This window comes from Bradyrhizobium sp. 482_C4_N1_8 (assembly GCF_052075965.1).
Classification (GTDB): Bacteria; Pseudomonadota; Alphaproteobacteria; order Rhizobiales; family Xanthobacteraceae; genus Bradyrhizobium; species Bradyrhizobium barranii.
In genome coordinates, this window is the sequence record NZ_CP197231.1 from 3,715,695 (window position 1) to 3,771,870 (window position 56,176).

Consider the following 56,176-nt stretch of genomic DNA (forward strand, 5'->3'; position numbering starts at 1 on the left):
GTACATTTCCTCGATCGCGCGCATCAGCGATCGGCGATCGGTTCGGACTATTATCACGGCGGCATGGTGATCGACGAATATGGCGGTCTGCATCCGGGCAAGTATCACAAGGCGCTGCGCGACCGGGCGCGCGCCGCCGGCGTCATGCTGCGCTCGCATGCGCGCGCGGGTATGGTGCAGGATGGTGCGAAAGGAGAGAAGATCGTGCCGACCGCTCGAGGTGCCATCCGGGCTGCCCACGTGGTCGCAACCACGAACGGTTACACCGCCGCCGATGCGACGCCTGGCCTCGCCAGCCGTATCGTGCCGGTCAAGAGCTATCAGATTGCCACCGCGCCGCTGCCGGCCGATCTCCTGGCCGAGCTCGTTCCGCAGGCCCGCATGGTGTCCGACACACGCCGTGATTTGATCTACGCCAGGCCGTCGCCTGACGGGACACGGCTTCTGTTCGGTTCACGCCCGGGCATCTTCGACATGCCCGACAAGCTGGCCGCGAAGCGGCTTTATGCGCGCATGTTGGCCATCTGGCCGCAGCTTGCGGGCGTGAAGATCACTCATGCCTGGAGCGGGCGCGTGGCCATGACCGTCGACAAGATAGCCCATCTCGGGGCTCGCGACGGCGCGGATTTCGCGGCTGGTTGCAATGGCAACGGCGTCGCGCTGATGACCTTTCTCGGCTACCAGACAGCACGCAAAATTCTCGGCGAGCAGAACATGCCATCGGCCTTCGATCGCGAGACATTCACGGCCGTGCCCTTCTATTCGGGCAAGCCCTGGTTCGTGCCGCTCTTTGCCGGCTGGTATCGCCTGCGCGATTTCCTCGACCGTCCGGGACGCTGAGCCTCGGGCGGCACATCCGGCCCGGCTCGCCTTCCGCGTACCCGTTTCAAGGAGGACCACGTGTCCAGGATTATTCCCGATCTTGTCGTCGCGCCGCAGGAGCTACCTGCGCATGTGGACGTCGTCGTGATCGGCGGCGGCATCATCGGCGTGTCGACCGCGCTTTCGCTGGTTGAGCGTGGCGTCTCCGTTGCCCTGTGCGAAAAGGGATTGATCGGAGCAGAGCAGTCGTCGCGAAACTGGGGCTGGGTACGCCAAATGGGGCGCGATCCGGCCGAGTTGCCGCTCGCGATCGAGAGCCTTCGGCTCTGGCGTGGTATGAACGAGCGTATCGGCGGCGAAACCGGCTTTCGGCAGGCCGGCATCGCCTATCTCTGCGACACGGATGCCGACGTTGCGATGTATGACGAGTGGTTGAAACACGCCACGTCTTTCGATCTCGACTCTCGCTTCGTAAGGGGCGAGGCGCTGAAGACGCTCATGCCGGGTATGGCGAAACCGTTCCGTGCCGCGCTGCATACGCCGAGCGACGGCAAGGCGGAGCCGTTTATCGCCGTCCCTGCAATCGCGCGCGGCGCGGCCGCGAAAGGGGTGCATATCCTCACCAACTGCGCGGTCCGTTCCATCGAGCGATCGGCGGGCAGGGTGAGCGGCTGTGTCACCGAGCGCGGCGAGATCCGCTGTTCGTCCGTCGTGCTGGCGGGAGGGGCTTGGTCGCGCCTCTTCGCCGGCAACATGGGCATCGATCTTCCGGTCCTGAAGATCCTCGGCAGCGTCGCCCGCGTTTCTTCGATCGAGGGCGTTCCGGATTTTGCCGTTGGTGCAGGCAACTTCGCTTTCCGCCGCCGTCTGGATGGAGGGTTCACCGTCGCCCAACGCAACGCGAACGTCGCCCCGATTACGCCGGACAGTTTTCGATTGTTCTGCGACTATGCGCCGACGCTCATCAAGAGCTGGAACGAACTGACGCTTCACATCGGCGGTCAGTTCGTTCGCGAGGTGAAAATGGCCCGCAGCTGGAAGAGTGATGAGGTTAGTCCTTTCGAGCATGTCCGCATTCTTGATCCCGATCCGTCGCTGCGGTTCGTCCATGGCGGCGTCACCCATCTGTGCGAAGCCTTCCCGGCGTTCCGCGACGCCAAGATCATGCAAATGTGGGCTGGCCTGATGGATGTCACGCCGGATGCCGTTCCCGTTATCGCGCCGGTCGGCTCCGTTCCAGGCTTCTATCTCGCGACCGGCTTCTCGGGCCACGGCTTCGGTATCGGTCCTGGCGCCGGCGCCCTGATGGCCGATCTCGTGACCGGTTCGACGCCTTGCGTAGATCCCGCACCCTTCCGGATGGAGCGCTTCAAGCGCCTGAAGAAGGCCGCCTGATTTTTGATGTCCACGTCAAACAAGGCGTAGTCGTCACGGGAGCTCTTCTCGTGGCAGACGGCGGCGGCCGGTCTCCCACACACAGTCGCGCTGTCTGAGGCGGGCAATCTTGCCGGCATGGGAGAAGCGAGCCTAGCGTGCGCTTGTGGCGAAAAGCGTGTTTTGAACTGGCGGTCTGAAAATATCTGGTCGTCTCTGCGTCGGATGTCGACGACGCGTCTCCGCCGGAGCGCTGCTGATCGGCGCACAATCGCCAACTGTGTTCAAGTCCGGCGAAAATAACATCATGTTAGGTTTATCGCATAACTGGGTAATTGTGTTAGCCCGGCGAAAGCCTATTGTCGCGACCAATCGGATACCCATCGGCAGTGACAAGCGCTCGCGGAAGTCGGCAGAGCGCCCGGAGAATGCTGCCCAATTTCTAGCGAAGCCCGACAACGGGACGTCAGCAAACCCAGGAGGAATTTTCTGCGATGACCACGACTCGCACGATCCGTCACATGAGTCAGTCCAGGAAGGCCGCTGCCAGCGGCTGGATCGGTTCGGCTCTCGAATATTATGACTTCTTCATCTACGCGACCGCCGCGTCGCTGATCTTCCCGCAAATCTTCTTCCCGTCGGAAAATCCCACCGTCGCCATCGTCGCATCGTTGGCGACCTATGGTGTGGGATATGTGGCCCGGCCGATCGGGGCTTTCGTTCTCGGACATTGGGGCGACACCCATGGCCGCAAGACCGTTCTCATCGTCTGCATGTTCCTGATGGGCATCTCGACGATGGCGGTGGGTTTTCTGCCGACCTATCAGCAGGTCGGCATCCTGGCGCCGATCCTGCTCGTCATCCTGCGCCTTGTGCAGGGATTTGCGGTGGCCGGTGAAATCTCCGGCGCGAGCTCGATGATCCTGGAGCATGCGCCGTTCGGCCGGCGCGGCTTCTATGCCAGTTTCGCCCTTCAGGGCGTGCAGGCCGGACAAATCCTCGCGGCAGCCGTGTTCCTGCCACTGGCGGCCTATATGCCGACCGACGCATTCAATAGCTGGGGATGGCGGATTCCGTTCCTGCTCAGCTTCTTCGTCATTGTCGCCGGCTACATCATTCGTCGCGAAGTCGACGAAACCCCTGCCTTTGCGCAAGAGGGCGCACGGGGAGAAACGCCGCGGTCGCCCATTGTTCAGGCCATCAAGCTGAGCTGGCGCGACATGCTCAGGGTCATCTGCATGGCTCTGATGAACGTCATCCCGGTCGTTGCGACCATCTTCGGTGCGGCCTACGCGGTGCAGCCGGCCTATGGCATCGGTTTTGCCAAGGACGTCTATCTGTGGATCCCGGTCCTCGGAAATATGCTGGCCATATTCGTCATTCCCTTCGTCGGCAATCTCTCCGACAAGGTCGGTCGCAAGCCTCCGATCATCATGGGCGCGCTGCTCTCAGGCTTGCTTGCCTTCGTCTATCTCTATGCCATCAGCATCAGGAATGTGCCGCTGGCAATCCTGGTGTCGCTGCTGATGTGGGGCGTCGTCTATCAGGGCTACAACGCCATCTTCCCGAGCTTCTACCCGGAGCTGTTTCCGACCCGCACGCGGGTGTCGGCGATGGCGATCTCGCAGAACATCGGAACGACCATCACCGCGTTGCTTCCGGCCCTGTTTGCGACCGTGGCGCCTCCCGGCTCGGACAATATCCCCTTGACGGTGGGAGCGATCGCCTTCGGTATCACTGTCATCGCGGCGCTGGCGGCCGTCACGGCCCGGGAGACCTATCGGGTCAGTATCGACGATCTCGGCAATCCCAAGGCCGTTCCGATGCCGCGGGCCGACTATGAGCGGCAGCGTGCGGAGGCGGCGAGCGGTGCGGCCGCAATTCCGACCTGAAGGGCACGCAAGGGGCCTGCCGCTGCGATCGATGATGTTTGCAGCGGCAGGGCTCCATGCGTTACTTGAGTGCCTATTCGAACTCCGTGCGCGCGAGCGCGATCATCATGAGGTCAAGGGATGAACCCCGTTGTTGTTGCTGTCGCCATCACCGGCTCCGTTCCGCGCAAGAAGGACAATCCCGCGGTGCCGATCTTGCCCTCCGAGCAGATCGAGTCGACGCAGGAGGCCTTCGAGGCCGGCGCCACGCTTGCCCATATCCATGTTCGCAACGATGACGAGACGCCGTCCTCCGACCCCGCGCGCTTCGCGCAGGTGCAAGAGGGGATCAAAAAGCATTGTCCGGGGATGATCGTTCAGTTCTCGACCGGCGGGCGGGCCGCGATCCCTCGGCGCGGGGATCATCGCTTTATCTGAAGCCGGACATGGCCTCGCTGTCGACAGGGTCGGTGAACTTTCCGACGATCGTCTACGAGAACGGCGCCGCCCTGGTCGAGACTCTCGCGACCGGCATGAAGACAAATGGCATCCGGCCTGAAATCGAGATCTTCGATCTGTCGCATCTGCACGGTGCGCGGCGTCTGATCGAGGCGGGGCTGATGGACTCGCGTCCGCACGTGCAATTCGTCATGGGCGTCAAGAATGCGATGCCGGCCGACGAGCATGTCCTCGACATCCTCCTGGGAGAGCTGAAGCGGCTGATCCCGAAAGCGACGTGGACCGCGGCCGGGATCGGACGCCATCAGGCCGAGGTCATGGGCTGGGCGCTTGCGCGGGGCGCCGACGCGGTGCGCACCGGGCTCGAGGACAATATCAGGATCGACAAGATCCGCCTGGCCGCCAGCAATGCTGAGCTCGTGACCATCGCCGGCGAGGCTGTCACACGCCACGGCCGGCGCGTCGCGACCGCGGCCGAGGCGCGATCCTTGCTCGGGCTCGCGGGGTAGGGGCTACTGCCTCCTGCTGACATGCTCCCGGCCGTCTTCTGCCATTCGGCGGCCGGCGTTCCGCTGCGCCAAGACTTCCGTTATCAAGGTTCCCGCTATGACGTGTCTGTGCGCACGCATGCAGCTGGGGCAGGCGACGATCGGAATGCGGTTCTTGAAATCTGACGGCAGGCTCATCGGGGTCCTGCTGGTGCTTGCAATCACCCAGCTCATTGGATGGGGCACGATCGGCCTTCCGCCGATCGTCGGCCGTGACCTCGCGGCCGATCTCGGCATGAGCCTCCCGATGGTGTTTGCGGGCACCTCGACGCTTTATGTCACCATGGGCCTGTGCGCGCCTTGGCTCGCCAGGGCTTTTGCGCGGCACGGCGCACGCAAGGTGATGATGGTGGGCACCGTCGTGGCCGTGCCGGGCTATGTCCTTCTGTATTTTGCGCGCGAGCCGATGCTCTATTTCGTGGCCTGGGTCATCCTCGGCATGGGCGGCAGCGCCACACTGTCGACCGGCGCCTATATCATGCTCAACGAGGTCGCCGGGCGACAGGCCAAGAGCGCGATTGGCGCGCTCATGCTGGTGACGGGACTGTCCGGCAGCATCTTCTGGCCGACCACCTCGTTCCTGAGCGGCCATTTCGGTTGGCGCGGCACCTGCCTCGTCTACGCCGCCATGCTGTTTCTCGTTTCGCTTCCGCTTTATGCTTTCGCAACTCCGCGCCGGGCCATCGCGAAGGAGGGGGGCACCGCTCCCGCAAAACAAGCCAATGCGCTGTCGATTCCGCGGAGCACGTTCGGCCTCGTCGTCGCCGCGATCACCGTCAATGCCTTCGTCACTTTCGGCCTGAGCGCCGTTTTCATCGAATTGCTGCGGGCCGAGGGGCTGGCGCCGGCGCAGGCGATCGCCTTCGGCTCGATGCTCGGCGTGATCCAGGTCAGCGCCCGCGGGCTCGATTTCCTCGGCGGCGGGCGCTGGGACGGCATCACGACGGGGCTTGTCGCCGGCACGGCGCTGCCCGTGGCCATGCTGCTCTTGATGCTGAGCGAGGGGGCGACCTGGGCGGTCGCGGTCTTCATCCTGCTCTACGGCGCCGGCAGCGGCGCCATGGCGGTGGCGCGGGCGACGATCCCGCTGGTGTTCTACGACCAGGCCGAGTTCGCCAAGGCGTCGTCGATGATCGCGCTGCCGCTCAATCTGGCCTCCGCGATCTCGCCGCCCGTTCTTGCCGGCCTGCTCACCCAGTTCGGCAGCCGCGGCGCGCTCGGTCTCACCTTCGTCTGCTCCTGCGCAGCGGTGCTGATCCTGGTTCTGCTCGGCCGCCGCCGACCGCAGGTGGCCGCGGCCGGTGTGGTGTGAGGTCGGCGGCACGTCGGTTGCCGCGAGTTGCCGGTCGCTTCCTATTCGTTTTCACCGAGTGTCGCCCGGCCGCCACAGCAAAAGCGGGGGGAACCCGCTAGAGTTGGAATCGTCAATCCCATGGGCTGGAATTTGCAATGAAACGCACGCTGATCTGCCTCGCCGCGCTGGCCTGCTCCGCCGTCGCTGCGGATGCTGCCGACTTGCCCGTTAAGGCAGTGCGCTCTGTCGCCGTGTCGCCCTTCGCATGGACTGGCTTCTATGCAGGTGTCCAAGGTGGTTACGCGTGGAGCCCGGATCGCACTGTCGAATTCTTCTTGGGCGGGCCTCCGACCGGCTTCACGCATGGGTTCCGCGCGGACGGCGGCTTCGGCGGTGTCCATGTGGGCTACAACCATCAATTGGACAGGCTCGTTGTTGGCCTTGAGGCCGATGTAGACGTGGGCCCGGTGAACGGCGGATTTAACATCCCGTTTTTCCGATACGACGCGCGCAAGGAGTGGGAGGCCTCCGTTCGCGGACGGCTCGGCTTTACACCGACTGAGCGCCTGCTGCTCTATGTGACGGGTGGCTTGGCGTTCACCGAGCTGAAGTACCGGTGGACGTCGACATTGGCAGTTCCCACGGTGGATGCCGACATTTCGAAGACCGGATGGACCGCAGGCGTCGGCGGAGAAGCGGCGCTGACCAATCGGGTTACGGCGCGCCTGGAATATCGCTATAGCGATTTCGGCACGTCCCGCTTCGACTGGCCCGACGTCGGGAGCTACGAGCAGCATCCTCGCTTCCAGTCCGTGCGCGGTGGAATCAGCGTCAGGTTCTAGCCGTCATCAGCGGCGCGGATCGCCGTGGCGGAGCGCCGGCGCAGGCGTGATAGCCGTGACGCGGAAATTCGCCCGCCGCAGGGCCGCTCCTGCTGCCGGGCGATGGATAGCCGTATGCCCCGAACGCAGTGCTCAGAACTCCAAAATGGTGTATCCGCAGGGAGCGCGGCCAGGGCTTAAGGCCGCCGCGCCAATATCAGTTCCCGGAGGAAATCGACATGTCGGCCTTGCCGCTCTCAGGCATCAAGATCCTTGATCTCACCCGCGTGCTTGCCGGGCCCCTGTCGGCCCAGATGCTGGGCGATCTCGGCGCGGAGGTGATCAAGATCGAGCGGCCGGGCACCGGTGACGACGCGCGCGCCTTCGGCCCGCCTTACCTGACCGACCCCGAGGGCAAGGCGAACAACAACAACTCCTTCTATCTCTGCGCTAACCGCAACAAGAAGTCGGTCACCGTCAACATCGCCAAGCCCGAGGGGCAGGCGATCATCCGCGCGCTCGCCAAGGACGTCGACGTCTTCATGGAGAACTACAAGGTCGGCGATCTCAAGCGCTATGGCCTCGACTACGAGACGATCAAGGCGATCAACCCCGGCATCATCTATTGCTCGGTGACCGGCTTCGGCCAGACCGGCCCCTACGCGCCGCGTGCCGGCTATGACGCGATCCTGCAGGCGATGGGCGGCCTGATGAGCGTCACCGGTCATATCGACGGCGAGCCCGGCGAGGGTCCGATGAAGGTCGGCCCGTCGATCGTCGATTACATGACCGGCATGAACACCTCGATCGGAATTCTCTCGGCGCTCTACCATCGCGACGCCAATGACGGGCAGGGGCAGCACATCGACGTCTGCCTGTTCGACACCGTCATCGCATCGCTGTCGCACTGGCTCCAGATCTACCTCGTCAACGGCAAGATGCCGCCGCGCCGCGGCACCTGGGGCAATGGCGGCATGCCGGCTGGCGTGTTCCGCTGCACCGACGGCGAGCTGATGCTCGTGGTCGGCAATGACGGCCAATTCCAGCGCACATGCGCCGTGCTCGGCGAGCCCGAGCTCGCCAACGACAAGCGTTTCGTCAAGAACAACGACCGCGTCGTGCACGGCAAGGAGATCATGGCGATCTTCGCCGGGCTGTTCCTGAAGCAGCCGGTGGCCTATTGGCTGGACAAGCTGGAAGAGGCCGGCGTGCCGTCGGGCCCGATCAACAATTTCGAGCAGGTATTTTCCGATCCGCACGTCCAGTCGCGCGGCATGCGGGTGAAGGTCGACCATCCCTTCGAGCCCGATCTGTCGCTGATCCGCAACGCGCTGACCCTCTCGGAGACCCCGATCGAGACTTATCGTGCTCCGCCGCTGCTGGGCGAGCACACCCAGGAGGTGCTCGGCGGCAAGCTCGGCTATGATGCCGGCAAGATCGAGCAGCTGAAGCAGCAGGGGATTATCTAGCTTCGCTTCCTGATCCTCCCAGGGGCGTGCCGGCGAAGACCAATGCGGTGCTGGCGCGCATGCGACAGCGATCCTGACCAGCCTCGGAGCGACGGTTGCGCGATGCCAGGCCTTGCCCGAGGCTTGCGTGCAATCCCCAGATGAACCCGGTCCGTACTCGCACAGGCTTCCGCTTTGCGCGCGACTCTGATGCGATCATCCCGACGCAAGTCCGGGAGGGAACGCATGTCCTACACGATCGGGTTTCAAGCCAAGGACCAGAAGGCAATTCTGGCGACCGAGGCAGCAACGGCCAATCAGGCCGTCGCCATCATCGCCGCGCTGCGGCAAAGCGCCGACGAAATAAAGTTCATCCGTTCGCCCCAGGAAGGCGAGATGGGTATCGAGATGCTGCTGCTGCTCGCCAAGGAAGAGGCCGAGGAGATGCCGCAGCGGGTGTAAGCCACGATCCGGAAAACTGCGCAGCGGTTTTCCCTCGCGACAAACGCGGAACGCGTTTGCGCGGAGATCATGCTCAAACAAGAACTAGAGCGCGATCTCATCGCGCTTTAGCGCAATCACACTTCGAGCTTTAGCGAAGCATGCCGGCTGCAGAATAATGTAGCAAGGCGCCAGTCTCGCTCGAACCGAAGGTGGCCGCCGATGAAACGCGAAGCGCTCCGCGTCGAACCGATCTCGTCCTTTCTCGACCGCGTCAAGGCGCCGACCTCGCCGGTCACGCGCGCCGGCAACATGATCTTCGTCGCCGGCCTGCCGCCGTTCGACCCCGAGACGGGCGAGATCGGGGAGATGCCAATCGCGCGGCAGAGCGAGATCATCATGGAGCAGATGAAGCTCTGCCTCGAGACGGCAGGCGCCTCGCTCGACAATGTCATGAAGTGCAACGTCTACTGCACCTCGACAAAACACTTCGCCGCGTTCAACGCGGTCTATGCGCGCTATTTCCCGATTGATCCGCCGGCGCGCATCTTCGTCTGCACCCCGGAATGGTTCGGCCCCTTCGACGTCGAGATCGACTGCATCGCGATGATGTGAGCGCTAACGCGCGACAACCCGTGACGGCGCCTTCGTCTCGGTCCGCCCCGCCGTCAGCGCCATCGTCGCGACGCTGACGACGCGCGCGACGACGTCCTCGACGTCGTCGAGATCGCATTTGCCTTCCGATAGCTTCGTCAACCGCTCGCTCTCGCGGATGGTGTGGTGCGCCATGGCGAGCGCGAAGTTCAGGCCCCAATAGATATCGACGTCGCTGCGGTCGGGCAGGGACCGTCGCATGGCGCCGGCGAATTTCCGCAAATGATCGATCTCGCGGTTCTTGATGCGGCGGATCGGCGGCACGGATTCGATCGAGGCGCGGATCATGAAGCGCGCCGCGGTGGAGCGCTGGTTTTCCGGACCCAGGCAGCCGCGCAAGGTCGGGCCGACCAGCGCCCGCAAGATTACCTCGATCGGCGCACGGCCGCCGCCTTGCTCTTCCGCGGCCTTCAATTCGCGCAGGCGTTCGCGGTTGGTGGCGATCGAGCGCGAGACGAACAGCTCCGCGATCAATTCGTCCTTCGAGCCGAAATGATAATTCACCGCCGCGAGGTTGACGTTGGCCTCCGCGACGATGTCGCGCAGCGTCACGTCGCCAAAGCCGCGATCGGCATAAAGCCGTTCGGCGGCGGCGAGAATGGCAGACCTCGTATGATCGCTGGCCATGGATGCCCCTCGGGGAGGGAGTTGCAATTCAAACACTTGTATGAAACTATCGTTTGAAGGCCGGAGAAAGTCAATCCGCAATCGAGACTCGTTCGCAACGCGCGAGCCGGTTCCGAGGCGTCCGCAAGCATTCGCGCTTGCGGGTCGCGTGCGGCGGGAGGACAGTCCGGCGCAAAACAGCTTTGCAAAGAGAGACCGAGGAGCGTCCCATGGATTTCGATCTGTCCCCCAAGCAGAAGGAATGGCTCGACCGCGTGCAGTCGTTCATGACCAAGCACGTGCGTCCGGCGGTGCCGATCTATAACGAGCAGGATCACAGCGGCGAGCGCTGGAAGGTGATCCCGGTTCTGGAGGACCTCAAGAAGAAGGCGAAGGCCGAAGGCCTCTGGAACATGTTCATGCCGCCGAACGAGCATGAGGACGACGAATTCCGCGGCGCGGGATTGACCAATCTCGAATACGCGCTGCTGTCGGAGCAGATGGGCCACATCTCCTGGGCTTCGGAAGTGTTCAACTGTTCGGCGCCCGACACTGGCAACATGGAAGTGTTCATGCGCTACGGCTCCAAGGAGCAGAAGCGCAAATGGCTGCGTCCGCTGATGGACGGCGAGATCCGCTCGGCGTTCCTGATGACGGAACCGGCGGTCGCCTCGTCCGACGCCACCAACATCGAGACCAGCATCGAGAAGGATGGCGATCACTACGTCATCAACGGCCGCAAATGGTGGTCGTCCGGTGTCGGAGATCCGCGCTGCAAGATCGCGATCCTGATGGGCAAGACCGATTTCAAGGCGGCCAAGCACCAGCAGCAGTCGCAGATCCTGGTTCCGCTCGACACTCCCGGCATCAAGGTCGAGAAGATGCTGCCCGTGTTCGGCTTCGACGATGCGCCGCACGGCCACGCCCAGGTGCTGCTCGAGAACGTGCGCGTGCCCAAGGAAAACATCCTGCTCGGTGAAGGCCGCGGCTTCGAGATCGCGCAGGGCCGCCTCGGTCCCGGCCGTATCCACCACTGCATGCGCACCATCGGCAAGGCCGAGGAAGCGCTGGAGAAGATGGTGAAGCGGCTGATGTCGCGCACCGCCTTCGGCAAGAAGATCGTCGAGCATTCGGTGTGGGAGCAGCGCATCGGTGAGGCCCGCACCAACATCGAGATGACGCGTCTTCTGTGCCTCAAGGCCGCGGACATGATGGACAAGGTCGGCAACAAGACCGCGCAGGCCGAAATCGCCATGATCAAGGTCGCAGCGCCCAACATGGCGCTGAAGATCATCGACGAGGCGATCCAGGCCTTCGGCGGCGCCGGCGTCTCCGACGAGGCGGGCCTTGCCAAGGACTACGCCGGCATCCGCACGCTGCGGCTCGCCGACGGTCCGGACGAGGTGCACAATCGCGCCATTGCAAGGCTCGAAGTTCGGAAGTATGCCAATTCTCCCAAGCATTAAGAGGGAGAGCCCTGCGGCGCTCCCGACTTGAAAAAGACGACAGGGCTGATCCGCATTCGGTGACCGCTTGACGCAAGTGCGTCAGCGGTTACCGATTAGGATCATGTTCGGACTGAAGAGGGAGCGTCATCGTGGCTGACGGCGTCAGGAAAGACGAAGAATTCTCGGGCACCAAGCCGGTCGAGGAGCGTCATCGCTTCGACGAGATGCGGCTCGAAGCCTGGATGCGCGACAACGTCGAAGGCTATGAGGGCCCGCTGGTTGTCCTCCAGTTCAAGGGCGGCCAGTCCAATCCGACCTACCGGCTCAACACGCCGAACCGCTCATATGTGATGCGCCGAAAGCCGTTCGGCAAATTGCTGCCGTCGGCGCACGCGGTCGATCGCGAATATCGCGTCATCGCAGCCCTTGGAAAGCAGGGTTTTCCGGTCGCGCGCGCCTACGCGCTGTGCCAGGACGACAGCATCATCGGCGCGGCCTTCTACATCATGTCGATGGAGGACGGTCGGGTGTTCTGGGATCCGACGCTGCCGAGCCAGACGCCGGAGGACCGCCGCAAGATATTCACCAGCAAGATCGAGACGCTGGCAAAACTCCACATGTACGATCCCGTAGCGATCGGCCTCGGCGAGTTCGGCAAGCCCGGCAACTACTTTGCGCGGCAGATCGACCGCTGGACCAAACAGTACCGGGCGTCCGAGACGCAGCACATTCCGGAGTTCGAGAAGGTCGCCGAATGGCTGCCCAAAACCGTGCCGGAGCAGGCGCGCGTCTCGATCGTCCACGGCGACTATCGCCTCGACAACATGATTTTCCACGCGACGGAACCGCGCGTGCAGGCCGTGCTCGACTGGGAGCTGTCGACGCTTGGCGATCCCATGGCCGACTTCACCTATCTGTTGATGCAGTGGATCATGCCGGGCCTGGAGGGCGCCGACCTCAAGGCGCTCAACATCCCAAGCGTGGAAGAGGCCGCGCAGATCTATTGCAACGTCACCAAGATGACGGTGCCTGATCTCAACTGGTATTTTGCCTACAACCTGTTCCGCCTCGCCGGCATCACCCAAGGCATCGCCGGCCGCGTTCGCGACGGCACCGCGGCCAATGCCAAGGCGCTGGAGTCAGCCAAGCGCACCGTGCCGCTGTCGAAGGCGTCGTGGGAGTACGCGCAGAAGGCGGGCGCTGTTTAGACACACAAAGGCGCGGCTGATGGCCGCGCCTTTTCGCTTTGTGGTTCGCCGTCTCCACACTTTCGGTGTCATTGCCCGCGAAAGCGGGCAATCCAGTATCCCAGAGACAGCGCGTGGACGCAGAGGAGCCGCGGCGTACTGGATGCGCCGGTCAAGCCGGGGCATGACACCGCTGTAGCGACATCAGTGAAAGAACGGCCAGCCATATGATCGATCACGCCACCCTCATCAACTACATCCTCATCGTACTCGGTTTTGTCTTCATTCCCGGGCCTGCGACGCTGCTCACCATGGCGCGCGCGGTTAGCTCGGGAACGAAGGTCGGCATCGCGACCGGCGCGGGGATTGCGGCCGGTGACTTGATCCACACTTCGATGGCGATCGTCGGCTTGTCGGCGATCATCGCGACCTCCGCGCTGATGTTCGGCATCGTCAAATATGCCGGCGCAGCGTTCCTGATCTATCTTGGCATTCGCGCGATGCTCGACAAGGCGCCGATCGAGCTGAACGGCGGCGCGCCCGCGATCGGCGCGGGTCGCGCCTTCCGGCAGGCCGTACTGACTGAAGTGCTCAATCCCAAGACCGCGCTGTTCTTCCTTGCGTTCCTGCCGCAATTCGTGAGGCCGGAGCACGGTTCGATCGCACTTCAGCTTGCGATCCTCGGCATCGTCTTCGTGCTGCTGGGTCTCGTCAGCACCGTGGTGTTCGCCGTCGGCGCCGGTCGTCTGGGCAATCTCCTGCGCCGCCATCCGGCCGTGGTGAAATGGCAGGGCAAGGTGGTCGGGACCATCTACTGCGCTGTCGGCGTGCGGCTGGCGTTGCAGGAGCGATGAGGAACGCGTGCTCCCGTAGCCCGGGTGAGCGCAGCGACACCCGGGACGGCGGTCCCGCATGTTGCTAACGCTCATGCGGGCTACGCTCTGAACGGTTGCGGCGATGAACGCCATCAATGTCGACATCCTGCGCTCGCTGTTGATGCCCTTCTTCTTCGACGCGACGGTGTCGAGCGCCGCTCTGATGGTGATTGGCCTGCTACCGGGCGCGAATGGTGAACCTCGGTCCGACGTAGTAGCTGCCGTATCCGCGATCGTAATAGCCGGGACCGGCGTAGTAGTTGTAGCCCCTGCCGGGGAAGTAGCTGGGGTCGTCAAAGTAGCGCAGGACATAGCGTCCCCGGGTCCGCCAGCAGCGTCCATAATACTCGTTGCAGATCAGACCGACTTGGTCGACGTCGGAGATTTCGGCAGAGCCGATCGTCGTTGCGTTGAGCGGCGCGGCGGAAGCGGCGGCCGCAACCAGCGCGGCCCCGAGTGCGCCCAGTGCGATGGCCTTCATGGAGTTCTCCCTTCGGTTAGGCGAGAGTCTGGAGCCTAGCAGAAGGGAGCCTTGCCTGTCGGGCAAATCAGCTCCCGCAGGGTGGGCAAAGGCGCATCATTGTCCGCCATTCGCACGGCGCAACAGAAGTGGCGGGTTACGCTGCGCTAAGCTAACCCACCCTACGGGTCAGCCCTTCACACAATGCGCGATCAGCCTTTCCACGAAGCCTGCGCATTTCTCCAGCTCCGCCATCGCCACGAACTCGTCGGGCGTATGCGCCTGCGCGATCGCGCCGGGGCCGATTACGACTGACGGTACATCGGCCATGCTGGCGAACAAGCTCGCTTCGGTGCCGAACGCCACCTTGGCGTGGTCGTTGCGACCCGCAAGGCCCTTGGCGAGCGTGACGATGGCGGCGTCGGCCGCCGTGTCGAGCGCGGGATAATCAAGGATCTCCTCGAAATCGATGCCGCACTCCGGATGTCTCGCCTTCATCTCCGGCTCGAGCTCGGCCTTGGCCCAGGCGACGATCGCATCCGTCACCTCGCGCGACTCGGTGATGCCGATGCCGCGGCATTCGAAATCCACCGTGCAGGTATCGGGCACGATGTTCAGCGCGGCGCCGCCATGCACGATGCTGGTGAGCAGCGTCGAATGCGGAACGTCGTAGAGGCTGTCATTCGATCGCGCGGCCGCAAGCTTCACGGCACGGCGACGGATTTCGGTGATCAGCTCGGCCGCGTATTCGATCGCGTTGACGCCGTCGGGCGCGATCGAGGAGTGGCGGGCGAGACCACGGAATGTCGCGCGCACGCCGTGCTTGCCCTTGTGGCCGATGATGACCTTCATCTCGGTCGGCTCGCCGATGAAGGCGCCGAGCGGCTTGATCTTCTTCTTCGCGACCTCGCGCAGCATCGGCCGCACGCCGACGCAGCCGATCTCCTCGTCATAGGAGATGGCGAGATGGATCGGCGTCGTCAGCTTCGCTTCCAGCATCTCCGGCACCATGGCGAGGCACACCGCGACAAAACCCTTCATGTCGGTGGTGCCGCGGCCGTAGAGCTTGCCGTCGCGCTCGACCAGCTTGAACGGATCGTGGCTCCAGTCCTGGCCCACGACCGGCACGACGTCTGTGTGTCCCGACAGCACGAGGCCTGGACGGTCCTCCGGTCCGATGGTGACCCAGAGCGAGGCCTTCTGGCCGGTGTCGTCGACGATGCGCTCGCCCTTGACACCGAGGAAAGCAAGATAGCTCTCGATATGGGCAATCAAGGGCAGATTGGTGCGGTCGCTGACGGTGTCGAAGCCGACGAGGTCGGCGAGGAGGTTGCGAATGCGATCGGGTCGTGAACTCGGGAAAATCGGGTTGGGCATTGTCTCGTTCATGAGATGGAGGATGGCTTCGCCGCCTGCACGAAACATACCAACGGAGTGGCGGTTCGGGCAAATCGGATCGCGAAGGGTGCTTTCGCTGAACCTCAGCCGAGCGCGGAGAGATCTTTCGGCAGCATTCGCTTGAACAACTCGAGCGTACGCCGCGCCTCCGCCGGCGGCAAGGCGATGGCGTGACGAACCGCGGCGGCGATCTGGATCATCGCCAGTTGCGAGAAGGAGGTGAGGGCGGCGGCGGGCTGTTTCGGCGCGACGCGCTTGAGCGCCTCGCGCAAGAGGCCGGCGAGAAAGGCCACATCCTCCTCGTCGATCTTCTGCAAGCTTCGGTCGGCCTGCGTCGCCTGCCAGATGTGATGCATCACAGGATGCTCGCGGAACATCTGGTCATAGCCGTCGGTGATGCGGCACAGCGCCGCGTGCAGGTCGGACAGCTTCTTCATCTCGGCGAGGTCGCGCTGGACGCATTCGCGGCCGATGACATTGCATCGCTCGGCAAGCGTCCCGATCACCGTGCTCTTGTCCGGAAAATATTGATAGAGCGAGCCGAACGCGATGCCGGTGCGCTCGACGATGTCGCTCATCCGGAAGGCATCGCTGCCTTTCTCGGTGAGGATCTCGGCCGCAGCCGTCAGGATGCGATCGAAACGCTCCCGGCTTCGTTCCTGCGTCGGCACCAGCGGCGTGCGTCGCGCGGCCGCGTGCGTCGTCTTGTCCGTCCTGCTTTTCCGTTCCGGCATCCCGATTCCCGCCATCCGCGCTTGACGTCACAAATAAGAGAGTTTATCGCATTTATCAAATGCGAGAGTTTATCGTATTATAGGGAGCTGCGGCATGTGGCAGGGTTACACGACCGGATTGCTCTGGTTTTCGGCGATCGGCTGCGGCCTCATGGCCGGAATCTATTTCGCCTTCTCGACCTTCATCATGACCGCGCTCGGCCGGCTCGACCAGGCCGCCGGCATCGCGGCGATGAACGCGATCAATGTCGACATCGTGCGCTCGTTGTTCATGCCGCTGTTTCTCGGCACGACGGTGGCAGGCGCGGCGCTGGTGGTGATGGGTACGTTGCGCGCCAGCGAGCCGGGGGCAGTGGGCATGATCGCCGGCGGCGGCCTCTATGTCATCGGCATGTTCGTGGTGACGATGGTGTTCAACGTCCCGCTCAACAACGCGCTCGCCGCGTTGCAGCCGTCCGCGCCGGAGGCTGGCGCGGTGTGGGCGGCGTATCTGAAGGACTGGACGTTCTGGAACCACGTGCGGACGGTTGCGTCGGTGGTCGCGAGCGGGTTGTTTGTCGCAGCGCTGGCTTCGTAGGCCAAATCGGCATCGTAGCCCGGATGGAGCGAAGCGAAATCCGGGGCCACAATGTCCGGGGGGCGCAAACCCCGGATTACGCTTCGCTCCATCCGGGCTACAAGATCTCCAGTCTACAAGACCTTGCGTTGCCCGTCGGGCAAAACACTCAAACTCTCGGTCAATGTGTACTCGCGAAAATATGCCGCTTTACCGAAATTCGGAAACGGCGTATCTGTCGCCGCAACCCGGCCCAAGGAAGAGGGGCGTATCGCGATCGTCACGAACGCGGGCCGGGCGGCGGTGGACGCAGGTCACATCGGCACGAAAAGCTTCGCAGGGCGGGCGACCGTGAGCGAAGACCTCGCGCCAACGACAGATGTGATCGGCGTACGGCCAAATCGTGTCGTCCTGGCGCCCGGGGTCTGTGCGCCAAGTCTTGCGGTGATGTGGCAGCCCGACCGGGCATGCGCATCAGTCATCCGCAACGGCGACGGGGGCAATAGTGCATCGCTCCCCGGGGAGAGCACGACATAAGCCGTTCCAACCACTGCGCAGGGAAGGCCGGGATGCTCCGGTTGCCCTGTTACCCGCTGTGCATTGTAGCGCAAACTACTCATGGCATAGCGGACAATGGGAGCCAGCCGGCTCCCGGCCTTCCCTGCGCCCTCTTTCAATTGGGGGTGAGGCGACCAAGCAAAGCTCGGGCGAAACGCGCCGCGAGGATGCGAAGGTGTGTCTGCAATGAAGATGCGAATGATGAAGCGGCCGTGTCACCCCACACTCCGTCATTGCGAGGAGCTCTTGCGACTAAGCAATCCAGACTGCCTCCGCGGAGGGATTCTGGATTGCTTCGCTGCGCTCGCAATGACGATGTTGAGGCAGTTGCGCGCCAAAACTCCGGTCTCGTATCCCGGACGCAGGGAGTCCGGGACACGAGAAAGCGCGTGCTAAACCGGCTTGCCCGTATACGGCATCGACGCCGTCAAACCACCGTCAACCGGGAACGCTTGGCCGTTGACATACGACGCCTCGTCGCTGGCCAGGAACAGCCCCATCGCCGCGAGCTCGTGCGGCTGGCCGGGGCGCTTCAACGGATTGAGCTGGCCGATCTTGTCTTGGGTGCCGCGCTCCTTGGCGCGGTCGAAGATCGGTTTGGTCATGCCGGTCTCGATCAGGCCCGGGCAGACCGCGTTGATGCGCACGCCGGTGCCGGTGAGCGAATACGCCGTGGTCTGCACCAGGCTGATCACGCCGGCCTTGCTCGCCGCATAGGGATGTCCGCTGGCGCCGGCCTTGAGGCCCGCGACGGACGCCGTGAGCACGATCGCGCCGGACTGCTGCTTCACCATGTGCGGCATCGCATGCTTCACCGCGAGGAACGGGCCGATCAGGTTGACGCGCAGCACCTCCTGCCACTGTTCCACGGTCTGCTCGCCGAGCGGGACGAGCCCGCCGGAAACGCCGGCATTGGCCCAGATCACGTCGAGCCGGCCATGCGTCTTCACCGCCTTGTCGATGACGGCGATCACGTCCTTTTCGGAGCCCGCGTCCGCCACCATGGCTTCCGCGACACCGCCGGCCTTCTTCACCTCGTCGACGGTCTCCATCACCGCCTCGGTGCGGTCGACCGCGATCAGTCTTGCGCCTTCCCTGGTAAAGAGGAGTGCGGCGGCGCGGCCGATGCCGCTGCCGGCGCCGGTGATGATGACGGATTTGCCTTGCAGACGGCCCATGCGTTTCTCCCTTTGGTATGCCGCGCGACGCTTGCCGCGCGACGGAATTTCAAACAAGATTTCAAACGGTAAAGTGTCTTGAGACACGTTCACACCTGACGTACAGCGACATCAAACGGGATGGAAGGGTTTCGATGACAGGCGCAGACAAGCCCAATGTGGTTACGACGCGGTGGTGGTGGGTCCGTCATGCGCCGGTGCGCAATGACGGCGGCAACATCTACGGGCAGAGCGATCTCGCTTGCGACACCAGCGACACCTACGTCTTCAATGCTGTTGCCAAGGTGCTGCCACGCAAGGCGGTCTGGTATTCGAGCAATCTGATGCGCACCCACCAGACCGCGGAAGCGATCTGGGCGGCCGGCTTCCCAAGGCCTGTATCGATGAAATGGGAAGCAGAGCTGGCCGAACAGAATCTCGGACGCTGGCAGGGCATGAACCGCGCCCAGTTCATCGCCAGCCGCCCCGTCGGCGCGAGCTGGTTCGCCGACATCAACGAGCCCGCGCCCGGCGGCGAAAGCTTCATGGATCTCTACAACCGCACGCGCCGTACCGTCGAGCGGATCAACAACCAGGCGGCCGGGCAGGATGTGATCGCGGTCGCGCATGGCGGCACCATCAAGGCGGCGATCGGCCTCGCACTCGACGGCCAGGTAGAGCGGGCACTGTCGTTCGACATCGACAACTGCTCGATCACGCGGCTCGATTATTTCTCAAGCCCCGAACGCTCGGTCTGGCGACTGCCGATGGTCAACCAGCAGCCGTGGATCGCTGATGACGCGCACGCCGAGATGCATCAGCTGGCGGGGCCGGAAGTCAAGAAGCTCGCCTGACGCCATTGTCCGCTCGTGCGGACGCGGCGTAAGCTTCAAGTCAATCAAACCATAATCTGGGAGGAAACCATGACCTTGTTCGACATGAAGGGGAAAGTCGCCGTCATCACCGGCTCGACGCGCGGCATCGGGCTGGCGATCGCCGAGCGCATGGCCGAGCACGGCGCCAAGGTCGTGATCTCCTCGCGCAAGGCCGATGTCTGCGACCAGGTTGCGAAGGGCATCAACGACAAGTTCGGCAACGGCACGGCGGTCGCGATCGCCGCCAACATCTCGTCGAAGGAAAATCTGCAAAACCTCATCGATGAGAGCAACCGCGCCTTCGGCAAGATCGACGTGCTGGTCTGCAACGCCGCGTCGAACCCGTATTACGGCCCGCTCGCCGGCATCTCCGACGATCAGTTCAGGAAGATTCTCGACAACAACATCGTCGCCAACAACTGGCTGATCTCGATGGTGGTGCCGCAGATGATCGAGCGCAAGGACGGCTCGGTCATCATCGTGTCCTCGATTGGCGGCCTGAAGGGCTCGACCATCCTCGGCGCCTACGCGATCTCCAAGGCCGCCGACATGCAGCTCGCGCGCAACCTCGCCTGCGAATACGGCAAGCACAACATCCGCGTGAACTGCATCGCGCCCGGCCTGATCAAGACCGATTTTGCCAAGGCACTGTGGGACAATCCGGAGAATTTGAAGGCCTCGACCTCGCGCTCGCCGCTGCTGCGCATCGGCATCCCCGACGAGATCGCCGGCGCCGCCGTGTTCCTGGGATCGAAGGCCGGCGACTTCATGACCGGCCAGACCATGGTGATCGACGGCGGCGCGACGATTAGTTGAGGCGGTCGAAGCGGGAGGGGGCAAGCAGCCCACCCCAGCATCGGTGTCATCGCCCGCGAAGGCGGGCGATCCAGTATTCCAGAGGCCGGCAATAGAGAGCTCGCTCTCACAACATCCGCCGCGGCGTACTGGGCGGATTCAATCGGTCGTCGCAACACTCGGAGGTTTGAGGTTGCGATGAACATTGTAAGGCGCCGATCGGCGCAATCAGGACGAGCCCCATTGCCATCGCCAGGACGGCCGTCTGTTGCAGGACGCAATGAACAGAATAAATTTTGGCGGGCGATTGCCGCGGGGCTAAGTAGCGAAGATGCTGCGCTGGAAGCCGGATTGTCACAACCTGTCGGAGGCAGATTATTCCGAAAGGCGGGCGGCATGCCACCAGCGATGTTCAGATCTTCGGCAAATGCGCTCTCCGGGCGGTACCTCTCGTTGGTTGAGCGCGAGGAGATCGCACTGCTCAAGGTGCAGGGCCATTCCATACAGGAGATTGGACGTCGCCTGGGGCGGGCTGCTTCGACAGTCTCCCGTGAACTGCGGCGCAACGCGGCCACCCGCGGCGGCGGGTTGGAGTATCGGGCAACAACTGCCCAATGGCATGCGGATCGATCCGCCCGCCGGCCCAAGCCGACCAAGCTTGCGCTCAATGCAACCTTGCGCACTTATGTGCAGGAGAGACTTGCTGGCGACGTCGTAGCCCCGAGCGGCGCTCCCGTTCTTGGTCCCGTCGTTCCGTGGAAGGGGCGCCGGCATGGCCCGCGCAAGGATCGGCGATGGGCCAAAGCCTGGAGCCCCGAGCAGATTGCCCGACGCTTGCCGATCGACTTCCCGGACGACAAGACGATGCGCATCAGCCACGAAGCTATCTATCAAGCTCTCTTCGTCCAGGGCCGTGGGGCGCTACGCCGCGAGCTGACGGCCTGCTTGCGAACAGGGCGTGTATTACGGATGCCCAGAGCGCGCGTACGCAGGCGAGGCAAGGGTTTTGTCTCCCCGGAGATCATGATCAGTGAGCGCCCTGCTGAAGCTGCCGATCGAGCAGTGCCGGGACATTGGGAGGGAGACCTCATCCTCGGTCTTGGCAGCTCGGCAATCGGCACGCTGGTCGAGCGCACGACGCGCTTCACGATGCTATTGCACCTTCCCCGGTTGGCGGGGCATGGCGAAGCTCCGCGCGTGAAGAACGGACCTGCGCTCGCGGGACACGGGGCCGAAGCCGTGCGCGATGCGATCACGCGCACCGTCATCACCTTACCCGAAGAACTGCGTCGATCGCTGACTTGGGATCAGGGAGCCGAAATGGCTCAGCACGATCGTCTCAAGATCGATGCGGGTATCCAGGTCTACTTCTGCGACCCGCAAAGCCCTTGGCAGCGCGGCACTAACGAGAACACCAACGGATTGCTGCGGCAGTACTTTCCGAAAGGCACAGACCTGAGCATCCACAGCGCCGACGAAATATCCGCTGTGGCAGCGGCCCTCAATGCCCGACCGAGAAAGACACTAGGCTGGAAAACGCCAGCGGAGGCGCTTGACGAACTGCTGTCATGAGTGAAATTAATTGGTGTTGCGACGACCGATTGAATCCGCCCTGGATGCCCCGGTCAAGCCGGGGCATGACAGCGAGAGTGAGGACGCAGCGTCGCGACTAGCGCGACTAGGCGGACGACCTCAATCCACCGCCGCGTAAACCAGATCCCGCACCAGCGTCCGCGTGTGGTCGCGCTGCCCCGGTCCCTGCGACATAAACACGACGAACAGATCCTCCTTCGGATCGATCCAGAAGAACGTTCCCGCAATGCCGCTCCAGAAATACTGACCGACGCTGCCGGGGAACGGCGCGATGCCGGCCTCGCGGCGCACGGCGAAGCCGAGGCCGAAGCCGTGGCCCGGCGACAGCAGCGTGCCGTTGGTCACGACGTGCGGCCCGAGGTGATCGGATGCCATCAGCTCCAGCGTCTTGCGGCCGATGATCCTGTTGCCGTCGAGCGTGCCGCCGTTGCGGAGCATCAGCGCGAAGCGGGCGTAGTCCATCGTGGTCGAGACCAGACCGCCGCCGCCGGACTCCATCACTGGCTGCTCGAGCATGTTGAACAGCGCGACCTTGTCGCCGGTCCAGGGATCGGCTTCGAACGGCTGAGCGAGCCGGCCGGCATTGGCTTCGCTGGTGGAGAAGGCGGTTTCAGTCATCTGCAACGGCGCGAGGATGCGCTCGGTGAGGAACGCGCCGAGCGATTTGCCGCTGACAACCTCGATGATGCGGCCGAGGATGTCGGTGGAGCGGCTGTAGTTGAACTCGTCGCCGGGATGGCAGACCAGCGGGAAGCTTGCCACCAGCGCGGCATGCTCGGCATTGGTGATCTTGCGGCTGCGGACGCGGGACTCCTGGTAGAGCTTGTGCACGGGGCCGTCGCCCTGGTGCTCATAAGTGAGACCAGAGGTGTGGCGGAGCAGGTCCTGCACCGTCATCGGCCGCCGGGGCGGAACCAGTTCCAGCTTGCCGCCGCTGACCACGCCGACCTTCTGGTCCGCGAACTCCGGAATGAACTTGGCGACGGGATCGGCGAGGAGCAAATGGCCATCCTCGACCAGCGTCATGATGCCGACCGAGACGATCGGCTTGGTCATCGAGAAGATCCGGAAGATCGAATCAAGCGCCATCGGCGCAGGTCCCGCCGGGCTCTGCTTGCCGAGCGCCTCGAACCAGCCGACCTGGCCGCGCCGCGCCACCAGCACGGTGACGCCGGGGACGGTTCCCTTGTCGATCTCGCGTTCGAAGGCGTCCGACATCGCCTGGAGGCGAGGGCGCGACAGGCCCAGCGTTTCCGGCCTGGCCTCGGGCAAAGGCGGGGTTTTCGGCGCGGTGGCGGCTTGGGCGGCGGCTGTGGCAGTCATGTTCACTCCCGGGGGCACATTATTATCGAGAATGAACTCTGGCCCGGAAGGCGCGGCACAAACAAGCGAAGCCAGCGCGCTTCACCCTTGCAAACCAGCCGCCCCCTGTGCTTGAAAGCGCCCCTGATCCGCGTGGCGACGCGAGGGTCCGTAGGAGTGTAGCTCAATTGGTAGAGCACCGGTCTCCAAAACCGGGGGTCGCAGGTTCGAGCCCTGCCACTCCTGCCAGCTAATCCCAGACAATCAGGATCGACAGGCAGGACGGCGGCGGGCCGACAAGCTCGGACCGTGGATCATGCGGACCGGGTAAGCCCTTGATCCGGATCGGGTCCGCTGGCCTCGGCCGCGCGTGTCCCGGCCAGCCCACACCTTGACCTTTGGCCCCATCCGCAGTATCTACCCCGCACTCGCAGCCGGCCCGTTAAACGCGGATTTCCGGCGCGGCTTTGAAATCCCCGAACAATCGAGCCCGGTTTCCCGGCTCATCCTTCGAGACAGAGGGCTGGGCCAACGGCGGCTGTTCGGATCCCTGAAATTCATTCGCGTCTGTCGACAGACGTTGGACATCAAACGATGGCAGTCAGCCCGTTCAAGTTTTTGCAGGAAGTGCGCTCGGAGACCGCCAAGGTCACCTGGCCGACCCGTCGTGAGACCACGATCACCACCATCATGGTGTTCGTGATGGTCGCCGTGGCCTCGATATTCTTCTTCGCCGCCGACCAGATCATCCGTTACCTCATCACCTTCCTTTTGGGCATTCACTGATGGCAACAGCCGCTGCAACCCAATCGACCGACAAGCGCTGGTACATCGTCCACGCCTACTCGAACTTCGAGAAGAAGGTCGCCGAATCGATCCGCGAGCAGGCCAAGCAGCGCGGGCTCGAGGAGCTGTTCGAGCTGGTGCTGGTTCCGACCGAGAAGGTCACGGAAGTGCGCCGCGGCCGCAAGATCGACGCCGAGCGCAAGTTCTTCCCGGGCTACGTGCTGGTGAAGATGAAGCTGACCGACGAGGCGTTCCATCTGATCAAGAACACCCCGAAGGTCACGGGCTTCCTCGGCGCCGAGAACAAGCCGATGCCGATCTCGGAAGCCGAGGCCATGCGCATCCTGCACCAGGTGCAGGAGGGCGTGGAACGGCCGAAGGCGTCGGTGTCGTTCGAGATCGGCGAGAACGTGCGCGTGGCCGATGGCCCGTTCGCCTCGTTCTCGGGTGTGGTCGAGGAAATCGACGAGGCGCGCTCGCGCGTGAAGGTCGCGGTGTCGATCTTCGGTCGCGCCACGCCGGTCGAACTGGAATTCGGTCAGGTCGAGAAGGTCTGATCGATTGAGGCGTGAGGCTTCGGTCTCACGCTAGCAAGAGGCCGTGGGAGGGAGAGGGCGGTTGCCAGCCGCATCCGACCCAGACCACGAACCTGAAACCGCCGGCCCTGCCGGCACAACAGGAGTGATACATGGCAAAGAAAGTGACCGGATACCTGAAGCTTCAGGTCCCGGCCGGTGCGGCGAATCCTTCGCCCCCGATCGGTCCCGCGCTTGGTCAGCGCGGTCTCAACATCATGGAGTTCTGCAAGGCGTTCAACGCCCAGACCCAGAAGGAAGAGAAGAACACCCCGATTCCCGTCGTGATCACGATCTACGCCGATCGTTCGTTCACGTTCGAGATGAAGACACCCCCGATGTCCTTCTTCCTCAAGCAGGCCGCCAAGATCCAGTCCGGCTCGAAGGCGCCGGGCCGTGATAAGGCCGGCAAGGTGACCAAGGCGCAGGTGCGCGAGATCGCCGAGAAGAAGATGAAGGATCTCAATTGCGATTCCATCGAATCGGCCATGAAGATGGTCGAGGGCTCTGCCCGTTCGATGGGTCTGGAAGTGGCGGGGTAAGCGGTCATGGCAATCGGAAAGCGTTTGAACAAAGCCCGCGAAGGTGTTGACCGCGAAAAGCTTTACCCGCTCGCGGACGCCATCAAGATGGTCAAGGAACGCGCGAAAGCGAAGTTCGACGAGACCATCGAGGTCGCGATCAATCTCGGCGTCGATCCGCGTCACGCCGACCAGATGGTCCGCGGCGTCGTGACCCTGCCGAACGGCACCGGTCGTACGCTCCGCGTCGGCGTGTTCGCCCGCGGCGCCAAGGCTGACGAAGCCAAGGCTGCTGGTGCCGACGTCGTCGGCGCCGAGGACCTGGTCGAGAAGGTGCAGAACGGCTCGATCGATTTCGACCGCTGCATCGCCACCCCCGACATGATGCCGCTGGTCGGCCGTCTCGGTAAGGTGCTCGGCCCGCGCGGCCTGATGCCGAACCCGAAGATCGGCACCGTGACCATGGACGTCACCGGTGCGGTGAAGGGTGCCAAGGGCGGCTCGGTCGAGTTCCGTGTCGAGAAGGCCGGCATTTTGCAGGCCGGCGTCGGCAAGGCCTCGTTCTCCGAGGAGAAGCTGGTCGAGAACATCAAGGCTCTGGCCGATGCTGTCTCGAAGGCGAAGCCGGCTGGCTCCAAGGGCACCTACATCCAGCGCGTTGCGGTGTCCTCGACGATGGGCCCCGGCGTGAAGGTCGAGCCGGGCACCATTCTCGGTTAAGGCTTGCCTCGGCTGAGGTTTGGAAATTGCATGAGGCGAGGGGCGGAATTGGGCAACCGATTCCGCCCCTCGTCGTTTGTGGCGGCGTTCATCGGAAACAAGAACCGGGAAACAAGAAAAAATGGCTGACAAGGTCCTGGTCTACTCGCGCTTCCCGAAGACGATGATAGCGCGCTTCGCCGAGCGGTTCGAACTGCTCGACACCGGCGGCAAGCCGGCGCGCGAGGTGTTTTCGGCCGATGAGCTCGGCGGCATCCGCGCGATGCTCACCGCCGGCGGCTCGCCGCTCGAGGCAGAGGCGATGGACCTGTTTCCAAAACTCGGCGCCATCGTCTGTTACGGCACCGGTTATGACGGCGTCGACCTGAAGGCGGCCGCCACCCGCAACATCGCGGTCGGCCACAGCCCCGGCGCCAACGCGGCCTCCGTCGCCGATATCGCGATGACCCTGATGCTGGCGACGACGCGGCGGATCCTGGTCGCCGACCAATATGTCCGCAGCGGCGATTGGGCCGGCTCAAAGCAGTCGCCGATGATGCGCCCGCAGGCCGGCATGCCCGGCCGCCGTATCGGCGTCTACGGCATGGGCGAGATCGGCCGCAAGATTGCGGCCCGCTGCGCCGCCTTCGAGAGCGAGGTCGGCTATTTCAGCCGCACCAAATACGATCTGCCCTATCAATATTTCCCGACGCTGGAGGCGCTCGCCGACTGGTGCAGCGTGCTGATGATCGCGGTCCGGGCAGGGGCTGAGACCCAGCACGTCGTCAACGCGGATATCCTCGGGCGACTCGGGGAGCACGGCTATGTCGTCAACATCTCCCGCGGCTCAGTGATCGACGAGAAGGCCTTGGTCGCGGCCCTGACCGACAGGACCATCGCCGGCGCCGGCCTCGACGTCTTCGAGAAGGAACCGCACGCCCCCGACGCGCTGACGGCGCTCTCCAATGTCGTGTTCGCCCCGCATATCGGCGGCCACACCCTCGAATCGCACGTCGCCATGCAGAACTGCGTGCTGGCGAACCTGACGGCTTTCTTCGCGGGCAAGCCGCTGCCATACGGGGTCAAATCGGCCTGAATCGGCCCTTGTCGGGCCGCCTCAAGCCCGGCCGGCAACGGATTGGAACTGGTGTGAATTTTGCTCTTGGCAAGCGGGCTCCGAGCGGTTAAAGAACCGCTTCCGGACGTGCCGGCCTCGGCTGGCGCGTTCGTGCACGCATTCCGAAAACCCGACAAGACAGGAGATCATTCCTTTTCAGGACGTCCGTGAGGATTTGCCCGAAAAGGAAGGAAAACCCGTCGGTTGGTGGAGTGCGGGCAGGGGTCGGGCGGTTCGCCGGCTGACCTTGTCCTGTCCAAGACTGCAGGCGCCCGCGGGAAATTTCGATTTCTCAACGGCTTAATCGCATGGCCTGCATAGACGGGTGAAGACCGGATTTCACTTCGCGCCCCAGCTTTAACGGCTGGTTTGCGAGACGGGTCTGGTTCGGACCTCGACACGCCGTGGGCCTTAAGGGCTCCCGGAGGGCAGGCTTTGAATTGTCGTCTCGCCCGGCGCGTGTCCGAAGGGGTTTTGGCCCCGAGGTTCAGGTTTTGGGTGGGGCGATGGGTGCAACCCGGCGGTCCCGCTTCTCGCGATGACCGCCAACCGGAAAGAGCTTGCTGTGGAACGAGCGGCAAAAAAGGAAGCGGTCGAACAGCTCAATGGGGTCTTCAAGACCACGAGCGTCGCGGTCGTTGCTCAATATTCCGGCCTGACCGTTGCCCAGATGCAGAAGCTGCGTATGCAGATGAAGCAGGCTGGCGCCTCGGTGAAGGTCTCGAAGAACCGTCTCGCCAAAATTGCTCTTGAAGGCACTGACGTCGTTGCCATCGGCCCCATGCTGAAGGGACCGACCGTGATCGCCACTTCGAACGATCCGGTAGCGGCGCCGAAGGTCGCCGTCGAATTCGCCAAGACGAACGAAAAGTTCGTCATCATTGGCGGCTCGATGGGAAAGACCGTCCTGAATGTCGACAGCGTGAAGGCACTTGCCTCGCTGCCGTCGCTTGATGAACTGCGCGCCAAGATCGTCGGCCTGCTTGTGGCCCCGGCGACCAAGATCGCTCAGCTCGCCAATGCGCCCGCGGGCAAGCTCGCGCGCGTCATCCAGGCTCATGCCTCAAAGGGCGAAGCGGCCTGACGCCCTTCGCAAAACTCAAACCCGAACCAGACTTACACTCAAGGAAACTGAACAATGGCTGACTTGCAGAAGATCGTTGACGACCTCTCGAGCCTCACCGTGCTCGAAGCTGCCGAACTCGCGAAGCTCCTCGAAGAGAAGTGGGGCGTTTCGGCTGCCGCGGCTGTCGCCGTGGCCGGCCCGGCTGGTGGTGGCGCTGCCGCCGCTCCGGCCGAAGAGAAGACCGAGTTCACGGTCGTTCTTGCCGCCGCCGGCGACAAGAAGATCGAGGTCATCAAGGAAGTCCGCGCCATCACCGGCCTGGGCCTGAAGGAAGCAAAGGACCTCGTCGAGGGCGCGCCGAAGCCTGTCAAGGAAGGCGTGAACAAGGACGAAGCCGAGAAGATCAAGGTCCAGCTCGAGAAGGCTGGCGCGAAGGTCGAGCTCAAGTAAGCAACGCTTACTGGCCGGATCCCGGGGCGCGCATCTTGCGAGGCCCGGGATCCTGGTCCATCCCCAAAAGGGGCGGGCTAGATGCAAAAGGCGTGCGACGGAACGCTCCGACGTAGGCCGAACACGAAAAAGTGTTGGGATTTGAAGGTTAACCCCTCGAATCTCGACTATTGTCGCCCCATATCGGTTCGACAGCACGAAAGCGCGGTGGGCAGGGATGCCGGATTCCCTGTAAGCCGTTGGGAGAGCAGGCTATTTCGGGCTTTTGCAGTCCGTGAAGACAATCGTTGTGACGGGCGGGCGTGCCTATGCGCCCCGCGCGTCGTTTTGCGTTTTGAAGGTCTGAAGAACAGATTCAGGACATGACGGCCTGAAACTGGATTTTTAGTCCCCGAAACGGGTTCGAAAAATTCAACCCGGGGAGCGGTGGCAACCGCGTCCTGGACGGCGCGCCCGGAGCGGGCGACGAAATGAGAGGCCACGATGGCGCAGCAGACATTCACCGGTCGCAAACGCGTTCGCAAGTTCTTCGGACACATCAAGGAAGTCGCCGAGATGCCGAACCTCATCGAGGTTCAGAAGGCGTCCTATGACCAGTTCCTGATGGTCGACGAACCCGCGGGCGGGCGTCTCGACGAGGGCCTGCAGGCTGTGTTCCGCTCGGTGTTCCCGATCTCCGACTTCTCGGGCACCTCGATGCTGGAATTCGTCCGCTACGAGTTCGAGCAGCCGAAATACGACGTCGACGAGTGCCGCCAGCGCGGCATGACCTTCGCGGCACCCCTCAAGGTGACGCTGCGCCTCATAGTGTTCGATATCGACGAGGAAACCGGCGCGAAGTCGGTGAAGGACATCAAGGAGCAGGACGTCTACATGGGCGACATTCCGCTCATGACGATGAACGGCACCTTCATCGTCAACGGCACCGAGCGCGTTATCGTCTCGCAGATGCACCGTTCGCCCGGCGTGTTCTTCGACCACGACAAGGGCAAGACCCATTCCTCGGGCAAGCTGCTGTTCGCCGCCCGCGTCATCCCGTATCGCGGCTCCTGGCTCGACATCGAGTTCGACGCCAAGGACATCGTCTATGCGCGTATCGACCGTCGCCGCAAGATTCCGGTGACGTCGCTGATGTTCGCGCTCGGCCTCGACGGCGAGGCGATCCTGTCCACGTTCTACAAGAAGATTCTCTACAAGCGGACCAAGGAAGGCTGGCGCGTTCCGTTCGACGCCAACCGTTTCCGCGGCTACTCGACCATCAACGATCTGATCGACGCCGACACCGGCAAGGTCGTGCTCGAGGCCGGCAAGAAGCTCACCGTGCGCGGTGCGCGTCAGATGCAGGAGAAGGGCCTGAAGGCGCTGCGGCTGTCCGATGAGGAGCTCGTCGGCAACTATCTCGCCGAGGACCTCGTCAACCCGAAGACCGGCGAGATCCACGCGGAAGCCGGTGAAGAGATCACCGACAAGTCGATGAAGGCCCTCAACGAGCAGGGCTACAAGGAACTGCCGCTGCTCGACATCGACCACGTCAATGTCGGCGCCTACATCCGCAACACGCTCTCGGCCGACAAGAACATGACGCGTGAGGACGCGCTGTTCGACATCTACCGCGTGATGCGTCCGGGCGAGCCGCCGACGCTGGATTCGGCGCAGGCGATGTTCCAGTCGCTGTTCTTCGACGCCGAGCGCTACGACCTGTCCGCGGTCGGCCGCGTCAAGATGAACATGCGCCTCGACCTCGATGCGCCCGACACCCAGCGTACGCTGCGCAAGGAAGACATCCTCTCCGTCATCAAGACGCTGGTGGATTTGCGCGACGGCAAGGGCGAGATCGACGACATCGACCATCTCGGCAACCGCCGCGTGCGCTCGGTCGGCGAGCTCATGGAGAACCAGTACCGCATCGGCCTCCTGCGCATGGAGCGCGCGATCAAGGAGCGCATGTCCTCGGTCGACATCGACACGGTCATGCCGCAGGACCTGATCAACGCGAAGCCGGCGGCTGCCGCCGTGCGCGAGTTCTTCGGCTCCTCGCAGCTCTCGCAGTTCATGGACCAGACCAACCCGCTGTCGGAGATCACCCACAAGCGCCGCCTGTCGGCGCTTGGACCGGGCGGTCTGACCCGCGAGCGCGCCGGCTTCGAGGTGCGCGACGTGCATCCGACGCATTACGGCCGCATCTGCCCGATCGAGACGCCGGAAGGTCCGAACATCGGCCTGATCAACTCGCTCGCGACCTTCGCGCGCGTGAACAAGTACGGCTTCGTCGAGACGCCGTACCGCAAGGTCAAGGACGGTCGCGTCACCGACGAGGTCGTGTACCTCTCGGCGATGGAAGAGGGCCGCTACACGGTCGCGCAGGCCAACGTGCCGCTCGACCCGAAGGGCCGCTTCACCGAAGATCTCGTGGTCTGCCGTCACGCCGGCGAAGTCTTGCCGGTGACGCCGGACAAGGTCGACTACATGGACGTGTCGCCGAAGCAGCTCGTTTCGGTCGCCGCGGCGCTGATCCCGTTCCTCGAGAACGACGACGCCAACCGCGCGCTGATGGGCTCGAACATGCAGCGCCAGGCGGTGCCGCTGGTTCGCGCCGAGGCGCCGTTCGTCGGCACTGGCATGGAAGGCGTGGTTGCGCGTGACTCGGGTGCCGCGATCGCGGCGCGCCGTTCGGGCGTGATCGACCAGATCGACGCGACCCGCGTCGTCATCCGCGCCACGGAAGATCTCGATCCGACCAAGTCGGGCGTCGATATCTACCGTCTGATGAAGTACCAGCGCTCCAACCAGTCGACCTGCATCAACCAGCGTCCGCTGGTGAAGGTCGGCGACATCGTCAAGAAGGGCGACATCATCGCCGACGGTCCGTCGACCGATCTCGGCGAGCTCGCGCTGGGGCGGAACGTGCTGGTCGCGTTCATGCCGTGGAATGGCTACAACTTCGAAGACTCGATCCTGCTCTCCGAGCGGATCGTGAAGGAAGACGTCTTCACCTCGATCCACATCGAGGAGTTCGAGGTGATGGCCCGCGACACCAAGCTTGGCCCTGAGGAAATCACCCGCGACATTCCGAACGTCTCGGAAGAAGCGCTGAAGAACCTCGACGAAGCCGGTATCGTCTACATCGGCGCGGAAGTGCGCGCCGGCGACATCCTGGTCGGCAAGATCACGCCGAAGGGCGAAAGCCCGATGACGCCGGAAGAAAAGCTTCTGCGCGCCATCTTCGGCGAAAAGGCCTCCGACGTTCGCGACACCTCGCTGCGCGTTCCTCCGGGCGTGCAGGGCACGATCGTGGAAGTGCGCGTGTTCAACCGTCACGGCGTCGACAAGGACGAGCGTGCGCTGGCGATCGAGCGGGAAGAGATCGAGCGTCTGGCCAAGGACCGCGACGACGAGCAGGCGATCCTGGACCGCAACGTCTACAACCGTCTTGCCGAGCTCCTCGAGGGACGGCAGGGCATTGCGGGCCCGAAGGGCTTCAAGAAGGACACCAAGATCACCCGTGCGGTGCTCGAGGAGTACCCGAAGTCGCAGTGGTGGCTGTTCGCTTCGCCGAACGACAAGCTGATGGCCGAGATCGAGGCCATGCGGAAGCAGTACGACGAGTCGAAGAAGGGGCTGGAACAGCGCTTCCTCGACAAGGTCGAGAAGCTTCAGCGCGGTGACGAATTGCCGCCCGGCGTGATGAAGATGGTCAAGGTCTTCGTCGCGGTGAAGCGCAAGATCCAGCCCGGCGACAAGATGGCCGGCCGTCACGGCAACAAGGGCGTGGTGTCGAAGATCGTGCCGATCGAGGACATGCCGTTCCTCGAAGACGGTACGCATGCCGACATCGTGCTCAATCCGCTCGGCGTGCCCTCGCGCATGAACGTCGGACAGATCCTCGAGACCCATCTCGGCTGGGCTTGCGCCGGCCTCGGCAAGCGTATCGGCCAGACGGTCGATGCCTATCTGTCGAAGCAGGACATCAAGCCGCTGAAGGAAACCTTGAAGAAGGTCTACGGCGAGGACGAGACGATCAAGTCGCTCAACGACAACGAGTTGATCGAGCTCGGCCACAATCTGAGCCGCGGCGTGCCGATCGCGACGCCGGTGTTCGACGGCGCCAAGGAAGCCGACATCGAGGAGATGCTGAAGCTTGCCGGTCTCGACGCTTCGGGTCAGTCGACCGTCTATGACGGCCGTACCGGCGATGCCTTCGATCGCAAGGTGACGGTGGGCTACATCTACATGCTCAAGCTGCACCATCTCGTGGACGACAAGATCCACGCGCGTTCGATCGGTCCGTACTCGCTCGTCACCCAGCAGCCGCTGGGCGGCAAGGCGCAGTTCGGTGGCCAGCGCTTCGGCGAAATGGAAGTGTGGGCGCTCGAGGCTTACGGCGCGGCGTACACGCTCCAGGAGATGCTGACGGTGAAGTCGGACGACGTCGCCGGCCGTACCAAGGTGTACGAGGCGATCGTCCGCGGCGACGACACGTTCGAGGCCGGTATTCCGGAATCGTTCAACGTGCTGGTCAAGGAAATGCGCTCGCTCGGCCTCAACGTCGACCTGCACAACTCCAAGGTGGGACCGGCGCCGACGTCGGAAGCAGCCGAGTAATACGACCTTTCATGCCCGGCCTTCACGGCCGGGCATCGGCGCCCCTCCCGAGGCCTTGAGGGCAGGGCGCCCCGATTGAGTGATTTTCGAATTTGCGGCCGTAGGCGACCGGCACGCGAGGAGAAGACGATGAACCAAGAAATTATGAATCTCTTCAACCCGACGACTCCGGCTCAGGTCTTCGACCAGATCCGGATTTCGATCGCGTCTCCTGAGAAGATTCTGTCCTGGTCCTACGGCGAGATCAAGAAGCCGGAGACCATCAACTACCGTACCTTCAAGCCCGAGCGCGACGGCCTGTTCTGCGCCCGCATCTTCGGGCCGATCAAGGACTACGAGTGCTTGTGCGGCAAGTACAAGCGCATGAAGTACAAGGGCATCATCTGCGAGAAGTGCTCGGTCGAGGTCACGCTGTCGCGTGTCCGGCGCGAGCGCATGGGCCATATCGAGCTCGCAGCCCCCGTCGCCCACATCTGGTTCCTGAAGTCGCTGCCCTCGCGCATCGGCCTTCTGCTGGACATGACGCTGAAGGATCTCGAGCGGATCCTCTACTTCGAATATTACGTCGTGCTCGAGCCGGGCCTCACCGCGCTCAAGGACCGTCAGCTCTTGTCGGAAGACGAGTATCTGAAGGCGCAGGACGAGTACGGCCAGGATTCCTTCACCGCCATGATCGGCGCGGAAGCGATCCGCGAGCTGCTCAAGGGCATGGACCTCGAGAAGCTCGAAGCCACCTTGCGCCTCGAGATGCAGGAGACCGACTCCGACATCAAGCACAAGAAGCTCGCCAAGCGCCTGAAGATCGTGGAAGCGTTCCGCCACTCCGGCAACAAGCCGGAATGGATGATCATGACCGTGGTTCCGGTGATTCCGCCGGACCTGCGTCCGCTGGTGCCGCTGGACGGCGGCCGCTTCGCGACCTCGGACCTCAACGACCTCTACCGCCGCGTCATCAACCGCAACAACCGCTTGAAGCGGCTGATGGAGCTGCGTGCGCCCGACATCATCATCCGCAACGAGAAGCGCATGCTTCAGGAAGCGGTCGATGCGCTGTTCGACAACGGCCGCCGCGGCCGCGTCATCACGGGTGCCAACAAGCGTCCGCTGAAGTCGCTCGCCGACATGCTCAAGGGCAAGCAGGGCCGCTTCCGTCAGAACCTGCTCGGCAAGCGCGTCGACTATTCGGGCCGTTCGGTGATCGTGGTCGGTCCCGAGCTGCGCCTGCATCAGTGCGGCCTGCCGAAGAAGATGGCGCTCGAGCTGTTCAAGCCGTTCATCTACTCGCGGCTTGACGCCAAGGGCCTGTCCACCACCGTGAAGCAGGCGAAGAAGCTGGTCGAGAAGGAGCGGCCCGAGGTCTGGGACATCCTGGACGAGGTCATCCGCGAGCATCCGGTGCTGCTCAACCGCGCACCGACGCTGCATCGTCTCGGCATCCAGGCGTTCGAGCCCGTGCTGATCGAGGGCAAGGCGATCCAGCTGCATCCGCTGGTCTGCGCCGCGTTCAACGCCGACTTCGACGGCGACCAGATGGCCGTGCACGTTCCGCTGTCGCTCGAGGCGCAGCTGGAAGCGCGCGTCCTGATGATGTCGACCAACAACATCCTGCATCCGGCGAACGGCCAGCCGATCATCGTGCCGTCGCAGGACATCGTGCTCGGTCTCTACTACGTCTCGATCATGCGTGAAGGCCTGCCCGGCGAGGGCAAGATCTTCGGCGACATGGCCGAGCTCGAGCACGCGCTGCACGCGAAGGTCATCCACCTCCACACGAAGATCAAGTATCGGTGGCAGGGCATGGACGAGACCGGCAAGGTCTCGACGCGCTGGATCGAGACCACCGCGGGCCGCGTCATGCTCGGCAATCTGCTGCCGAAGAACCCGCGGATTTCGTACGAGATCATCAACAAGCTGATGACCAAGCGCGAAATCTCGGGCGTGATCGACCAAGTCTACCGTCACTGCGGCCAGAAGGAGACTGTGATCTTCTGCGACCGCATCATGGCGCTCGGCTTCTACAACGCGTTCAAGGCCGGCATCTCGTTCGGCAAGGACGACATGGTCGTGCCGCACTCCAAGTGGAAGATCGTCGACACCACCCGTACGCTGGCGAAGGATTTCGAGCAGCAGTACAACGACGGTCTGATCACCCATGGCGAGAAGTACAACAAGGTCGTCGACGCCTGGTCGAAGGCCACGGAAGAAATCGCCAAGGCGATGATGAAGGAGATCTCCTCGACCAAGAAGACGGCGAGCGGGGCGGATGCCGACATCAACTCGATCTACATGATGGCTCACTCCGGTGCCCGCGGTTCGCCGGCCCAGATGCGCCAGCTCGCCGGCATGCGCGGCCTGATGGCCAAGCCGTCGGGTGAGATCATCGAGACGCCGATCATCTCGAACTTCAAGGAAGGTCTCTCGGTGCTCGAGTACTTCAACTCGACCCACGGTGCCCGTAAGGGCCTCGCGGACACCGCGTTGAAGACCGCGAACTCGGGCTACCTGACCCGTCGTCTCGTCGACGTGGCGCAGGACTGCATCATCACGCAGAACGACTGCGGCACCAAGCTCGGCATCAAGATGCGCGCCATCGTCGATGCCGGCACCGTGGTCGCCTCGCTCGGCTCGCGCATCCTCGGCCGCACGGCCTGCGAAGACGTGCGTGACAGCTCGGGCAAGGTGATCATCAAGCGCGGTACGCTGATGGAAGAGAGCCATCTGGACGCCATCCACCAGGGTGGCGTGCAGGAGGTGAAGATCCGCTCGGCACTGACCTGCGAGCTCGTCAACGGCATCTGCGGCATGTGCTACGGCCGCGACCTCGCCCGCGGCACGCCGGTCAACCACGGTGAAGCCGTCGGCGTCATCGCGGCGCAGTCGATCGGCGAGCCCGGCACCCAGCTGACCATGCGCACCTTCCACATCGGTGGTGCGGCGCAGCTCAACGAGCAGTCGTTCGTCGAATCCAACTTCGACGGCAAAATCGTGATCCGGAACAAGGCCATCGCCCGCAACAGCGAAGGTCACCTGGTCGCGATGGTCCGCAACATGGTGATCGCGATCGTCGATGCCGACGGCACCGAGCGTGCGACGCACCGTATCCAGTACGGTTCGCGCCTGCACGTCGACGAGGGCGACACCGTCAAGCGCGGCCAGCGCATCGTCGAGTGGGATCCCTACACCCGTCCGCTGCTCACCGAAGTCGAAGGTACCATCGGCTTCGAGGATCTGGTCGAGGGGCAGTCGATCTCGGAAACGCTCGACGAGGCCACCGGTATCGCCAAGCGCGTGGTCATCGACTGGCGCTCGACCCGCGGCGGCGCGGACCTCCGTCCGGCCATCGTGGTCAAGGGCAAGGACGGCAAGGTGCTCAAGCTCGCCCGTGGCGGCGATGCCCGCTACATGCTGTCGGTCGATGCCATTCTCTCGGTCGACGTCGGAGCCAAGGTCAATACGGGCGACATCCTCGCCCGTGTCTCGACCGAAAGCGCCAAGACGCGTGACATCACCGGCGGTCTGCCGCGGGTGGCGGAACTGTTCGAGGCACGGCGTCCGAAGGATGCGGCGATCATCGCCGAAATCTCGGGCACCATCCGGTTCGGACGCGACTACAAGAACAAGCGTCGCATCTCGATCGAGCCGATGGACAAGACCGACGAGGCACGCGAGTACCTGATCCCGAAGGGCAAGCACATCCACCTTCAGGACGGCGACGTCGTCGAAAAGGGCGACTTCATCGTCGAAGGCAACCCGGCGCCGCACGACATCCTGGCGGTCAAGGGCATCGAGGAGCTCGCGGCCTATCTGGTCAACGAGATCCAGGAAGTCTACCGGCTCCAGGGCGTGCTCATCAACGACAAGCACATCGAGGTGATTGTCCGTCAGATGCTCCAGAAGGTGGAAGTCACCGACCAGGGCGATACGGACATGATCTCCGGCGAGCAGGTCGACAAGATCGAGTTCGACGCGCTCAACGAGAAGGCGAAGGAAGAGGGCAAGAAGATCGCCACGGGAACGCCGGTTCTGCTCGGCATCACCAAGGCGAGCCTCCAGACCCGCTCCTTCTTCTCGGCGGCCTCGTTCCAGGAGACCACCCGCGTCCTCACGGAAGCGGCGGTCAACGGCAAGGTCGATCCGCTCGAAGGCCTCAAGGAGAACGTCATCGTCGGCCGGCTGATCCCGGCGGGCACCGGCGCCTCTATGGCCAAGATCCGCGAAGTCGCGATGAAGCGCGACAAGCTGATCCTGGACGAGCGCGAGAAGCAGGCGGCCGTCGTGTCGCCGGCGCCGGAAGCGGAGCTTCCTGCGCTGCCTCCTGCGGAATAATCCTTCATCCGTAGGAATACCGAGGACAATGAAAAGGCCGGCGCAAGCCGGCCTTTTTGCTGCTTTGTTTGCCTGTTGCGGTGCAGGATCAACCTTTGTTCATCTTTCCTTCAGGCGCAAAAGCGCTTCTGCTAAGGGAAGTTAGACCGGTGGTCCCGTGACGGGGGCAGGGCCGGAGACCACGGAACTCATATGCTTGATCTCGCAATCGTAGGCGGCGGCCCCGGCGGGCTGATGAGCGCCTGGTACTTGAAGCGTAAGCTCGGCGACCTCTGCCGCATCACCATCTACGAGGCCTCCGACCGACTCGGCGGCAAGATCGTCACGCGCAAATTCGATTCCGCGCCGGCGATGTACGAGGCCGGCGTTGCCGAGATCTACGACTACTCGATGACGGGTCCCGATCCGCTGCGCGAGCTGATCCAGCATTTCGGACTTCAGACCATTCCGATGGACGCCGAGCAGGTGCAGTTCGGCGGCGAGCTCCTCAACGACGTCGCGGGCATGCGCCGCAAATACGGCGCCAAGACTGCGGCGGCGATCGAGGCGTTCCGCGAGCGCTGCGCCGAGTCGATGTCGCCGATCGAATATTACGAGGGCGTCGGCGCGCACGACAACGAGAATCCCTGGGCCTACAAGACCGCCGAGCAGGTGCTCGACGAGGAGGTCGAGGACGAAACCGCAAAGCGTTTCTTCAAGGTGATGGCGCGCTCCGACATCGCGACCGAAACCCACAACACCAACGGGCTCAACGCGCTCAAGAACTACCTGATGGATGTCGACGGCTATATCGGCCTCTATTCCATCCAGAACGGCAACGAGCAGCTGATCGAGTGCCTGCAGTCGGAGGTCAACGCCGACGTCCAGCTCAATCACCGCGTGCTCACCGTCGGCAAGGCGCCGACCGGCCGCTACCAGCTGAAGATGATGAACGGCAAGGGGCCGGAGACGCGCGACTTCGACCTCGTGCTGGTCTGCCTGCCGCATTCGTGGCTCGCGACGATGGGCTGGGAAGGCGAGCAGCTCCGCAAGTCGATGGTCAAGCACGTCTCGTATTTCGATCGTCCCGCGCACTATCTGCGCGTCTCGATCCTGTTCGACACGCCGTTCTGGGGCGAGAAGATTTCCGGCGCCTGGTTCATGTCGGAAGCCTTCGGCGGCTGCTGCGTCTACAACGAGGGCGCGCGTCATGACGTCGGCAAGCACGGCGTGCTGAACTGGCTGATTCCCGGCTCCGATGCGCTGGCCTTCGCCAATTTGTCGGATCAGGAGCTGATCGACGCCGCACTGAAATCGCTGCCCGCCTCGCTCGGCGATGCGCGTTCGCATTTCGTGGAAGGCAAGATCCACCGCTGGCTGTCGTCGGTGAACGCCATCCCCGGCGGTCTGCCCGTGCGCGACGTCATGACCAATCACCGGCCGGAGCCGAAGGAGCATCCCGGCATCGTGGTGGTCGGCGATTATCTGTTCGACTCCACGCTGAACGGTCTGCTCGACTCCTCGGACGCTGCGACCGACATCATCCTGACCGAGATGATGCGCCTGCGCCGCGAGCGCGCACAGGAAGAGGGCGAGCCGGTCTCGGACAAGATCGACCGCGACTATTTCGAGAACTATCGCGGCCTCGGTCCCTACAGCGACGCCTGGCGCCACTTCACCGATCCCGATTATCTGACCAGGCTGATCGGCATCGTCTGGGGCAAGGCCAGGGGCGCCAAGCTGCTGGTCGCGGGCTCGGCCAGCGGCGAACTGGTGGGCGCGCTGCGCGATCGCGGCATCGATGCCTTCGGCATCGAGAACAACCGCGCCATCCACGCCAGGACGCCGAAGGCGCTGAAGAAGTACAACAAGCTCGGCTCGATCACCGACATGCCGTTCAAGGATGGCGCCTTCGACTTCGTGTTCGAGACCAGCCTCTGCCATGTTTCCCCGAAGCAGGTGGTCCGCGCGATCCGCGAACTGAACCGCGTGGTCAAGACCGGCCTCGTGTTCGGCTCGATCACCTCGGACATGGCTTCGGTGGTGATCGACCGCTACGACCTGCTGCGCGGCGTCAAGAAGCTCGGCACCTGGTGGGAATGGTCCGAGCTATTCTTCGGCAACGGCTTTGACCTGTCGATGCATCGCAAGGACTGCACCGATGCGCTCTGGGAGGCGACGCTTGCCGCCAACAAGGGCCCGGGCCAGTGGTACGCCGACGCCGACAGCCTGCGTTATTCCTTCTTCGACAAGGTCGAGGGTGAGGACGACGACTAGAGACAGGATCGGACCGGCGTAGCCAATTGCTTTGCCGAATTCGTCATGATCGCATAGAATCGGTGCGATAGCGGTTGCCGCTATTTCCTGCTTTCTCCGCGGTCATGCCGGCCGTCAGCATCGGTTGGTTTCATGGCGTCCAAGCCCCTCCCGCCCGACAAACAGAAACTCGCCACGGAAGAGGCGGCCGAGCTCGACGACAAGCTTGTCCCAGTCAAGCCGGACCTCGAAGACGACGAGGACGACGAAGACGAGGAGGATGACGAGCTGGAGCTCGACGACGACGATGAGGACGAGGAGCTCGTCGTCTTTACCGCGCGCGAGGCCGCAGGCGCGCTCGCGACCATCCTGGGTTTCGTCAAGCCGTTCCTGTCCAACTACAAGCGGATGCTGTCATTCGTGGCGTTCGGCGTCTGCGTCGAGACGCTGTTCAACGTCATCATGCCGCTCAGCCTGAAGTACCTGATCGACGACGCGCTCGGCGAGGAGGATTTCCAGGCGCTCTACAAGATCCTCGGCGTGCTCGCGGTCGCCGGCATCTTCACCTCGATCGTGGCGGTCTGGTACGAGCGCTGGGACGCCAGGCTGGCTGCCTGCATCATCTCCGATGTCCGCAAGCGCCTGTTCGAGCATGTCCAGGACCTGCCGGCGGCCTATTTCGGCCGCACCAAGCGCGGCGAGATCCTGTCGCGCTTTTCCGTCGACCTTTCGGCCTTCGAGGGCTCGGTCAAGACCTTCGCCAACAGTGCAGCGCTGCCGTTCCTGGAATTGATCGCCGGCATCATCCTGATGTTGTTCCTGAACTGGCAGCTCGCCGCGGTCGCGCTGCTGGTGTTCCCGATCACGCTGATCGGGCCGCGCATCCTCACCCCGAAGGCGGTGCAGGCCAATTACGAGCAGAAGCAGAACGAGAGCGCGCTGCTCGGCATGGTGCAGGAGAATGTGGCCGCGCAGGCCGTGATCAAGGCGTTCAGCCTGCAACGCAAGATGTTCGGCTTCTTCAGCTTCCGCAACGACGAGACCCGCCGCAAGATCGCTTCGGCTGCGTTCCTGTCGACCATGGTGGAGCGGACGGTCACTATTTCGGTGCTGCTGCTGCACCTCGTCGTGCTCGCGATCGGCGCGTATCTGGCGACCAAGGGCCAGATCACCATCGGCACCTTCGTCACCTTCGAGAGCGCGTTCTGGGAGGTCTCCTACAACATCGCTCACGTGATGCACTTCATCCCGGTGTCGATCTCCTCGGCCGCCGCGATCCGCCACATGCAGGAGCTGCTGGACGAGCCGACGCGCGGCGCCGATCGTCCCGGCGCGCCCGATCTGCCGCGCATCACCAACGACATCACCTTCGACCACGTGACGTTCCAGTACGAAGGCAGCCAGACGCCGGTGCTGGACAATCTCAGCCTCAAGCTCAACGCCGGCAAGCGCATCGCCATCGTCGGCCCCTCGGGCTCCGGCAAGAGCACGCTGCTCAATTTGATCCTGCGGCTGTACGTGCCCAACGAGGGGCGCGTCGCCATCGACGGCGTCGACGTGCGCAAGGTAACGCTGGATTCGCTGCGCCGGAGCATGGCGGTGGTGTTCCAGGAGAACATGCTGTTCAACATGTCGATTCGCGAGAACATCCGGCTCGGCAAGGAAGGCGCGACCGACGAGGAGGTGGAGGACGCCGCCAAGAAGGCCGAGATCCACCGCTACATCATGAGCCTGCCGCAGCGCTACGACACGCCGGTCGGCGAGCGCGGCGATACGCTGTCGGGCGGCCAGCGCCAGCGCATCGCGATCGCGCGCGCGGTCATCCGTAATCCTTCCGTGCTGCTACTGGACGAAGCCACCTCGGCGCTCGACCAGACCACCGAGGCCGCGATCAACCGTACGCTGCTGAAGGTCGCGAAGGGGCGCACCATGATCTGGTCGACCCATCGCCTGACCTCCGTGGTCGAGATGGACGAGATCATCGTGATCTCAGGGGGCAGGGCGATCGAGCGCGGCTCGCATGCCGAGCTGCTCGCCAGGAACGGCACCTATCGCAAGCTGTGGAACGACCAGATCCACCAGCCGCATGGCGCTGTGGCTCAGGCCGATGACGACAGCGACGATGACGACGAGGATGAAGACGACCTCGACGAGGATGACGAGGACGAGGACGACGAGGAGGCGTGACCGAGGAAGTTCGGCTCCAGATGAATTGCTCCTCCGAGCGGCCGCAGCAAGCCTTGAACTGACCAAGCGATGAAGCGCGCCCAGCGCTGCGCGGTCCAGTAGGGACTCGTCGCGGTCGAGACGGAGCGGAACTCGAACGCCTTCGCCGCCGACCATTCGTCGCAGGCCCGCTTGACCGGATCGGCGTAGAAGGTGGCGATCTTGGCCCCGTCCATCCCGTCGGAGGCGAGCCAATCCGGGATATGGACGTTGCAGAGCCGCTCGACGTCGGTGAAGACCTTGTCGCAGCCGGTGCCGGCGGCGGGGCAGGAGGTCGAGAACGCATCGCCCACCAGCACGAGGCCTGGCTGGCCGCTTGCGTCGTTCGCATAGAGGTCGACCGGACGGATCTTGATCTCGCCGGCGATGTCGAAGGCGCCGGTGATGCGCTTGAGCCGGGGCAGGGCGGCGTTCAGCGTCTCGGCTGGCGCGCGGCGCAGCTCGCGCAGCCATGGGTCGTCGACGCCGCGATAGACGAACAGATTGGCGCGCATCCGCGGACCGGTCGGAAACAGTGTGATGTAGGGGATTCGGTCGCTCGGCCGCTCCGAGAAATAGGTCAGCGCCGGGAAGTCGAACGAATTCCGCCCCGCCGGCACCGCGTCGAACCCGATCGAGATCGAATGGCAGGCGCTGATGATTTTTCGCGCGATGCCGAGCTGGTGGCGCAGGCCGACATTCAGGCCGTTGGCGAGCACGACGAGTCGGGCCGAGATCGTCTCCTCACTGGAGAGCGTGATCTTTTGCCGCTCCGGGCTCGTCGAGAGCGAGACCGCCTTGGCGCAAATGCGCTCGACGCCGGCAGGGATCTCGTCGCGGATGGCGTTGACGAGCGAATCGTAGAGGATGTTGAACTGCCGACTCGGTGCCTTGTCGAGCAACCGGCCGAATCGAGCGATCCAGTTTTCGCCGGCAAAAGTCGCGCGGCGCAGCACCGATTCTCCGATTCCGGTCTTCAGGAATCGCTCGACCTGGACGTGACCACTGAGTTTTTCGACTCGAAAGTCCGCCGGATAGCTCTCATGCGGGTCGATCAGCATCGTCGAAATGCCGGCGCGGCCGAGCATTGCGGCGGCGGTTGAGCCGGACAATCCCCCGCCGATAATGGCAATGTCGGTGTAGCGCATGGTGCAAATCTCTGCCGCAGGCGGCAGATTGACGCATCAACAGGAAAAAAAGCCTTAGCAATGGTTATAAAAGTACATTTAGCCCGGGTATAAATTGTTTTTGGGCTGGCGGAACAGGCGTCCGGTCCCCATATCCGGCAGGCGCGATGAGTGCGGGCAAACAGCGATTTCGTCAGGTGGCAGAAGCGTTTTCTGACTGTCGTTTCGCCTTGACTTGGCCGACTCTCACTTATAGAAAGCGCCTCACTTAACGACAGGCGGTGAGCATCGCCAGCGTCGGAACGGGCCACCCGTTGATCCGCAGGGACTAGATCCCCAAGGATCGGATCCTCAGGGATCGCTAAGACGGGCACCAACCTCGACGAATGCCGCTCAAACGCTGTCGATCATAGCTAGGCAATGCCAGTGCGATTTTAGGTCTCTTGAGCTCGTTCTCTTGAGATCGAATTCGGATGCATGACCTCGGTGCGCGGGCCGCAGCTTTATGCTGATTGGCCTGAAACTGCGGTCCTCTGTGGCGTCGTAACGCTTTCCGCTCGGTGATGGAGCGGTTGGCGCAATTTCGCTTTGTGCGGATTGTTCCGTGCGAGGCGACCTCGTCGGGCGGGTGGCCCGAAAAGAATTGCGGTTCCGGCAACGGGCCGCGCCAAGACAGCGGACCCGGAAGGGGCCGCGGCAGAACAAAGGGTAAGGCCAGGATGCCGACGATCAACCAGCTGATCGCTCAACCGCGTGAAGTGCAGAAGTCGCGCAAGAAGGTGCCGGCGCTGCAGCAGTCGCCGCAGAAGCGTGGTGTTTGCACCCGCGTCTACACCACGACCCCGAAGAAGCCGAACTCGGCGCTTCGTAAGGTCGCCAAGGTGCGCCTGACCAACGGCTTCGAGGTGATCGGCTACATCCCGGGTGAAGGCCATAACCTTCAGGAGCACTCGGTGGTCATGATCCGCGGCGGCCGCGTCAAGGACTTGCCCGGCGTGCGCTACCACATCCTCCGCGGCGTTCTGGATACCCAGGGCGTCAAGAACCGTAAGCAGCGTCGTTCGAAGTACGGCGCGAAGCGTCCGAAGTAAGCGGGAACCAGCTCAATGTCTCGTCGCCACTCAGCGGAAAAGCGCGAAGTTCTTCCCGATCCGAAGTTCGGGAACATCATCGTCACGAAGTTCATGAACTCGGTGATGTACGCCGGCAAGAAGTCGGTCGCCGAAGGCATCGTCTACGGTGCGTTCGGTATCATCGAAGCCAAGACCAAGCAGAGCCCCCTCGGCGTGTTCGAGCAGGCACTCGAGAACGTCATGCCGACGATCGAAGTGCGCTCCCGCCGCGTCGGCGGCGCGACCTACCAGGTGCCGGTCGAAGTTCGTTCGGTGCGCCGTCAGGCGCTGGGCATCCGCTGGCTGATCTCGGCCGCGCGCGATCGCAACGAGAAGACGATGACCGAGCGGCTCTCGGCTGAGCTGCTCGACGCCTCGAACAACCGCGGCAACGCCGTCAAGAAGCGCGAAGACGTGCACCGGATGGCGGAAGCCAACCGCGCCTTCTCGCACTATCGCTGGTAACGGCGAAACACGGAATCTAAGGATCAACCCATGCCTCGCGTTCATGCCATAGAGAACTACCGCAATTTCGGTATCATGGCGCATATCGATGCCGGCAAGACCACGACCACCGAGCGCATCCTCTATTACACCGGCAAGAGCCACAAGATCGGCGAAGTGCACGAAGGTGCCGCGACGATGGATTGGATGGAGCAGGAGCAGGAGCGTGGCATCACGATCACCTCGGCTGCCACCACCGCATTCTGGGCCGGCAAGCGCCTGAACATCATCGACACCCCCGGCCACGTCGACTTCACCATTGAAGTCGAGCGTTCGCTGCGTGTGCTCGACGGCGCCGTCTGCGTGCTCGACTCGAACCAGGGCGTCGAGCCCCAGACCGAGACCGTCTGGCGCCAGGGTGACAAGTACAAGGTTCCGCGCATCGTCTTCGCCAACAAGATGGACAAGACGGGTGCCGACTTCTTCAAGTGCCTGGCCGACATCGTTGACCGCCTCGGCGCCAAGCCGATCGCGATCCAGCTTCCGATCGGTGCCGAGAACAACTTCAAGGGTCTCGTCGACCTCGTGAAGATGCAGGGCATCATCTGGAACGATGAATCGCTCGGCGCGAAGTTCGACTATGTCGACATCCCGGAAGATATGGTCGAGCAGGCCAAGGAATACCGCGAGAAGATGGTGGAAGCCGCCGTCGAGCTCGACGATGACGCATTGGCCGCCTTCCTCGACGGCAACGAACCGGATGAAGCGACGCTGAAGCGGCTGATCCGCAAGGCGGTGCTGACCGGCGCGTTCTATCCCGTGCTGTGCGGCTCGGCCTTCAAGAACAAGGGCGTGCAGCCGCTGCTCGACGCCGTCGTCGACTATCTGCCGTCGCCGATCGACGTCCCCGCGATCAAGGGCACCGACGACCGCGGCAACGAGGTCGTGCGCAAGGCCGACGACAAGGAGCCGCTCGCGCTGCTCGCGTTCAAGATCATGGACGACCCGTTCGTCGGCACCATCACCTTCTGCCGCATCTACTCCGGCGTCCTGCAGAGCGGCACCGGTGTCGTGAACTCGACGCGCGAGAAGAAGGAGCGCATCGGGCGCATGCTGCTGATGCATGCGAACAACCGCGAGGACATCAAGGAAGCCTATGCCGGCGACATCGTCGCGCTGGCCGGCCTGAAGGAAGCGCGCACCGGTGACACGCTGTGCGATCCCGACAAGCAGGTGATCCTGGAGAAGATGGAATTCCCCGAGCCGGTCATCGAGATCGCGATCGAGCCGAAGTCCAAGGCCGACCAGGAAAAGCTGGGCGTGGCGCTGGCGAAGCTCGCCGCGGAGGATCCGTCCTTCCGCGTGTCGACCGACCAGGAGTCCGGCCAGACCATCCTCAAGGGCATGGGCGAACTCCATCTCGACATCAAGGTCGACATCCTCAGGCGTACCTACAAGGTCGACGCCAACATCGGCGCGCCGCAGGTTGCGTTCCGTGAGCGCGTCACCAAGAAGGCCGAGGTCAAGTACACCCACAAGAAGCAGACCGGCGGTACCGGTCAGTTCGCGGAAGTGTCGATCGTGGTCGAGCCGAACGAGCCCGGCAAGGGCTACGAGTTCGAGTCCAAGATCGTCGGCGGTGCGGTTCCGAAGGAATACATCCCCGGCGTCGAAAAGGGCCTCAACAGCGTGATGAGCTCTGGTGTCGTCGCGGGCTTCCCCGTGGTCGACGTCAAGGTTCAGCTCGTCGACGGCAAGTACCACGACGTCGACTCGTCGGCGCTCGCCTTCGAAATCGCATCGCGCGCGGCATTCCGCGAAGCGCTGCAGAAGGGCAAGTCCGTCCTGCTCGAGCCGATCATGAAGGTCGAAGTGGTGACCCCGGAAGACTACACCGGCTCGGTCATCGGCGACCTGAATTCCCGGCGCGGTCAGATCCAGGGTCAGGACATGCGCGGCAACGCCAACGTCATCAACGCGATGGTGCCGCTCATGAACATGTTCGGGTACGTGAACAACCTGCGCTCGATGAGCCAGGGTCGCGCGACCTTCACCATGCAGTTCGACCACTACGCAGAAGCGCCGGCCAATGTGTCGGCAGAAGTCCAGAAGAAGTTTGCCTGATTGTCGTCGGTCTCGAACTGACGATTGAACGGAGAGTCAAATGGCCAAAGCAAAGTTTGAACGTAACAAACCGCACTGCAACATCGGCACCATCGGTCACGTCGACCATGGCAAGACGTCGTTGACGGCTGCGATCACCAAGATCCTCGCCGAGACCGGCGGTGCGACGTTCACGGCGTACGACCAGATCGACAAGGCGCCGGAAGAGAAGGCGCGCGGCATCACGATCTCGACGGCGCACGTCGAGTACGAGACCAAGAACCGCCACTACGCCCACGTCGACTGCCCCGGCCACGCCGACTACGTGAAGAACATGATCACCGGCGCCGCCCAGATGGATGGTGCGATCCTGGTCGTGTCGGCCGCTGACGGCCCGATGCCGCAGACCCGCGAGCACATCCTGCTCGCCCGCCAGGTCGGCGTGCCCGCGCTCGTCGTGTTCCTCAACAAGTGCGACATGGTCGACGATCCGGAACTCCTCGAGCTCGTCGAGCTCGAAGTCCGCGAACTGCTCTCCAAGTACGACTTCCCGGGCGACAAGATCCCGATCATCAAGGGTTCGGCGCTCGCCGCTCTCGAAGATTCCGACAAGAAGCTCGGCCATGACGCCATCCTCGAGCTGATGAAGAACGTCGACGAGTACATTCCGCAGCCGGAGCGTCCGGTCGACCAGCCCTTCTTGATGCCGGTTGAAGACGTGTTCTCGATCTCGGGCCGCGGCACCGTCGTGACCGGCCGTGTCGAGCGCGGCATCGTCAAGGTCGGCGAGGAAATCGAGATCGTCGGTCTGCGCGCCACGCAGAAGACCACGGTCACGGGCGTCGAAATGTTCCGCAAGCTGCTCGATCAGGGCCAGGCGGGCGACAACATCGGTGCGCTGCTCCGTGGCACCAAGCGCGAGGACGTCGAGCGCGGCCAGGTGCTGTGCAAGCCGGGTTCGGTCAAGCCGCACACCAAGTTCAAGGCTGAGGCCTACATCCTCACCAAGGAAGAGGGCGGTCGCCACACCCCGTTCTTCACCAACTACCGTCCGCAGTTCTACTTCCGCACCACCGACGTGACCGGTGTCGTGCATCTGCCGGAAGGCACCGAGATGGTGATGCCGGGCGACAACATCGCGATGGAAGTGCACCTGATCGTGCCGATCGCGATGGAAGAGAAGCTCCGCTTCGCGATCCGCGAAGGTGGCCGCACCGTCGGCGCCGGCGTCGTCGCCTCGATCATCGAGTAATTACGAGAATAGGGATTGGCGCGTAGCGAGTGTGACATTCGCTATTCGCTATTCGCCACCCCCCACTAAAGAGAGACCACGGCAATGAACGGCCAAAACATTCGTATCCGTCTCAAGGCGTTCGACCATCGTATCCTCGATACGTCGACCCGCGAGATCGTGAACACGGCGAAGCGCACCGGCGCGCAGGTCCGCGGACCCATTCCGCTGCCCACCCGCATCGAGAAGTTCACCGTCAACCGTTCGCCGCACGTCGACAAGAAGAGCCGCGAGCAGTTCGAGATGCGCACTCACAAGCGCCTGCTCGACATCGTCGATCCGACCCCGCAGACCGTCGATGCTTTGATGAAGCTCGACCTGGCCGCCGGTGTCGACGTCGAGATCAAGCTCTAAGATTTTTGGATCACGTTCGCGACTAGCGGACAGAAAGAACAGGAAGCACGCCGATGCGCTCCGGAGTGATCGCACAAAAGGTCGGGATGACGCGGGTCTTTACAGAGGCCGGCGAACATATCCCCGTGACCGTGCTGAAGCTCGGCAATTGCCAGGTCGTAGGCCACCGCACTGAAGAGAAGAACGGTTACGTCGCGCTCCAGCTTGGTTCTGGCAGCCGCAAGACCGTGTACATGCCCAAGGCAGAGCGCGGCCAGTTCGCGGTCGCCAAGGTCGAGCCGAAGCGGCAGGTCGAGGAATTCCGCGTCTCCGCGGATGCCATGATCCCCGTGGGCGCCGAGATCCTTGCCGATCATTTCGTAGTCGGCCAGTTCGTCGACGTCACCGGCACCTCGGTCGGTAAGGGCTTCGCCGGCGGTATGAAGCGCTGGAACTTCGGCGGTCTGCGCGCCACCCACGGTGTGTCGGTCTCGCATCGTTCGATCGGTTCGACCGGTGGCCGTCAGGACCCCGGCAAGACCTGGAAGAACAAGAAGATGCCCGGCCACATGGGTGTCGACCGCATCACCACGCTCAACCTTCGAGTCGTTCAGCTCGATGTCGAGCGCGGCCTGATCCTCGTCGAAGGCGCCGTTCCCGGCTCCAAGGGCGGCTGGATCCGCGTGCGCGACGCTGTCAAGAAGCCGCTGCCGAAGGATGCTCCGAAGCCCGGCAAGTTCAAGGTTGCTGGCGAAGCGGACGCTGCTCCGGCTGCGCAGGAGGCGTGAGATGGAATTGAAGGTCACGACCCTCGAAGGTAAGGAAGCCGGCTCGGTCCAGCTTTCCGACGCCATTTTCGGCCTCGAGCCGCGCCAGGACATCATTGCGCGTTGCGTGCAGTGGCAGCTCAACAAGCGTCAGGCCGGCACTCACAAGGCCAAGGGCCGCGCCGAGATCTGGCGCACCGGCAAGAAGATGTACAAGCAGAAGGGCACCGGCGGTGCTCGTCACGGCTCGGCCCGCGTGCCGCAGTTCCGCGGCGGTGGCCGTGCCTTCGGTCCGGTGGTGCGTTCGCACGCCACCGATCTGCCGAAGAAGGTCCGCGCGCTTGCCCTCAAGCATGCGCTGTCGGCGAAGGCCAAGGACGGCGATCTGCTGGTGATCGACAAGGCCGCGCTGGAAGCCGCCAAGACCAAGGCGCTGCTCGGCCACTTCTCGGGCCTCGGCTTGACCAACGCGCTGATCATCGACGGCGCCGAGCTCAACAACGGCTTTGCCGCTGCGGCCCGCAACATCCCGAACATGGACGTGCTGCCGATCCAGGGCATCAACGTCTATGACATCCTGCGCCGTCAGAAGCTCGTTCTGACCAAGGCCGCCATCGATGCGCTGGAGGCGCGCTTCAAATGACGAAGAACATCGAGCCTCGCCACTACGACGTGATCTTGTCGCCGGTCGTGACCGAAAAGGCGACGATCGCCTCGGAGCACAACAAGGTCCTGTTCAAGGTGGCCGCGAAGGCGACCAAGCCGCAGATCAAGGAAGCGATCGAGAAGCTGTTCGACGTCAAGGTCAAGAGCGTCAACACGCTGGTCCGCAAGGGCAAGACCAAGATCTTCCGCGGCAATCTCGGCTCGCAGTCGAACAGCAAGCGCGCGATCGTGACCCTCGAAGAGGGCCACCGGATCGACGTGACCACCGGTCTGTAAGGTCGTACGACGATGGCACTGAAAAAATTCAATCCCACGACGCCGGGCCAGCGCCAGCTGGTCATGGTCGATCGTTCGGCCCTCTACAAGGGCAAGCCGGTCAAGGCGCTCACCGAAGGCAAGCACTCCTCGGGCGGTCGCAACAACACCGGTCGCATCACCGTGCGCTTCCGCGGCGGCGGTCACAAGCAGACGCTGCGCATCGTCGACTTCAAGCGCGACAAGGTCGATGCGCCCGCGACGGTCGAGCGGCTGGAATACGATCCGAACCGCACCGCGTTCATCGCGCTGGTCAAGTACGAAGACGGCACCCAGGCCTATATCCTGGCGCCGCAGCGCCTTGCCGTCGGTGATTCCGTGGTTGCCGGCAACTATGTCGACGTGAAGCCGGGCAACGTCATGCCGCTCGGCAACATGCCGGTCGGCACGATCATCCACAACATCGAGGTCAAGATCGGGAAGGGCGGCCAGCTCGCTCGTTCCGCCGGCACCTACGCCCAGCTCGTCGGCCGCGACCACGACTACGTGATCATCCGCCTGAACTCGGGCGAGCAGCGCCTGGTGCACGGCCGTTGCCGCGGCACGATCGGCGCGGTGTCGAACCCGGATCACATGAACACCTCGATCGGCAAGGCCGGCCGCAACCGTTGGCTGGGCCGCAAGCCGCATAACCGCGGTGTCTCGATGAACCCGATCGACCATCCGCACGGCGGTGGTGAAGGTCGTACCTCGGGCGGTCGCCACCCGGTCACCCCGTGGGGCAAGCCGACCAAGGGCAAGAAGACCCGCAGCAACAAGTCGACCAACAAATTCATTCTCCTAAGCCGCCACAAGCGGAAGAAGTAAGGAACGCCGGACATGGTTCGTTCAGTCTGGAAAGGCCCGTTCGTCGAGGGTTCTCTGCTCAAGAAGGCAGATGCCGCCCGCGCGTCCGGCCGTCACGACGTCATCAAGATCTGGAGCCGTCGCTCGACGATCCTGCCGCAGTTCGTCGGCCTGACCTTCGGTGTCTACAACGGTCAGAAGCACGTGCCGGTGGCCGTCAACGAGGAAATGGTCGGTCACAAGTTCGGCGAGTTCTCGCCGACCCGGACCTTCCATGGCCACTCCGGTGACAAGAAAGCCAAGAAGGCTTGAGGATTAAACGATGAGCAAACCTAAGCGCGAACGGAGCCTCGCCGAGAACGAGGCCAAGGCGGTCGCCCGGATGCTGCGGGTGAGCCCGCAGAAGCTCAACCTGGTCGCCCAGCTCATTCGCGGCCGGAAGGCAGCTGCTGCGCTCGCCGATCTGCAGTTCTCGCGCAAGCGGATCGCGGTCGACGTGAAGAAGTGCCTGGAATCGGCTATCGCAAACGCCGAGAACAACCACGACCTCGACGTCGACGATCTCGTCGTGGCGCAGGCCTTCGTCGGCAACGGCCTCGTGATGAAGCGCTTTGCCGCCCGCGGCCGCGGTCGTTCGGGCCGTGTCTACAAGCCATTTTCGCAGCTGACGATCATTGTTCGTCAGGTCGAAGCCGAAGCAGCAGCGGCTTAAGGGTCGCAGGAGAAAACGATGGGTCAAAAGATCAATCCAATCGGTCTGCGTCTCGGCATCAACCGGACCTGGGATTCCCGCTGGTTCGCCGGCAAGCAGGAATACGGCAAGCTGCTGCACGAGGACGTCAAGATCCGCGAGATCCTGCACAAGGAGCTCAAGCAGGCGGCCGTCGCCCGCATCGTGATCGAGCGTCCGCACAAGAAGTGCCGCGTCACCATCCACTCGGCTCGTCCGGGCGTGGTGATCGGCAAGAAGGGCGCCGACATCGACAAGCTTCGCAAGAAGGTCGCGGACATCACCTCGTCCGACGTCGTCATCAACATCGTCGAGATCCGCAAGCCGGAGCTCGATGCGACGCTGGTGGCCGAGTCGATCGCGCAGCAGCTCGAGCGCCGCGTGGCGTTCCGCCGTGCCATGAAGCGCGCCGTGCAGTCGGCGATGCGTCTCGGCGCGGAAGGCATCCGCATCAACTGCTCGGGTCGCCTGGGCGGCGCGGAAATCGCGCGCATGGAGTGGTACCGCGAAGGTCGCGTGCCGCTGCACACGCTGCGCGCCGACATCGACTACGGCGTTGCGACCGCGTTCACGACCTTCGGCACCTGCGGTGTCAAGGTCTGGATCTTCAAAGGCGAGATCCTCGAGCACGATCCGATGGCCCAGGACAAGAGAATGGCCGAAGGCGAGACCGGCGGCGGTGGTGATCGCGGTGGCCGTGGGCGCCGTGACAACGCTGCGGCCTGACGCCAGCACAGAGAATTTGAGGGCTTGAAGCCATGATGCAACCTAAGAAAACGAAGTTCCGGAAGGCGCATAAGGGCCGTATCCACGGCGTTGCGTCTTCGGGTGCGACGTTGGCCTTCGGCCAGTTCGGCCTGAAGGCGACCGAGCCGGAGCGCGTTACCGCGCGCCAGATCGAAGCCGCTCGCCGCGCGCTGACCCGCCACATGAAGCGCGCCGGCCGCGTCTGGATCCGCGTGTTCCCCGACGTTCCGGTGTCGAAGAAGCCGGCCGAAGTCCGCATGGGCTCCGGCAAGGGTGCTCCGGAACTGTGGGTCGCGCGCGTCAAGCCCGGCCGGGTGCTGTTCGAGATCGACGGCGTCAACACCCAGACGGCGCGTGAGGCGCTGACCCTGGCGGCCGCCAAGCTGCCGATCAAGACGCGCTTCGTCGAGCGCATTGCGGAGTAATGGCCATGGCCCAGATGAAGATCGAAGACATCCGTGCATTGAGCCCTGATCAGCAGGATGACGCCATCCTGAACCTGAAGAAGGAGCGCTTCAACCTGCGCTTCCAGCGCGCCACCGGGCAGCTCGAGAACACCTCGCGCCTGCGCGAGGCTCGCCGTGACATCGCCCGCATCAAGACCGTCGCCGCGCAGAAGCGCGCGAAAGAGAAGTAAGGGGCTTACGAATATGCCGAAACGTACTTTGCAAGGCGTGGTCGTCAGCGACAAGACTGCCAAGACCGTTGTGGTGCGCGTCGATCGCCGCTTCACGCACCCGATCTACAAGAAGACGATCCGCCGTTCGAAGAACTACCACGCGCACGACGAGGACAACCAGTTCAAGCCGGGCGACATGGTGTGGATCGAGGAAACCAAGCCGATTTCGAAGTTGAAGCGCTGGATCGTGATCCGGGGCGAACACAAGAAAAGCGCCTGATCTGTTGGCTTTAGCCGACTGACTTCAGGAAAATGTTGAGCGCCGGCTGGGCTGGCGCAAGAGAGAAGAGGACGAGGTGCATCAATGATTCAGATGCAGACCAACCTCGACGTGGCCGACAATTCTGGCGCACGCCGTGTCATGTGTATCAAGGTGCTCGGAGGCTCCAAGCGCCGCTACGCCACGATCGGCGACATCATCGTCGTCTCGATCAAGGAAGCGATTCCGCGTGGCAAGGTGAAGAAGGGCGACGTGATGAAGGCCGTCGTGGTGCGCGTCCGCAAGGACATCCGCCGCGCCGACGGTTCGGTCATCCGCTTCGACCGCAACGCCGCCGTTCTGATCAACAACCAGTCCGAGCCGGTCGGCACCCGTATCTTCGGGCCCGTGCCGCGCGAGCTGCGCGCGAAGAACCACATGAAGATCATCTCGCTCGCGCCGGAGGTGCTGTGATGGCTGCGAAGATCCGCAAGGGCGACAAGGTCGTCGTGCTGACCGGTCGCGACAAGGGTCGCACCGGCGAAGTATTCGAGGTTCGCCCGGACGCCGGCACGGCGCTGGTGCGCGGTATCAACATGGTCAAGCGTCATCAGAAGCAGACGCAGGCCCAGGAGGGCGGCATCATCTCGAAGGAGTCGCCGATCCAACTGTCCAACATCGCGTTCGTCGGCAAGGATGGAAAGCCGACCCGCGTCGGATTCAAGATTCTGGCGGACGGCAAGAAGGTCCGCATCGCCAAGAGCTCGGGAGCTGAGATCGATGGCTGAGGCCGCTTACACGCCGCGCCTGCGCGCGGAATATGACGCGAAGATCCGGACGGAAATGACCGAGAAGTTCGGTTATGAGAACGTCATGCAGGTTCCGCGTCTGGACAAGGTCGTGCTGAACATGGGCGTTGGCGACTCCGTCAACGACCGTAAGAAGGCCGAGAACGCCGCCGCTGAATTGACGCTGATCGCCGGCCAGAAGGCGATCGTGACCTATTCGCGTGTCGCGATCGCGACCTTCAAGCTGCGTGAGAACCAGCCGATCGGCTGCAAGGTCACGCTGCGCAAGGCCCGCATGTACGAGTTCATCGATCGCCTGGTGACGGTCGCGCTGCCGCGCGTCCGCGACTTCCGCGGCCTGAACCCGAAGAGCTTCGACGGCCGCGGCAACTACTCGCTCGGCCTCAAGGAACACATCATTTTCCCCGAGATCGACTTCGACAAGGTCACGGAAGCCCGCGGTATGGACATCACCGTCTGCACCACGGCCAAGACCGACGACGAGGCGAGGGCCTTGTTGACCGCTTTCAATTTCCCGTTCCGGCAGTGAGACGCTGACCTAAAGCCTCTCAAACGCGGATACCCAGGAGCCAAGCATGGCAAAGAAGAGTTCAGTCGAGAAGAACAACCGGCGCAAGCGGATGGCGAAGAACGCCGCCCCGAAGCGCGAGCGGTTGAAGGCGATCATCGCCGACAAGACGCTGCCGATGGAGGAGCGGTTCGCCGCCACCCTGAAGCTTGCGGAAATGCCGCGGAACTCGTCGGCGACCCGCATCCGTCTGCGTTGCGAGCTGTCGGGCCGTTCGCGCTCGAACTACCGCAAGACCAAACTGTCTCGCATCGCGATGCGCGACCTTGGCTCCAAGGGCATGGTCCCGGGCCTCGTGAAGTCGAGCTGGTAAGGAGGGTCGTTTAAATGTCTACGCACGATCCAATCAGCGATCTGATCACCCGTATCCGCAACGCGCAGATGCGTTCGAAGTCCAAGGTCTCCACGCCTGGCTCGAAGATGCGCGAGAACGTGCTCGAGGTCCTCAAGACCGAAGGCTACATCCGCGGTTACGCCACGCTCGAGCATTCCTCGGGCCGCAGCGAGATCGAGATCGAGCTGAAGTATTTCGACGGCGAGCCCGTCATCCGCGAGATCGAACGAGTCTCCAAGCCCGGGCGTCGTGTTTACGCCTCGGTGAAGGCTCTGCCGCGGGTCAACAACGGGCTCGGCATTTCGGTGTTGTCGACGCCGAAGGGGATCATGGCCGACCACAGCGCGCGCGAAGCGAATGTGGGCGGCGAAGTTCTCTTCACGGTGTTCTGAGAAGGATTGTTGATCCATGTCACGTGTTGGCAAAAGGCCTGTGGCGGTTCCGTCGGGTGTGACCGCGACCGTCGACGGGCAGACCGTCAAGATGAAGGGGCCCAAGGGCCAGCTTCAGTTCGTCGTCCATAACGACGTCGAGGTGAAGCTCGAGAACGGCCAGGTCAAGGTGAACCCGCGGGTCGAGACCAACCGCGCGCGGGCGCTGTACGGTACCGCTCGCGCCCAGGTCGCGAATCTGGTCGAAGGCGTCACCAAGGGCTTCGAGAAGAAGCTCGAAATCACCGGCGTCGGTTACCGCGCCGCGATGCAGGGCAAGAACCTGCAGCTCGCGCTCGGTTACAGCCACGACGTGGTCTACGCGATCCCGGAAGGGATCACGATCACCGTGCCGAAGCCGACTGAGATCACGGTGACCGGCAGCGACATCCAGCGTGTCGGCCAGGTCGCCGCCGAGATTCGCTCCTATCGTCCGCCGGAGCCCTACAAGGGCAAGGGCGTGAAGTATGTTGGCGAATTCATCTTCCGCAAGGAAGGCAAGAAGAAGTAACGGAGCCGGTCATGTCCAAAGCCAAGGTTACCAATGCCCGGCGCAAGCGGAGTGTGCGGCTTAAGCTGCGCCGCTCTGGTGGCGGTCGTCCGCGTCTGTCGGTGTTTCGCTCGTCCAAGCACATCTACGCCCAGGTCATCGACGACCTGAAGGGCGAGACGCTGGCCTCTGCCTCGTCGCTCGAGAAGTCGATGCGCGACGGCGGCAAGACCGGCGCCGACATCGATGCGGCGAAGGCGGTCGGCAAGCTGCTGGCCGAGCGCGCCGCCGAGAAGGGCGTCAAGGAAGTCGTGTTCGATCGCGGCAGCTACCTCTACCACGGGCGCGTCAAGGCACTGGCCGACGCTGCGCGTGAGAGCGGGCTGA

55 protein-coding genes, 1 tRNA gene and 1 pseudogene (2 of these 57 only partly in view) are annotated in these 56,176 nt (G+C 63.3%); 50 read left to right on the top strand and 7 right to left on the bottom strand.

Features of this window, described 5'->3' with window-relative positions:
* The 9 genes and pseudogenes from AB7Z56_RS17475 to AB7Z56_RS17515 form a co-directional block, all read left to right on the top strand.
* Positions 1-840, top strand: the 3' portion of a protein-coding gene (locus AB7Z56_RS17475; RefSeq protein ID WP_354124146.1) for an NAD(P)/FAD-dependent oxidoreductase. It extends 477 nt beyond the left edge of the window; 840 of the gene's 1,317 nt are visible here — the last part of the coding sequence; its start codon lies beyond the left edge, outside the window; the stop codon is at positions 838-840.
* 60 nt (positions 841-900) lie between these two features.
* Positions 901-2,217 carry an NAD(P)/FAD-dependent oxidoreductase gene (locus AB7Z56_RS17480; RefSeq protein ID WP_354124147.1) on the top strand — a complete coding sequence of 439 codons (1,317 nt, stop codon included), beginning with the start codon at positions 901-903 and terminating at the stop codon, positions 2,215-2,217.
* 473 nt (positions 2,218-2,690) lie between these two features.
* Positions 2,691-4,088 carry an MFS transporter gene (locus tag AB7Z56_RS17485; protein WP_354124148.1) on the top strand — a complete coding sequence of 466 codons (1,398 nt, stop codon included), beginning with the start codon at positions 2,691-2,693 and terminating at the stop codon, positions 4,086-4,088.
* A 120-nt stretch (positions 4,089-4,208) separates the two neighbouring features.
* Positions 4,209-5,035: pseudogene (locus AB7Z56_RS17490) on the top strand (3-keto-5-aminohexanoate cleavage protein).
* A gap of 145 nt (positions 5,036-5,180) precedes the next feature.
* Entirely contained in the window at positions 5,181-6,386 is a 1,206-nt protein-coding gene (locus AB7Z56_RS17495; protein ID WP_354124150.1) for an MFS transporter, read from the top strand.
* A gap of 137 nt (positions 6,387-6,523) precedes the next feature.
* Positions 6,524-7,210 carry an outer membrane protein gene (locus AB7Z56_RS17500; protein ID WP_354124151.1) on the top strand — a complete coding sequence of 229 codons (687 nt, stop codon included), beginning with the start codon at positions 6,524-6,526 and terminating at the stop codon, positions 7,208-7,210.
* Positions 7,211-7,428: 218 nt separating this feature from the next.
* Positions 7,429-8,658 carry a CaiB/BaiF CoA transferase family protein gene (locus tag AB7Z56_RS17505; protein ID WP_085405399.1) on the top strand — a complete coding sequence of 410 codons (1,230 nt, stop codon included), beginning with the start codon at positions 7,429-7,431 and terminating at the stop codon, positions 8,656-8,658.
* Between the two features lie 225 nt (positions 8,659-8,883).
* A complete protein-coding gene (locus AB7Z56_RS17510) occupies positions 8,884-9,099 on the top strand; it encodes a hypothetical protein (RefSeq protein WP_014494475.1) in 216 nt (71 codons plus the stop codon).
* Positions 9,100-9,300: 201 nt separating this feature from the next.
* Entirely contained in the window at positions 9,301-9,693 is a 393-nt protein-coding gene (locus tag AB7Z56_RS17515) for a RidA family protein (RefSeq protein ID WP_354124152.1), read from the top strand.
* 3 nt (positions 9,694-9,696) lie between these two features.
* Here the strand turns inward: AB7Z56_RS17515 and AB7Z56_RS17520 are convergent, their stop codons facing one another.
* The gene (locus AB7Z56_RS17520) at positions 9,697-10,359 is read right to left on the bottom strand and encodes a TetR/AcrR family transcriptional regulator (RefSeq protein ID WP_166092677.1); all 663 of its coding nucleotides are present in this window, start codon (positions 10,357-10,359) and stop codon (positions 9,697-9,699) included.
* A gap of 209 nt (positions 10,360-10,568) precedes the next feature.
* Here AB7Z56_RS17520 and AB7Z56_RS17525 point away from each other — a divergent pair, with 209 nt between their 5' ends.
* From AB7Z56_RS17525 to AB7Z56_RS17535, 3 genes are all read left to right on the top strand, one after another.
* Positions 10,569-11,804: an acyl-CoA dehydrogenase family protein gene (locus AB7Z56_RS17525; RefSeq protein WP_063982561.1), complete on the top strand. Its 1,236-nt coding sequence runs from the start codon at positions 10,569-10,571 to the stop codon at positions 11,802-11,804.
* 131 nt (positions 11,805-11,935) lie between these two features.
* Positions 11,936-12,994: a phosphotransferase family protein gene (locus tag AB7Z56_RS17530; RefSeq protein WP_063982562.1), complete on the top strand. Its 1,059-nt coding sequence runs from the start codon at positions 11,936-11,938 to the stop codon at positions 12,992-12,994.
* Positions 12,995-13,200: 206 nt separating this feature from the next.
* Positions 13,201-13,827, top strand: coding sequence for a LysE family translocator (locus AB7Z56_RS17535; protein ID WP_354124153.1), 627 nt, complete (start codon positions 13,201-13,203; stop codon positions 13,825-13,827).
* A gap of 199 nt (positions 13,828-14,026) precedes the next feature.
* Here the strand turns inward: AB7Z56_RS17535 and AB7Z56_RS17540 are convergent, their stop codons facing one another.
* The 3 genes from AB7Z56_RS17540 to AB7Z56_RS17550 form a co-directional block, all read right to left on the bottom strand.
* Complete coding sequence (locus AB7Z56_RS17540; protein WP_441256380.1) at positions 14,027-14,329, bottom strand: hypothetical protein; 303 nt, start codon at positions 14,327-14,329, stop codon at positions 14,027-14,029.
* Positions 14,330-14,497: 168 nt separating this feature from the next.
* Entirely contained in the window at positions 14,498-15,685 is a 1,188-nt protein-coding gene (argE, locus tag AB7Z56_RS17545) for an acetylornithine deacetylase (RefSeq protein WP_354124155.1), read from the bottom strand.
* Between the two features lie 104 nt (positions 15,686-15,789).
* A complete protein-coding gene (locus AB7Z56_RS17550) occupies positions 15,790-16,440 on the bottom strand; it encodes a TetR/AcrR family transcriptional regulator (protein WP_063982565.1) in 651 nt (216 codons plus the stop codon).
* Between the two features lie 94 nt (positions 16,441-16,534).
* On the opposite strand from AB7Z56_RS17550, the gene AB7Z56_RS17555 reads away from it, so the two are divergent.
* Positions 16,535-17,017 (top strand): anthrone oxygenase family protein, encoded by a 483-nt coding sequence (locus tag AB7Z56_RS17555; RefSeq protein WP_354124156.1) that lies wholly within the window; start codon positions 16,535-16,537, stop codon positions 17,015-17,017.
* 929 nt (positions 17,018-17,946) lie between these two features.
* Here AB7Z56_RS17555 and AB7Z56_RS17560 read toward each other — a convergent pair.
* Positions 17,947-18,732, bottom strand: coding sequence for an SDR family NAD(P)-dependent oxidoreductase (locus AB7Z56_RS17560; RefSeq protein ID WP_354124157.1), 786 nt, complete (start codon positions 18,730-18,732; stop codon positions 17,947-17,949).
* 134 nt (positions 18,733-18,866) lie between these two features.
* Between AB7Z56_RS17560 and AB7Z56_RS17565 the strand changes: the two genes are divergently transcribed.
* The 3 genes from AB7Z56_RS17565 (at position 18,867) to AB7Z56_RS17575 (ending at position 21,953) form a co-directional block, all read left to right on the top strand.
* On the top strand, positions 18,867-19,565 hold the full coding sequence (locus tag AB7Z56_RS17565; RefSeq protein WP_354124158.1) for a histidine phosphatase family protein: 699 nt from the start codon (positions 18,867-18,869) through the stop codon (positions 19,563-19,565).
* A gap of 69 nt (positions 19,566-19,634) precedes the next feature.
* Entirely contained in the window at positions 19,635-20,402 is a 768-nt protein-coding gene (locus AB7Z56_RS17570; protein WP_063982568.1) for an SDR family NAD(P)-dependent oxidoreductase, read from the top strand.
* A gap of 177 nt (positions 20,403-20,579) precedes the next feature.
* A complete protein-coding gene (locus AB7Z56_RS17575) occupies positions 20,580-21,953 on the top strand; it encodes an IS30 family transposase (protein ID WP_354266075.1) in 1,374 nt (457 codons plus the stop codon).
* 120 nt (positions 21,954-22,073) lie between these two features.
* Here AB7Z56_RS17575 and AB7Z56_RS17580 read toward each other — a convergent pair whose 3' ends face one another.
* On the bottom strand, positions 22,074-23,297 hold the full coding sequence (locus AB7Z56_RS17580; protein WP_354124159.1) for a serine hydrolase domain-containing protein: 1,224 nt from the start codon (positions 23,295-23,297) through the stop codon (positions 22,074-22,076).
* 152 nt (positions 23,298-23,449) lie between these two features.
* Between AB7Z56_RS17580 and AB7Z56_RS17585 the strand changes: the two genes are divergently transcribed.
* The 12 genes from AB7Z56_RS17585 (at position 23,450) to AB7Z56_RS17640 (ending at position 41,840) form a co-directional block, all read left to right on the top strand.
* Positions 23,450-23,525 (top strand) — tRNA-Trp (locus tag AB7Z56_RS17585).
* Between the two features lie 345 nt (positions 23,526-23,870).
* Positions 23,871-24,062: a preprotein translocase subunit SecE gene (gene secE, locus AB7Z56_RS17590; RefSeq protein ID WP_007611620.1), complete on the top strand. Its 192-nt coding sequence runs from the start codon at positions 23,871-23,873 to the stop codon at positions 24,060-24,062.
* On the top strand, positions 24,062-24,619 hold the full coding sequence (gene nusG / locus AB7Z56_RS17595) for a transcription termination/antitermination protein NusG (RefSeq protein ID WP_063982569.1): 558 nt from the start codon (positions 24,062-24,064) through the stop codon (positions 24,617-24,619). The genes secE and nusG overlap by 1 nt, the downstream gene beginning before the upstream one ends.
* A gap of 131 nt (positions 24,620-24,750) precedes the next feature.
* Positions 24,751-25,179 carry a 50S ribosomal protein L11 gene (gene rplK / locus AB7Z56_RS17600; protein WP_006611824.1) on the top strand — a complete coding sequence of 143 codons (429 nt, stop codon included), beginning with the start codon at positions 24,751-24,753 and terminating at the stop codon, positions 25,177-25,179.
* 6 nt (positions 25,180-25,185) lie between these two features.
* A complete protein-coding gene (rplA, locus tag AB7Z56_RS17605) occupies positions 25,186-25,878 on the top strand; it encodes a 50S ribosomal protein L1 (protein ID WP_014494487.1) in 693 nt (230 codons plus the stop codon).
* 121 nt (positions 25,879-25,999) lie between these two features.
* Positions 26,000-26,953 carry a 2-hydroxyacid dehydrogenase gene (locus AB7Z56_RS17610; protein ID WP_354124160.1) on the top strand — a complete coding sequence of 318 codons (954 nt, stop codon included), beginning with the start codon at positions 26,000-26,002 and terminating at the stop codon, positions 26,951-26,953.
* Positions 26,954-27,539: 586 nt separating this feature from the next.
* Positions 27,540-28,058, top strand: a complete 519-nt coding sequence (gene rplJ, locus AB7Z56_RS17615; RefSeq protein WP_063986291.1) for a 50S ribosomal protein L10 — start codon at positions 27,540-27,542, stop codon at positions 28,056-28,058.
* Positions 28,059-28,112: 54 nt separating this feature from the next.
* Positions 28,113-28,490 (top strand): 50S ribosomal protein L7/L12, encoded by a 378-nt coding sequence (gene rplL / locus AB7Z56_RS17620; protein WP_028152883.1) that lies wholly within the window; start codon positions 28,113-28,115, stop codon positions 28,488-28,490.
* Positions 28,491-28,973: 483 nt separating this feature from the next.
* Complete coding sequence (gene rpoB / locus AB7Z56_RS17625; RefSeq protein ID WP_028152884.1) at positions 28,974-33,092, top strand: DNA-directed RNA polymerase subunit beta; 4,119 nt, start codon at positions 28,974-28,976, stop codon at positions 33,090-33,092.
* A gap of 129 nt (positions 33,093-33,221) precedes the next feature.
* A complete protein-coding gene (gene rpoC, locus AB7Z56_RS17630; protein WP_071912831.1) occupies positions 33,222-37,418 on the top strand; it encodes a DNA-directed RNA polymerase subunit beta' in 4,197 nt (1,398 codons plus the stop codon).
* A gap of 192 nt (positions 37,419-37,610) precedes the next feature.
* Positions 37,611-39,674 carry an FAD-dependent oxidoreductase gene (locus AB7Z56_RS17635; RefSeq protein ID WP_354124161.1) on the top strand — a complete coding sequence of 688 codons (2,064 nt, stop codon included), beginning with the start codon at positions 37,611-37,613 and terminating at the stop codon, positions 39,672-39,674.
* Between the two features lie 132 nt (positions 39,675-39,806).
* Entirely contained in the window at positions 39,807-41,840 is a 2,034-nt protein-coding gene (locus tag AB7Z56_RS17640; protein WP_071912834.1) for an ABC transporter ATP-binding protein, read from the top strand.
* Here the strand turns inward: AB7Z56_RS17640 and AB7Z56_RS17645 are convergent.
* Positions 41,753-43,006 carry an FAD-dependent oxidoreductase gene (locus AB7Z56_RS17645; protein WP_354233826.1) on the bottom strand — a complete coding sequence of 418 codons (1,254 nt, stop codon included), beginning with the start codon at positions 43,004-43,006 and terminating at the stop codon, positions 41,753-41,755. The genes AB7Z56_RS17640 and AB7Z56_RS17645 overlap by 88 nt on opposite strands.
* Positions 43,007-43,704: 698 nt before the next feature.
* Here AB7Z56_RS17645 and rpsL point away from each other — a divergent pair.
* The 22 genes from rpsL to rplR form a co-directional block, all read left to right on the top strand.
* On the top strand, positions 43,705-44,076 hold the full coding sequence (rpsL, locus tag AB7Z56_RS17650) for a 30S ribosomal protein S12 (RefSeq protein WP_007603006.1): 372 nt from the start codon (positions 43,705-43,707) through the stop codon (positions 44,074-44,076).
* A gap of 15 nt (positions 44,077-44,091) precedes the next feature.
* Complete coding sequence (gene rpsG / locus AB7Z56_RS17655; RefSeq protein ID WP_063982575.1) at positions 44,092-44,562, top strand: 30S ribosomal protein S7; 471 nt, start codon at positions 44,092-44,094, stop codon at positions 44,560-44,562.
* A 30-nt stretch (positions 44,563-44,592) separates the two neighbouring features.
* The gene (gene fusA, locus AB7Z56_RS17660; protein WP_071912837.1) at positions 44,593-46,665 is read left to right on the top strand and encodes an elongation factor G; all 2,073 of its coding nucleotides are present in this window, start codon (positions 44,593-44,595) and stop codon (positions 46,663-46,665) included.
* A gap of 40 nt (positions 46,666-46,705) precedes the next feature.
* Entirely contained in the window at positions 46,706-47,896 is a 1,191-nt protein-coding gene (tuf, locus tag AB7Z56_RS17665) for an elongation factor Tu (protein ID WP_063982577.1), read from the top strand.
* 84 nt (positions 47,897-47,980) lie between these two features.
* Complete coding sequence (gene rpsJ, locus AB7Z56_RS17670) at positions 47,981-48,289, top strand: 30S ribosomal protein S10 (protein ID WP_002712302.1); 309 nt, start codon at positions 47,981-47,983, stop codon at positions 48,287-48,289.
* Between the two features lie 53 nt (positions 48,290-48,342).
* The gene (gene rplC / locus AB7Z56_RS17675) at positions 48,343-49,056 is read left to right on the top strand and encodes a 50S ribosomal protein L3 (RefSeq protein WP_063982578.1); all 714 of its coding nucleotides are present in this window, start codon (positions 48,343-48,345) and stop codon (positions 49,054-49,056) included.
* A gap of 1 nt (position 49,057) precedes the next feature.
* Positions 49,058-49,678: a 50S ribosomal protein L4 gene (gene rplD / locus AB7Z56_RS17680; protein ID WP_011088150.1), complete on the top strand. Its 621-nt coding sequence runs from the start codon at positions 49,058-49,060 to the stop codon at positions 49,676-49,678.
* Positions 49,675-49,977, top strand: a complete 303-nt coding sequence (locus tag AB7Z56_RS17685; RefSeq protein WP_007603019.1) for a 50S ribosomal protein L23 — start codon at positions 49,675-49,677, stop codon at positions 49,975-49,977. The genes rplD and AB7Z56_RS17685 overlap by 4 nt, the downstream gene beginning before the upstream one ends.
* Before the next feature lie 12 nt (positions 49,978-49,989).
* Positions 49,990-50,823, top strand: coding sequence for a 50S ribosomal protein L2 (gene rplB, locus AB7Z56_RS17690; RefSeq protein WP_028152985.1), 834 nt, complete (start codon positions 49,990-49,992; stop codon positions 50,821-50,823).
* 12 nt (positions 50,824-50,835) lie between these two features.
* Entirely contained in the window at positions 50,836-51,114 is a 279-nt protein-coding gene (gene rpsS / locus AB7Z56_RS17695) for a 30S ribosomal protein S19 (protein ID WP_008136357.1), read from the top strand.
* A gap of 10 nt (positions 51,115-51,124) precedes the next feature.
* Positions 51,125-51,514 carry a 50S ribosomal protein L22 gene (gene rplV, locus AB7Z56_RS17700; RefSeq protein ID WP_011088147.1) on the top strand — a complete coding sequence of 130 codons (390 nt, stop codon included), beginning with the start codon at positions 51,125-51,127 and terminating at the stop codon, positions 51,512-51,514.
* Positions 51,515-51,532: 18 nt separating this feature from the next.
* Positions 51,533-52,258: a 30S ribosomal protein S3 gene (rpsC, locus tag AB7Z56_RS17705; RefSeq protein WP_063982580.1), complete on the top strand. Its 726-nt coding sequence runs from the start codon at positions 51,533-51,535 to the stop codon at positions 52,256-52,258.
* Between the two features lie 32 nt (positions 52,259-52,290).
* Positions 52,291-52,704: a 50S ribosomal protein L16 gene (gene rplP, locus AB7Z56_RS17710; RefSeq protein ID WP_063982581.1), complete on the top strand. Its 414-nt coding sequence runs from the start codon at positions 52,291-52,293 to the stop codon at positions 52,702-52,704.
* A gap of 5 nt (positions 52,705-52,709) precedes the next feature.
* Positions 52,710-52,916 carry a 50S ribosomal protein L29 gene (gene rpmC, locus AB7Z56_RS17715; protein WP_063986292.1) on the top strand — a complete coding sequence of 69 codons (207 nt, stop codon included), beginning with the start codon at positions 52,710-52,712 and terminating at the stop codon, positions 52,914-52,916.
* Between the two features lie 13 nt (positions 52,917-52,929).
* Positions 52,930-53,178, top strand: coding sequence for a 30S ribosomal protein S17 (rpsQ, locus tag AB7Z56_RS17720; RefSeq protein WP_063982582.1), 249 nt, complete (start codon positions 52,930-52,932; stop codon positions 53,176-53,178).
* Between the two features lie 84 nt (positions 53,179-53,262).
* The gene (gene rplN, locus AB7Z56_RS17725; RefSeq protein ID WP_007603030.1) at positions 53,263-53,631 is read left to right on the top strand and encodes a 50S ribosomal protein L14; all 369 of its coding nucleotides are present in this window, start codon (positions 53,263-53,265) and stop codon (positions 53,629-53,631) included.
* Positions 53,631-53,945 carry a 50S ribosomal protein L24 gene (gene rplX / locus AB7Z56_RS17730; RefSeq protein WP_063982583.1) on the top strand — a complete coding sequence of 105 codons (315 nt, stop codon included), beginning with the start codon at positions 53,631-53,633 and terminating at the stop codon, positions 53,943-53,945. The genes rplN and rplX overlap by 1 nt, the downstream gene beginning before the upstream one ends.
* A complete protein-coding gene (rplE, locus tag AB7Z56_RS17735; protein ID WP_354124164.1) occupies positions 53,938-54,495 on the top strand; it encodes a 50S ribosomal protein L5 in 558 nt (185 codons plus the stop codon). The genes rplX and rplE overlap by 8 nt, the downstream gene beginning before the upstream one ends.
* A 46-nt stretch (positions 54,496-54,541) precedes the next feature.
* On the top strand, positions 54,542-54,847 hold the full coding sequence (gene rpsN / locus AB7Z56_RS17740) for a 30S ribosomal protein S14 (protein ID WP_063982585.1): 306 nt from the start codon (positions 54,542-54,544) through the stop codon (positions 54,845-54,847).
* 14 nt (positions 54,848-54,861) lie between these two features.
* Complete coding sequence (gene rpsH / locus AB7Z56_RS17745; RefSeq protein WP_008136338.1) at positions 54,862-55,260, top strand: 30S ribosomal protein S8; 399 nt, start codon at positions 54,862-54,864, stop codon at positions 55,258-55,260.
* 16 nt (positions 55,261-55,276) lie between these two features.
* On the top strand, positions 55,277-55,810 hold the full coding sequence (gene rplF / locus AB7Z56_RS17750) for a 50S ribosomal protein L6 (RefSeq protein ID WP_063982587.1): 534 nt from the start codon (positions 55,277-55,279) through the stop codon (positions 55,808-55,810).
* A gap of 11 nt (positions 55,811-55,821) precedes the next feature.
* A protein-coding gene (gene rplR / locus AB7Z56_RS17755) for a 50S ribosomal protein L18 (RefSeq protein ID WP_007603036.1) crosses the window boundary here: on the top strand, positions 55,822-56,176 show its 5' portion. Its footprint extends 8 nt past the window's final position; only the first 355 of its 363 coding nucleotides appear in the window; the start codon lies at positions 55,822-55,824; its stop codon lies off the right edge, out of view.

Coding starts and splice junctions, on each gene's coding strand:
- AB7Z56_RS17485 (WP_354124148.1), top strand. CDS start 2,691: ATGACCACGACTCGCACGATCCGTCACATGAGTCAGTCCAGGAAGGCC.
- AB7Z56_RS17495 (WP_354124150.1), top strand. CDS start 5,181: ATGCGGTTCTTGAAATCTGACGGCAGGCTCATCGGGGTCCTGCTGGTG.
- AB7Z56_RS17500 (WP_354124151.1), top strand. CDS start 6,524: ATGAAACGCACGCTGATCTGCCTCGCCGCGCTGGCCTGCTCCGCCGTC.
- AB7Z56_RS17505 (WP_085405399.1), top strand. CDS start 7,429: ATGTCGGCCTTGCCGCTCTCAGGCATCAAGATCCTTGATCTCACCCGC.
- AB7Z56_RS17510 (WP_014494475.1), top strand. CDS start 8,884: ATGTCCTACACGATCGGGTTTCAAGCCAAGGACCAGAAGGCAATTCTG.
- AB7Z56_RS17515 (WP_354124152.1), top strand. CDS start 9,301: ATGAAACGCGAAGCGCTCCGCGTCGAACCGATCTCGTCCTTTCTCGAC.
- AB7Z56_RS17520 (WP_166092677.1), bottom strand. CDS start 10,359: ATGGCCAGCGATCATACGAGGTCTGCCATTCTCGCCGCCGCCGAACGG.
- AB7Z56_RS17525 (WP_063982561.1), top strand. CDS start 10,569: ATGGATTTCGATCTGTCCCCCAAGCAGAAGGAATGGCTCGACCGCGTG.
- AB7Z56_RS17535 (WP_354124153.1), top strand. CDS start 13,201: ATGATCGATCACGCCACCCTCATCAACTACATCCTCATCGTACTCGGT.
- AB7Z56_RS17540 (WP_441256380.1), bottom strand. CDS start 14,329: ATGAAGGCCATCGCACTGGGCGCACTCGGGGCCGCGCTGGTTGCGGCC.
- argE (WP_354124155.1), bottom strand. CDS start 15,685: ATGCCCAACCCGATTTTCCCGAGTTCACGACCCGATCGCATTCGCAAC.
- AB7Z56_RS17550 (WP_063982565.1), bottom strand. CDS start 16,440: ATGCCGGAACGGAAAAGCAGGACGGACAAGACGACGCACGCGGCCGCG.
- AB7Z56_RS17555 (WP_354124156.1), top strand. CDS start 16,535: ATGTGGCAGGGTTACACGACCGGATTGCTCTGGTTTTCGGCGATCGGC.
- AB7Z56_RS17560 (WP_354124157.1), bottom strand. CDS start 18,732: ATGGGCCGTCTGCAAGGCAAATCCGTCATCATCACCGGCGCCGGCAGC.
- AB7Z56_RS17565 (WP_354124158.1), top strand. CDS start 18,867: ATGACAGGCGCAGACAAGCCCAATGTGGTTACGACGCGGTGGTGGTGG.
- AB7Z56_RS17570 (WP_063982568.1), top strand. CDS start 19,635: ATGACCTTGTTCGACATGAAGGGGAAAGTCGCCGTCATCACCGGCTCG.
- AB7Z56_RS17575 (WP_354266075.1), top strand. CDS start 20,580: ATGAACATTGTAAGGCGCCGATCGGCGCAATCAGGACGAGCCCCATTG.
- AB7Z56_RS17580 (WP_354124159.1), bottom strand. CDS start 23,297: ATGACTGCCACAGCCGCCGCCCAAGCCGCCACCGCGCCGAAAACCCCG.
- secE (WP_007611620.1), top strand. CDS start 23,871: ATGGCAGTCAGCCCGTTCAAGTTTTTGCAGGAAGTGCGCTCGGAGACC.
- nusG (WP_063982569.1), top strand. CDS start 24,062: ATGGCAACAGCCGCTGCAACCCAATCGACCGACAAGCGCTGGTACATC.
- rplK (WP_006611824.1), top strand. CDS start 24,751: ATGGCAAAGAAAGTGACCGGATACCTGAAGCTTCAGGTCCCGGCCGGT.
- rplA (WP_014494487.1), top strand. CDS start 25,186: ATGGCAATCGGAAAGCGTTTGAACAAAGCCCGCGAAGGTGTTGACCGC.
- AB7Z56_RS17610 (WP_354124160.1), top strand. CDS start 26,000: ATGGCTGACAAGGTCCTGGTCTACTCGCGCTTCCCGAAGACGATGATA.
- rplL (WP_028152883.1), top strand. CDS start 28,113: ATGGCTGACTTGCAGAAGATCGTTGACGACCTCTCGAGCCTCACCGTG.
- rpoB (WP_028152884.1), top strand. CDS start 28,974: ATGGCGCAGCAGACATTCACCGGTCGCAAACGCGTTCGCAAGTTCTTC.
- rpoC (WP_071912831.1), top strand. CDS start 33,222: ATGAACCAAGAAATTATGAATCTCTTCAACCCGACGACTCCGGCTCAG.
- AB7Z56_RS17635 (WP_354124161.1), top strand. CDS start 37,611: ATGCTTGATCTCGCAATCGTAGGCGGCGGCCCCGGCGGGCTGATGAGC.
- AB7Z56_RS17640 (WP_071912834.1), top strand. CDS start 39,807: ATGGCGTCCAAGCCCCTCCCGCCCGACAAACAGAAACTCGCCACGGAA.
- AB7Z56_RS17645 (WP_354233826.1), bottom strand. CDS start 43,006: ATGCGCTACACCGACATTGCCATTATCGGCGGGGGATTGTCCGGCTCA.
- rpsL (WP_007603006.1), top strand. CDS start 43,705: ATGCCGACGATCAACCAGCTGATCGCTCAACCGCGTGAAGTGCAGAAG.
- rpsG (WP_063982575.1), top strand. CDS start 44,092: ATGTCTCGTCGCCACTCAGCGGAAAAGCGCGAAGTTCTTCCCGATCCG.
- fusA (WP_071912837.1), top strand. CDS start 44,593: ATGCCTCGCGTTCATGCCATAGAGAACTACCGCAATTTCGGTATCATG.
- tuf (WP_063982577.1), top strand. CDS start 46,706: ATGGCCAAAGCAAAGTTTGAACGTAACAAACCGCACTGCAACATCGGC.
- rpsJ (WP_002712302.1), top strand. CDS start 47,981: ATGAACGGCCAAAACATTCGTATCCGTCTCAAGGCGTTCGACCATCGT.
- rplC (WP_063982578.1), top strand. CDS start 48,343: ATGCGCTCCGGAGTGATCGCACAAAAGGTCGGGATGACGCGGGTCTTT.
- rplD (WP_011088150.1), top strand. CDS start 49,058: ATGGAATTGAAGGTCACGACCCTCGAAGGTAAGGAAGCCGGCTCGGTC.
- AB7Z56_RS17685 (WP_007603019.1), top strand. CDS start 49,675: ATGACGAAGAACATCGAGCCTCGCCACTACGACGTGATCTTGTCGCCG.
- rplB (WP_028152985.1), top strand. CDS start 49,990: ATGGCACTGAAAAAATTCAATCCCACGACGCCGGGCCAGCGCCAGCTG.
- rpsS (WP_008136357.1), top strand. CDS start 50,836: ATGGTTCGTTCAGTCTGGAAAGGCCCGTTCGTCGAGGGTTCTCTGCTC.
- rplV (WP_011088147.1), top strand. CDS start 51,125: ATGAGCAAACCTAAGCGCGAACGGAGCCTCGCCGAGAACGAGGCCAAG.
- rpsC (WP_063982580.1), top strand. CDS start 51,533: ATGGGTCAAAAGATCAATCCAATCGGTCTGCGTCTCGGCATCAACCGG.
- rplP (WP_063982581.1), top strand. CDS start 52,291: ATGATGCAACCTAAGAAAACGAAGTTCCGGAAGGCGCATAAGGGCCGT.
- rpmC (WP_063986292.1), top strand. CDS start 52,710: ATGGCCCAGATGAAGATCGAAGACATCCGTGCATTGAGCCCTGATCAG.
- rpsQ (WP_063982582.1), top strand. CDS start 52,930: ATGCCGAAACGTACTTTGCAAGGCGTGGTCGTCAGCGACAAGACTGCC.
- rplN (WP_007603030.1), top strand. CDS start 53,263: ATGATTCAGATGCAGACCAACCTCGACGTGGCCGACAATTCTGGCGCA.
- rplX (WP_063982583.1), top strand. CDS start 53,631: ATGGCTGCGAAGATCCGCAAGGGCGACAAGGTCGTCGTGCTGACCGGT.
- rplE (WP_354124164.1), top strand. CDS start 53,938: ATGGCTGAGGCCGCTTACACGCCGCGCCTGCGCGCGGAATATGACGCG.
- rpsN (WP_063982585.1), top strand. CDS start 54,542: ATGGCAAAGAAGAGTTCAGTCGAGAAGAACAACCGGCGCAAGCGGATG.
- rpsH (WP_008136338.1), top strand. CDS start 54,862: ATGTCTACGCACGATCCAATCAGCGATCTGATCACCCGTATCCGCAAC.
- rplF (WP_063982587.1), top strand. CDS start 55,277: ATGTCACGTGTTGGCAAAAGGCCTGTGGCGGTTCCGTCGGGTGTGACC.